At 65.8% G+C, this 57,671-nt stretch carries 47 protein-coding genes (2 of these 47 cut by a window edge); 30 read left to right on the top strand and 17 right to left on the bottom strand.

The genetic code is table 11. The features are described from left to right. Nucleotides 1-2,367: the 5' portion of a circularly permuted type 2 ATP-grasp protein gene (locus tag AC1DGP_RS00760; RefSeq protein ID WP_476831623.1), read on the bottom strand. It extends 153 nt beyond the left edge of the window; 2,367 of the gene's 2,520 nt are visible here — the first part of the coding sequence; its start codon is at nucleotides 2,365-2,367; its stop codon lies beyond the left edge, outside the window. A gap of 8 nt (nucleotides 2,368-2,375) precedes the next feature. Next, the gene (locus tag AC1DGP_RS00765) at nucleotides 2,376-5,753 is read right to left on the bottom strand and encodes a transglutaminase family protein (RefSeq protein WP_476831624.1); all 3,378 of its coding nucleotides are present in this window, start codon (nucleotides 5,751-5,753) and stop codon (nucleotides 2,376-2,378) included. Nucleotides 5,754-6,004: 251 nt separating this feature from the next. Between AC1DGP_RS00765 and AC1DGP_RS00770 the strand changes: the two genes are divergently transcribed. The 8 genes from AC1DGP_RS00770 to eda all read left to right on the top strand — a co-directional run bounded on the left by AC1DGP_RS00770 (nucleotide 6,005) and on the right by eda (nucleotide 14,330). Beyond that, nucleotides 6,005-7,594, top strand: coding sequence for an ABC transporter substrate-binding protein (locus AC1DGP_RS00770; RefSeq protein WP_441506096.1), 1,590 nt, complete (start codon nucleotides 6,005-6,007; stop codon nucleotides 7,592-7,594). A 156-nt stretch (nucleotides 7,595-7,750) separates the two neighbouring features. After that, nucleotides 7,751-8,797: an ABC transporter permease gene (locus AC1DGP_RS00775; protein WP_441493524.1), complete on the top strand. Its 1,047-nt coding sequence runs from the start codon at nucleotides 7,751-7,753 to the stop codon at nucleotides 8,795-8,797. A 10-nt stretch (nucleotides 8,798-8,807) separates the two neighbouring features. Then, on the top strand, nucleotides 8,808-9,713 hold the full coding sequence (gene nikC / locus AC1DGP_RS00780) for a nickel transporter permease (RefSeq protein ID WP_441493525.1): 906 nt from the start codon (nucleotides 8,808-8,810) through the stop codon (nucleotides 9,711-9,713). 1 nt (nucleotide 9,714) lies between these two features. Continuing rightward, entirely contained in the window at nucleotides 9,715-10,590 is an 876-nt protein-coding gene (locus AC1DGP_RS00785) for an ABC transporter ATP-binding protein (protein ID WP_441493526.1), read from the top strand. A gap of 2 nt (nucleotides 10,591-10,592) precedes the next feature. After that, on the top strand, nucleotides 10,593-11,345 hold the full coding sequence (locus AC1DGP_RS00790; RefSeq protein ID WP_441493555.1) for an ABC transporter ATP-binding protein: 753 nt from the start codon (nucleotides 10,593-10,595) through the stop codon (nucleotides 11,343-11,345). 115 nt (nucleotides 11,346-11,460) lie between these two features. Further along, nucleotides 11,461-12,969: a glucose-6-phosphate dehydrogenase gene (gene zwf / locus AC1DGP_RS00795; RefSeq protein ID WP_476831625.1), complete on the top strand. Its 1,509-nt coding sequence runs from the start codon at nucleotides 11,461-11,463 to the stop codon at nucleotides 12,967-12,969. Then, nucleotides 12,966-13,655 carry a 6-phosphogluconolactonase gene (gene pgl / locus AC1DGP_RS00800; protein ID WP_441493528.1) on the top strand — a complete coding sequence of 230 codons (690 nt, stop codon included), beginning with the start codon at nucleotides 12,966-12,968 and terminating at the stop codon, nucleotides 13,653-13,655. Before zwf ends, pgl begins: the two co-directional genes overlap by 4 nt. Before the next feature lie 30 nt (nucleotides 13,656-13,685). Continuing rightward, on the top strand, nucleotides 13,686-14,330 hold the full coding sequence (eda, locus tag AC1DGP_RS00805; RefSeq protein WP_441493529.1) for a bifunctional 4-hydroxy-2-oxoglutarate aldolase/2-dehydro-3-deoxy-phosphogluconate aldolase: 645 nt from the start codon (nucleotides 13,686-13,688) through the stop codon (nucleotides 14,328-14,330). Here the strand turns inward: eda and AC1DGP_RS00810 are convergent. The 3 genes from AC1DGP_RS00810 to AC1DGP_RS00820 are packed head-to-tail and all read right to left on the bottom strand — an operon-like array spanning nucleotide 14,327 to nucleotide 17,284. Next, entirely contained in the window at nucleotides 14,327-14,992 is a 666-nt protein-coding gene (locus tag AC1DGP_RS00810; RefSeq protein ID WP_441506097.1) for an IMP cyclohydrolase, read from the bottom strand. The two genes, eda and AC1DGP_RS00810, sit on opposite strands and share 4 nt — an antisense overlap. Then, nucleotides 14,989-16,095 carry an NAD(P)/FAD-dependent oxidoreductase gene (locus tag AC1DGP_RS00815; protein ID WP_441493531.1) on the bottom strand — a complete coding sequence of 369 codons (1,107 nt, stop codon included), beginning with the start codon at nucleotides 16,093-16,095 and terminating at the stop codon, nucleotides 14,989-14,991. Before AC1DGP_RS00815 ends, AC1DGP_RS00810 begins: the two co-directional genes overlap by 4 nt. A 13-nt stretch (nucleotides 16,096-16,108) precedes the next feature. Continuing rightward, nucleotides 16,109-17,284, bottom strand: coding sequence for a M20 aminoacylase family protein (locus AC1DGP_RS00820; protein WP_441493532.1), 1,176 nt, complete (start codon nucleotides 17,282-17,284; stop codon nucleotides 16,109-16,111). A gap of 255 nt (nucleotides 17,285-17,539) precedes the next feature. Here AC1DGP_RS00820 and AC1DGP_RS00825 point away from each other — a divergent pair, with 255 nt between their 5' ends. The 3 genes from AC1DGP_RS00825 to AC1DGP_RS00835 all read left to right on the top strand — a co-directional run bounded on the left by AC1DGP_RS00825 (nucleotide 17,540) and on the right by AC1DGP_RS00835 (nucleotide 20,400). Further along, nucleotides 17,540-18,334, top strand: coding sequence for a bestrophin-like domain (locus AC1DGP_RS00825; RefSeq protein ID WP_441493533.1), 795 nt, complete (start codon nucleotides 17,540-17,542; stop codon nucleotides 18,332-18,334). A 295-nt stretch (nucleotides 18,335-18,629) separates the two neighbouring features. Further along, entirely contained in the window at nucleotides 18,630-19,400 is a 771-nt protein-coding gene (locus AC1DGP_RS00830) for an acid phosphatase (RefSeq protein ID WP_476823552.1), read from the top strand. A gap of 262 nt (nucleotides 19,401-19,662) precedes the next feature. Then, nucleotides 19,663-20,400, top strand: a complete 738-nt coding sequence (locus AC1DGP_RS00835; RefSeq protein WP_476823553.1) for a DUF2161 domain-containing phosphodiesterase — start codon at nucleotides 19,663-19,665, stop codon at nucleotides 20,398-20,400. Nucleotides 20,401-20,443: 43 nt separating this feature from the next. Here the strand turns inward: AC1DGP_RS00835 and AC1DGP_RS00840 are convergent, their stop codons facing one another. Continuing rightward, the gene (locus AC1DGP_RS00840; RefSeq protein ID WP_476823554.1) at nucleotides 20,444-20,932 is read right to left on the bottom strand and encodes a GAF domain-containing protein; all 489 of its coding nucleotides are present in this window, start codon (nucleotides 20,930-20,932) and stop codon (nucleotides 20,444-20,446) included. A 166-nt stretch (nucleotides 20,933-21,098) separates the two neighbouring features. On the opposite strand from AC1DGP_RS00840, the gene AC1DGP_RS00845 reads away from it, so the two are divergent. Continuing rightward, a complete protein-coding gene (locus AC1DGP_RS00845; RefSeq protein WP_476823555.1) occupies nucleotides 21,099-22,049 on the top strand; it encodes a phosphoribosylaminoimidazolesuccinocarboxamide synthase in 951 nt (316 codons plus the stop codon). 2 nt (nucleotides 22,050-22,051) lie between these two features. Here the strand turns inward: AC1DGP_RS00845 and AC1DGP_RS00850 are convergent, their stop codons facing one another. The 3 genes from AC1DGP_RS00850 to AC1DGP_RS00860 form a co-directional block, all read right to left on the bottom strand. Further along, complete coding sequence (locus AC1DGP_RS00850) at nucleotides 22,052-23,431, bottom strand: FAD-containing oxidoreductase (RefSeq protein ID WP_476831626.1); 1,380 nt, start codon at nucleotides 23,429-23,431, stop codon at nucleotides 22,052-22,054. Further along, on the bottom strand, nucleotides 23,428-23,889 hold the full coding sequence (locus tag AC1DGP_RS00855; protein WP_476831627.1) for a DUF4126 domain-containing protein: 462 nt from the start codon (nucleotides 23,887-23,889) through the stop codon (nucleotides 23,428-23,430). Before AC1DGP_RS00855 ends, AC1DGP_RS00850 begins: the two co-directional genes overlap by 4 nt. 130 nt (nucleotides 23,890-24,019) lie before the next feature. Next, nucleotides 24,020-24,988 (bottom strand): threonine ammonia-lyase, encoded by a 969-nt coding sequence (locus AC1DGP_RS00860; protein WP_441493540.1) that lies wholly within the window; start codon nucleotides 24,986-24,988, stop codon nucleotides 24,020-24,022. A gap of 167 nt (nucleotides 24,989-25,155) precedes the next feature. On the opposite strand from AC1DGP_RS00860, the gene argE reads away from it, so the two are divergent. From argE to AC1DGP_RS00890, 6 genes are all read left to right on the top strand, one after another. Beyond that, on the top strand, nucleotides 25,156-26,307 hold the full coding sequence (gene argE / locus AC1DGP_RS00865; RefSeq protein WP_476831628.1) for an acetylornithine deacetylase: 1,152 nt from the start codon (nucleotides 25,156-25,158) through the stop codon (nucleotides 26,305-26,307). 237 nt (nucleotides 26,308-26,544) lie between these two features. Further along, nucleotides 26,545-28,134: an ABC transporter substrate-binding protein gene (locus AC1DGP_RS00870; protein WP_441506105.1), complete on the top strand. Its 1,590-nt coding sequence runs from the start codon at nucleotides 26,545-26,547 to the stop codon at nucleotides 28,132-28,134. A gap of 194 nt (nucleotides 28,135-28,328) precedes the next feature. Next, complete coding sequence (locus AC1DGP_RS00875; RefSeq protein WP_476831629.1) at nucleotides 28,329-29,309, top strand: ABC transporter permease; 981 nt, start codon at nucleotides 28,329-28,331, stop codon at nucleotides 29,307-29,309. A gap of 20 nt (nucleotides 29,310-29,329) precedes the next feature. Beyond that, nucleotides 29,330-30,283: an ABC transporter permease gene (locus tag AC1DGP_RS00880; protein WP_069877557.1), complete on the top strand. Its 954-nt coding sequence runs from the start codon at nucleotides 29,330-29,332 to the stop codon at nucleotides 30,281-30,283. A 4-nt stretch (nucleotides 30,284-30,287) separates the two neighbouring features. Next, the gene (locus tag AC1DGP_RS00885) at nucleotides 30,288-31,274 is read left to right on the top strand and encodes an ABC transporter ATP-binding protein (RefSeq protein ID WP_441493544.1); all 987 of its coding nucleotides are present in this window, start codon (nucleotides 30,288-30,290) and stop codon (nucleotides 31,272-31,274) included. A gap of 86 nt (nucleotides 31,275-31,360) precedes the next feature. After that, on the top strand, nucleotides 31,361-32,281 hold the full coding sequence (locus AC1DGP_RS00890) for an ABC transporter ATP-binding protein (RefSeq protein ID WP_441506139.1): 921 nt from the start codon (nucleotides 31,361-31,363) through the stop codon (nucleotides 32,279-32,281). Between the two features lie 21 nt (nucleotides 32,282-32,302). Here the strand turns inward: AC1DGP_RS00890 and AC1DGP_RS00895 are convergent, their stop codons facing one another. Next, entirely contained in the window at nucleotides 32,303-33,547 is a 1,245-nt protein-coding gene (locus AC1DGP_RS00895) for a peptide ABC transporter permease (protein ID WP_476831630.1), read from the bottom strand. A gap of 198 nt (nucleotides 33,548-33,745) precedes the next feature. Between AC1DGP_RS00895 and AC1DGP_RS00900 the strand changes: the two genes are divergently transcribed. After that, nucleotides 33,746-34,261, top strand: coding sequence for a DUF2478 domain-containing protein (locus AC1DGP_RS00900; protein ID WP_441506108.1), 516 nt, complete (start codon nucleotides 33,746-33,748; stop codon nucleotides 34,259-34,261). A gap of 52 nt (nucleotides 34,262-34,313) precedes the next feature. Then, on the top strand, nucleotides 34,314-34,940 hold the full coding sequence (mobA, locus tag AC1DGP_RS00905) for a molybdenum cofactor guanylyltransferase MobA (protein WP_441493547.1): 627 nt from the start codon (nucleotides 34,314-34,316) through the stop codon (nucleotides 34,938-34,940). A gap of 183 nt (nucleotides 34,941-35,123) precedes the next feature. Here the strand turns inward: mobA and AC1DGP_RS00910 are convergent, their stop codons facing one another. From AC1DGP_RS00910 to AC1DGP_RS00925, 4 genes are all read right to left on the bottom strand, one after another. Then, nucleotides 35,124-35,525 carry an SRPBCC family protein gene (locus AC1DGP_RS00910; protein WP_441506109.1) on the bottom strand — a complete coding sequence of 134 codons (402 nt, stop codon included), beginning with the start codon at nucleotides 35,523-35,525 and terminating at the stop codon, nucleotides 35,124-35,126. Nucleotides 35,526-35,637: 112 nt separating this feature from the next. Continuing rightward, nucleotides 35,638-36,660, bottom strand: a complete 1,023-nt coding sequence (locus AC1DGP_RS00915) for a MerR family transcriptional regulator (RefSeq protein WP_441506110.1) — start codon at nucleotides 36,658-36,660, stop codon at nucleotides 35,638-35,640. A 165-nt stretch (nucleotides 36,661-36,825) separates the two neighbouring features. Further along, nucleotides 36,826-37,959 carry an Mrp/NBP35 family ATP-binding protein gene (locus tag AC1DGP_RS00920; RefSeq protein ID WP_441493550.1) on the bottom strand — a complete coding sequence of 378 codons (1,134 nt, stop codon included), beginning with the start codon at nucleotides 37,957-37,959 and terminating at the stop codon, nucleotides 36,826-36,828. A gap of 26 nt (nucleotides 37,960-37,985) precedes the next feature. Beyond that, entirely contained in the window at nucleotides 37,986-38,216 is a 231-nt protein-coding gene (locus tag AC1DGP_RS00925) for a sulfurtransferase TusA family protein (protein ID WP_441493551.1), read from the bottom strand. A gap of 241 nt (nucleotides 38,217-38,457) precedes the next feature. Between AC1DGP_RS00925 and mobB the strand changes: the two genes are divergently transcribed. Beyond that, on the top strand, nucleotides 38,458-38,988 hold the full coding sequence (gene mobB, locus AC1DGP_RS00930) for a molybdopterin-guanine dinucleotide biosynthesis protein B (RefSeq protein WP_441493552.1): 531 nt from the start codon (nucleotides 38,458-38,460) through the stop codon (nucleotides 38,986-38,988). A 7-nt stretch (nucleotides 38,989-38,995) separates the two neighbouring features. Continuing rightward, complete coding sequence (locus AC1DGP_RS00935) at nucleotides 38,996-40,252, top strand: molybdopterin molybdotransferase MoeA (RefSeq protein ID WP_441506111.1); 1,257 nt, start codon at nucleotides 38,996-38,998, stop codon at nucleotides 40,250-40,252. A 67-nt stretch (nucleotides 40,253-40,319) separates the two neighbouring features. Here the strand turns inward: AC1DGP_RS00935 and AC1DGP_RS00940 are convergent, their stop codons facing one another. The 3 genes from AC1DGP_RS00940 to AC1DGP_RS00950 form a co-directional block, all read right to left on the bottom strand. After that, nucleotides 40,320-41,093, bottom strand: a complete 774-nt coding sequence (locus AC1DGP_RS00940; RefSeq protein WP_441488850.1) for a TIGR02186 family protein — start codon at nucleotides 41,091-41,093, stop codon at nucleotides 40,320-40,322. Further along, the gene (locus tag AC1DGP_RS00945; RefSeq protein ID WP_441506112.1) at nucleotides 41,090-42,019 is read right to left on the bottom strand and encodes a sulfite exporter TauE/SafE family protein; all 930 of its coding nucleotides are present in this window, start codon (nucleotides 42,017-42,019) and stop codon (nucleotides 41,090-41,092) included. Before AC1DGP_RS00945 ends, AC1DGP_RS00940 begins: the two co-directional genes overlap by 4 nt. Before the next feature lie 195 nt (nucleotides 42,020-42,214). Beyond that, nucleotides 42,215-45,754, bottom strand: coding sequence for a hypothetical protein (locus tag AC1DGP_RS00950; protein ID WP_476831631.1), 3,540 nt, complete (start codon nucleotides 45,752-45,754; stop codon nucleotides 42,215-42,217). 362 nt (nucleotides 45,755-46,116) lie between these two features. Here AC1DGP_RS00950 and AC1DGP_RS00955 point away from each other — a divergent pair, with 362 nt between their 5' ends. The 8 genes from AC1DGP_RS00955 to AC1DGP_RS00990 all read left to right on the top strand — a co-directional run. Next, on the top strand, nucleotides 46,117-46,584 hold the full coding sequence (locus AC1DGP_RS00955) for a MerR family transcriptional regulator (protein WP_441488853.1): 468 nt from the start codon (nucleotides 46,117-46,119) through the stop codon (nucleotides 46,582-46,584). A 232-nt stretch (nucleotides 46,585-46,816) separates the two neighbouring features. Further along, on the top strand, nucleotides 46,817-48,613 hold the full coding sequence (locus AC1DGP_RS00960; RefSeq protein WP_476831705.1) for an acyl-CoA dehydrogenase C-terminal domain-containing protein: 1,797 nt from the start codon (nucleotides 46,817-46,819) through the stop codon (nucleotides 48,611-48,613). Between the two features lie 140 nt (nucleotides 48,614-48,753). Beyond that, complete coding sequence (locus tag AC1DGP_RS00965) at nucleotides 48,754-49,962, top strand: acetyl-CoA C-acetyltransferase (protein WP_476831632.1); 1,209 nt, start codon at nucleotides 48,754-48,756, stop codon at nucleotides 49,960-49,962. A 23-nt stretch (nucleotides 49,963-49,985) separates the two neighbouring features. Then, the gene (locus AC1DGP_RS00970) at nucleotides 49,986-52,190 is read left to right on the top strand and encodes a 3-hydroxyacyl-CoA dehydrogenase NAD-binding domain-containing protein (protein ID WP_476831633.1); all 2,205 of its coding nucleotides are present in this window, start codon (nucleotides 49,986-49,988) and stop codon (nucleotides 52,188-52,190) included. Between the two features lie 17 nt (nucleotides 52,191-52,207). After that, nucleotides 52,208-52,702, top strand: a complete 495-nt coding sequence (locus AC1DGP_RS00975; RefSeq protein ID WP_476831634.1) for a peptide deformylase — start codon at nucleotides 52,208-52,210, stop codon at nucleotides 52,700-52,702. A 936-nt stretch (nucleotides 52,703-53,638) separates the two neighbouring features. After that, nucleotides 53,639-55,429: a hypothetical protein gene (locus tag AC1DGP_RS00980; protein WP_476768392.1), complete on the top strand. Its 1,791-nt coding sequence runs from the start codon at nucleotides 53,639-53,641 to the stop codon at nucleotides 55,427-55,429. A gap of 128 nt (nucleotides 55,430-55,557) precedes the next feature. Beyond that, a complete protein-coding gene (locus tag AC1DGP_RS00985; RefSeq protein WP_476831635.1) occupies nucleotides 55,558-57,051 on the top strand; it encodes an EAL domain-containing protein in 1,494 nt (497 codons plus the stop codon). A 99-nt stretch (nucleotides 57,052-57,150) separates the two neighbouring features. Further along, nucleotides 57,151-57,671 carry the 5' portion of a TIGR01459 family HAD-type hydrolase gene (locus AC1DGP_RS00990; protein ID WP_476831636.1) on the top strand. Its footprint extends 349 nt past the window's final position, so the window shows 521 of its 870 coding nt (coding positions 1-521); its start codon is at nucleotides 57,151-57,153; its stop codon lies off the right edge, out of view.

A 57,671-nucleotide genomic window follows, 5' to 3' on the forward strand; every position in this document is an offset into this window, starting at 1 on the left:
AGCGAGCTTGAGCGCGAGCCGGCGCGGCGCTTCCAGCATACCGTCTTCGCTCAGCGTCGGCAGCGCGGCGATCTCGACATCGAGGCGATCGATCTGGAAGGCGACCGAGCGCGGATTATAAGGGTCGAGCATCACGAGATCGAGCACGGGCGCGAGCGCGGGGCCGAGCAGATAGCGGGAGCGGTACGTGATCTGCGAATCGGTCAGGTCGAGGAGAGCGTCGAGGCAGTCGCCCGGTGCAGACGAGTCGGCAAAATGGCGGGCGAAACGGCAGGTCGCGATGCCACGTTCCAGCCGCCGCCCGATATCGAGGAAGCGCCAGCCCGCACCCCGCACCATATTCTCCTGGCTCAGGCCCGAGAAGGCGGCGAGCGTCTTTAGGGCGGTGTCCGCCGTTTCATAGGCATCGCCCTCGCTCGGCTTGTCGCCGTTGAGCGTCAGCTGCCGCTGCAGGTCGCCGAAGAGGCGCCAGGCGTCGATCGACAGGCGTTCGCGAATGACCGACGCCGTGCGCCGCGCTTCGCGGACGGAGGAAAGGGCGGAGCCATATTGGTCAAGGCTGTGCAGCGCGTCGGAGGCCTGGGAGGCGGTGGAATGCTCCTTGCCCGTCGGGGCGGCGCCCCAGGCGATCAGCAGGTTGGCGAGGCGGCGCAGCGTCTCCGCCCGCTCGGGCGTCGCATCGTCGGCATCGATCAGTCGGCCGAGCAATGCGCGCACCAGGCGCAAGGTCGCCTCGGTCCGCTCGAGATAGCGTCCGAGCCAGAATAGGTTGTCGGCCGCGCGGCTCGGCATGGTGCCGATGATGCGGCGGATGCTGATGCGGTCGGCGCTTGGCAGCAGCGTCACCTGCTCGACGGGCGTGTCGGACGTGATCCAGACATCGCTGGAGCGCACGCCATTGCCAAGCGTGACGGCGCGTGCGTCGACATCCTCGGAGATGCGGCAGAAGCCACCCGGCATCACCTTCCAGCCGTCGGGCGTCGCAGCCGCGAAGACGCGCAGCGTCATCGGGTGCGGCTGCAGCCGGCCGCCCTGGAAGACCGGCATGGTCGAGAGGCGCACGATCTCCTGCCCGACATAGTCGAGCCCGCGTGCCTCGATCCGCGCCTGCAACGCCGAGCGCGCTTCAGGCGAAAACTCGCCGGGCAGGATCGTGTTGCCATTGAGGCCATCGATCGAGGCGCGGAAGGCCGACGAGATGCTCATCTCATCGAGCCGGTCGATCACCTCGGATCGCGCGCGCTGCTGCCCGCACCACCAGGTCGCGATATGCGGCAGGATCAGTTCGTCGCCGAGGATATGTTCGGCGAGGGCCGGGAGGAAGCCCATGAGGGCTCGCGCTTCGACGACGCCCGAGCCGAGCCCATTGGCGATCTGGACATTGCCTTGCCGCACCGCCTGGACGAGACCGGCGACGCCGAGCGCGGAGGCTGAGTTGAGCTCGAGCGGGTCGGAGAAATCGCCGTCGATCCGCCGCCAGATCACGTCGGCACGCTTCAAGCCCGCGATGGTGCGGACATGGACGCGTCCGTCGCGCATCAGGAGGTCGCCGCCTTCGACCAGCAGGAAGCCGAGATAGCGTGCGAGATAGGCGTGCTCGAAATAGCTTTCGTTGAGCGCGCCCGGTGTCAGCAGGCAGATCCGCGGCTCGACCCGGCGCGAGCTTGCCGCGAGACCGGCCCGGAAACCCTGGAAGAACGAGGCCAATCGCTCGACATTCATGGTCCGGAACAGGTCCGGAAAGGCGCGGCCCAGGGCCAGCCGGTTCTCCAGCGCATAGCCCGCTCCGGACGGGGCCTGCGTACGGTCGCCGAGCACCCACCAGCGGCCATCCGGCCCGCGTCCGAGATCGGCGGCATAGAGCTGGAGCGTGCCGCCATTGGCCGTGCCCTGCAGCGGGCGCAGATAGTCCGGGCTGCCGGTTACGACCGCCGCGGGCAGCAGGCCCTTGGCGATCATCTCGCCGGGTCCATAGATGTCGCCAAGCAGGGAGGAGAGCAGCGTCGCACGCTGCGCCACGCCGGCAGCGATGGTCTGCCATTCCGCGCCGGGGATGATGAGCGGGACATGGTTCAGCGGCCAGGAGCGCTCCCCGGCCAGCGGGTCGCTCGCATCGAGATCGCCATGCACGCGATAGGACACGCCGGTGTCGCGGACATGGCGATCCGCGAGCCCGAAGCGATGGCCGAGTTCATCCTGGGAGAGCCCGCTCCACTCGGCGAGAAACGGTTCCCAATGCGGACGTACACTGCCATCGGGCGCCATGAACTCGTCATAGGCTCCGGGCAAGGGGCGATAATCGGCCAGCAGCGCATTGCGCCGCTCCGCTCGGAGACGTGTCGACGGCGATCGGCCCTGCAAAGCCATGGCCTTGGTTAGAGTCCTGCTGGACGGCGCAGATCGAGGGTCATCGGAAATTCCGGGCTGCGCTCTTCCACCGGAATCACCAGCGCGCCGGGACTATGACCGATGGATTCGAAACGGGCGAGGCGGCGTGCCTCGGCCTCGTAGGAATTCACCGGCGGTGTCTCATAATTGCGCCCACCGGGATGGGCGACATGGTAGACGCAGCCGCCGAGCGACCGGCCGACCCAGCTATCGACGATGTCGAAGGTCAGCGGCGCATGCACGGGAATTGTCGGGTGCAGCCCTGAGGCCGGCTGCCAGGCCTTGAAGCGCAGGCCTGCGATCGCCTCGCTGGAGCCCGCGACCGGGGTCATCGGCAGGCGCCGTCCGTTGCAGGTGATGACGTGGCGACCGGGAACGAGCCCGCTTGCCTTGACCTGCAGCCGCTCCACCGAGGAATCGACATAGCGCACGGTGCCGCCGATCGCTCCCTGCTCGCCCATGACGTGCCAGGGTTCGAGGGCCTGGCGCAGCTCGAGCTCGACACCGCCATGGTTGACCTTGCCGTAGAACGGGAAGCGGAACTCCTGCTGTGCTTCGAACCAGACCGGGTCGAACGGATAGCCGGCATGTGCGAGATCGGCGAGCACCTCGCGGAAATCCTGCCAGATCATCTCCGGCAGCATGAAGCGGTCATGCAGGCTCGTGCCCCAGCGCACCAGCTTGCCCTGCTGCGGCTCGCGCCAGAACCAGGCGATCAGCGCGCGCACCAGAAGCTGTTGCGCCAGTGACATGCGCGCATCCGGCGGCATCTCGAAGGAGCGGAACTCGATCAGGCCCAGCCGGCCTGTCGGCCCGTCCGGCGAATAGAGCTTGTCGATGCAGATCTCGGTGCGGTGGGTGTTTCCGGAAACATCGACCAGCAGGTTGCGGAACAGCCGGTCGACGAGCCAGAGCGGAATCGGCTTCTCACCCGGCTTCGGCACCGCCGCAAGGGCGATTTCGAGCTCGTAGAGCTGGTCGTGCCGGGCTTCGTCGATGCGTGGCGCCTGGCTGGTCGGCCCGATGAACAGGCCGGAGAACAGGAAGGAGAGGGAGGGGTGTCGCTGCCAGTAGAGGATGATGCTCTTCAGCAGATGGGGGCGGCGCAGGAAGGGGCTGTCGGACGGCGTGACACCGCCGAGCACGACATGGTTGCCACCGCCCGTTCCGGTATGGCGGCCGTCCACCATGAATTTCTCGGCGCAGAGCCTGGCCTGACGCGCCTCCTCATAGACGCCACGCGTGATCTCGACCGCATCGCGCCAGCTCTTTGCAGGATGAATATTGACCTCGATCACGCCGGGGTCGGGCGTCACCTTGATGACATTGAGGCGCGGGTCGGAGGGCGGAGCATAACCCTCGATATGGACGGCGATCCCGGTCTGCTCGGCCACGGCCTCGACGCTGGCGATCAGGTCGAGATAGTCCTCCAGGCGCTCGACGGGGGGCAGGAACACGCAGAGCACATTGTCCCTGACTTCGAGACTCAGCGCGGTGCGCACATGCTCGCGCCCGATCTCCTGCTCGACGCGATCCTGGGCCGCGGCGCCTGCGGGGGCCTCGCCCGGGATCGAGAATTGGGCATGCCGGTGCACCGTGGGCGCGGGCTCCGCCGCGCGCGCCGCAGGCGCGCTGCCGGGCGAGGGCAGGGGGCCGCGCGCCTCCATCGGATCCTGCGGGTGGATATGCGGGTATTCCTCCTCCGGCACGGCTGGCAGCGAGCCGAGCGGCAGACGATAGCCGACCGGTGAATCGCCCGGGACCAGGAAGAGCTTGCCGCGTCTCAGCGTCCATTTCTCGGAGCGCCAGCGCCGGTCGCCTGCCTGGCTCTGCCAGCGCTGCACCGGGATGACATAGCCGCGCGGATTGCCGAGGCCGAGCTGGAAGACACGGGCCATGCGGGCGCGTTCCTCCGGATCGGCGAGGCGCGGGTCGAGCGGGTCGACATTGTCTGGAAGCTGCGCCTCCTTGAGCAGCCAGTGGCCGGTATCCTCATAGGCGGGCAGGACATGGTCGGCACCGACGCCCAGTTTCTCCGCAAGGCCCGATGCGAGCGCCTCGGCATCGCGGGTCGAGGTTGCCGCTTCCAGTTCACGGTCGCCGCCGGTTACGGCGCCGGGCTCCCGCGCGATCAATGCGGCATTGCGCCAGATCGGCTCGCCGTCCTCGCGCCAATAGAGCGCGAAGGCCCAGCGCGGCAGGCTTTCGCCCGGATACCACTTGCCCTGGCCGTAATGCAGCATGCCGCCCGGCGCGAAGCGGCTGCGCAGGCGGCGGATCAGTTCGTCAGCGCGCCGGCGCTTGGTTGGGCCGACCGCGGCGGTGTTCCACTCTGCGCCCTCCTGATCATCGGTCGCGACGAAGGTCGGCTCGCCGCCCATCGTCAGGCGCACATCCTGCGCTGCGAGATCGCCATCGACCCTCTCTCCCAACGCATCGAGGCGGTGCCACGACTGGTCGGAAAAGGGCAGGGTGATGCGCGGCACTTCATGCACGCGCTCGACGCTCATCGCGAAGTCGAAGGTCGTCTCGGCATAGCTGGCAACGCCGCTCACCGGCGCGGCCGAGCGAAAATGCGGTGTCGCCGCGAGGGGCAGATGGCCTTCGCCAGTCAGCAGCCCCGATGTCGGATCGAGCCCGATCCAGCCCGCGCCGGGAATATAGACCTCGGCCCAGGCGTGGAGATCGGTAAAATCCTTGTCGGTCCCGCGCGGCCCCTCGAGCGGGTCGATATCCGCCTTCATCTGGATCAGGTAACCGGAGACGAAGCGGGCGGCGAGCCCGAGCTGGCGCAGGATCTGGACGAGAAGCCAGCTCGTATCGCGGCACGAGCCCGATTTGATCTGGAGCGTGTGCTCCGGCTCCTGCACGCCGGGCTCCATGCGGATGCCATAGGCGATCATGCCCTGCAGCCGGGCATTGAGATCAACGACGAAGTTCACGGTGTTGACCGGCTCGCGCGGAACCCTGGCGAGGAGGTCGATCAGCAGCGGCCCGGCCGGCTCCGTGACGAGATAGGGAGCGAGTTCCGCCTGGAGTTCCTCGGGATAGACGAAGGGGAAGACCTCCGCGTTGGTCTCGACGAAGAAGTCGAAGGGATTGATGATCGAAAGCTCGGTGACGAGATCGACTTCGATGCGGAATTCGCTCACCGGTTCGGGAAAGACGTAGCGGGCGAGCCAGTTGCCGCTCGGATCCTGCTGCCAGTTCACGAAGTGCTGCGCTGGCGAGACCTTGAGCGCGTAGCTCTTGATCGCTGCGCGGCAATGCGGAGCGGGCCTCAGCCGGATGATCTGCGGGCCGAGCACGACGGGGCGATCGTAGCGGTAATGGGTGACGTGGTTCAGCGCGGCGATGATGGCCAAGGGCAACACCTGCTCGGTCGGGCGTGCCCGCGGCACGGCTCGCCCTGAGGATAGCCCTAGCTTCGATTGCTCGCAAAGCTGTCGCTGCGCAAGAATGCGTCGGTCTATCAATTCGTTGCGCAAGAAGAGTGCAGGCTTGTGAACAGTGCGCTGAGCAATTTCCGAGCCGCTGGACATCGGGCTCGTTCTGGCCACAGATAGCGCCCAAGCGGCGGCGAAACGGCCGCCCTATGAACCAATGGGGATAGTCCATGCGTCACGTTGCGAAATTGATGGTTGCCTCCGCCTTTACGGCGTTGATGGCGACGACAGCCATGGCCCAGACGCCGAAGGATACGGTGGTCATGGCCAAGCAGATCGACGACATCATTACGCTCGATCCGGCCGAAGCCTTCGAATTCTCCGGCGTCGAAGTCGGCGCCAATGTCTATGACAAGCTGATCGGCGTCGATCTCGCCAAGAACAACGACCTCGTCGGCGAGCTTGCCGAGAAATGGACCGTCAGCGAGGACAATCTCACCTACACGTTCAAGCTCCGCCCGGGCGTCAAGTTCCATTCGGGCAACGCGCTGACCGCAGCTGACGTGGTCTATTCCTTCCAGCGCGCTGTCACGCTTAACAAGTCGCCGGGCTTCATCCTCACCCAATTCGGCCTCACCAAGGAGAATGTCCTCGAGAAGGTGAAGGCCACCGATGACAACACCGTCGTCGTCACCGTTTCCAAGCCCTTCGCCCCGACCTTCTTCCTGAACTGCCTGACCTCCGGCGTGGCTTCGATCGTCGATTCCAAGCTGGTCAAGGCGAACGAGAAGGACGGCGATTTCGGCAATGCCTGGCTCAAGCTGAACTCGGCCGGTTCCGGTGCCTACAAGGTCCGCGCCTATCGTCCCAACGAGCAGTATGCGCTCGATGCCAACGAGACCTGGTACAAGGGTGCGCCGAAGAACAAGCGCGTGATCGTACGCCATGTCGCCGAGCCGGCCTCGCAGCGTTTGCTGCTCGAGAAGGGCGACATCGACATGGCCCGCAACCTCTCCAAGGACCAGCTCGCCGCTGTGAAGGAGAAGTCCGACATCCAGATCGTCCAGGGCGACAAGGGCTATATTCTCTATCTCGGCCTGAACCAGAAGAACGCCAACCTGAACAAGCCTGAGGTCCGCGAAGCGCTGAAATGGCTGGTCGACTACCAGTCGATCGAGCGCAACATCGTCGAGGGCACCTACAAGCACCACGAATCCTTCCTGCCGAAGGGCTTCCTGGGAGCCATTGACGAGAAGCCTTACAAGTTCGATCCCGCCAAGGCCAAGGAGTTGCTCGCCAAGGCCGGTCTGCCGAATGGCTTCACCGTCACCATGGACGTTCGCTCGGTCGCTCCGATCACCGATATCGCGCAGGCGATCCAGTCGAGCTGGGGCCAGGCCGGCATCAAGCTCGAGCTGATCCCGGGCGACGGCAAGCAGACGCTGACCAAGTATCGCGCCCGCACCCACGACATCTATATCGGCCAGTGGGGTCCGGATTATCTCGATCCGCATACCAATGCCGAGACCTTCGCCATCAACGAGAACAATGGCGAAGATGCGAAGTCGAAGACGCTGGCCTGGCGCAATGCCTGGGATATCCCGGACATGACGAAGGTCGCCCAGGCCGCCGTGCTCGAGACCGATGCGGCCAAGCGCAAGGCGACCTATGAAGTCCTGCAGCGCGAGCACCAGAAGGTTTCGCCCTTCGTGATCATGTACCAGCAGGTCGAGGTCACGGCCGAGCGCAAGAACGTCAAGGGTTGGGTGATCGGACCGAGCTCCGACACCAACTTCTACTGGCCGATCTCCAAGAACTGAGACACGTCTTCTGACGGAACCCGCCGCGGCTAAATGGCTGCGGCGGGCTTATTTCTATTCTTTTCTGTTGAGCGCCACGGGCGAGGGGATTGCATTCCCGCGCGCCGTGGCTTCCGGAAGCGCCCTTCTTCGGGCTTTTGTACAGTGGTTGGTTGCATGGCGTCATCGCGCGAGACATGGGCGGGCAAATCGGGTCGCTGGGGCAAGATTGCCGGGCGAGAGTTCAGCACGGTCGCCATCACGATGTTCGGGCTTCTGCTCGTCACCTTCCTGATCGCGCGCGTGATGCCGATCGACCCGGTGCTCGCCGTGGTCGGTGATCGCGCTCCCGCCGATGTCTACGACAAGGCGCGGCTGGACCTCGGCCTCGACAAGCCGCTCTGGCAGCAATTCGGTATTTATATCGGCAAGGTCTTCACCGGCGATCTCGGGCGCTCCGTACTGACCTCGAACACCGTGGTCGACGACATCAAGACCGTCTTCCCGGCGACGCTCGAGCTGGCGACGCTGGGCACGCTGATCGGCATCATGCTCGGCGTGCCGCTTGGCATCGTCGCTGCCGTCCACCAGGGCCGCTGGCCCGACCAGATCGCCCGCGTCATCGGCTTGATCGGCTATTCGATCCCGGTCTTCTGGCTTGGCCTCATGGGTCTTCTGCTGTTCTACGCCAAGCTCGGATGGGTCAGCGGACCCGGGCGTATTTCGGTGGCGTATCAGGATTTCGTGACGCCGATCACCGGCGTGATCATGCTCGATGCCGCCATGCAAGGTGAGTGGGATGCGTTCTGGGACGCTTTCTCCCATCTGATCCTGCCGGCCTCCGTCCTGGGCCTGCTGAGCGTCGCCTATATCAGCCGCATGACGCGCAGCTTCATGATCAACGAGCTGCAGCAGCAATATGTCATCGCCGCCCGGGTCAAGGGCGTGTCGGAGTGGCAGGTCATCTGGGGCCATGCCCTGCGCAACGCCGTCGTGCCGCTCGTGACGGTGATCGCACTCTCCTACATGCACCTGCTCGAAGGTTCGGTGCTGACCGAGACCATCTTCGCCTGGCCCGGCCTCGGTCGTTACATCACCAATTCCCTTCTCAATGCCGACATGAACGCCGTGCTCGGCGGCACGCTGGTGGTTGGCGCGGTCTTCATCGGTGTCAATCTGTTCTCCGACATCATTGGCCGCCTGGCCGATCCGCGGGCGCGCTGAGGACATGGCCATGACCGAACAGACTTCGTCCGGCTGGGCCGCCTGGCTCATCACCGATTCCCCCGCGTCGCGCCGTCAGGCACGGCTTGGCCAGTATTACCGGCAATGGCTCGCGTTCCGGCGCAACCCCGCAGCCGTCATCGGGCTGACCATCGTCCTGCTGCTGCTACTTGCTGCAGCCTTCGCGCCGCTGCTCGCGCCCTATGATCCGCTGGCGCAGGCCCTCGACAAGCGCCTGCTGCCGCCGTCGGCAACGAACTGGTTCGGCACGGATTCACTCGGCCGGGATATCTTCAGCCGGGTCGTCTACGGCTCGCGCGTCACGCTTGTCATCGTGCTGCTCGTCGTCATCACCGTGGGGCCGATCGGCCTCCTGATCGGCGCTGCTGCAGGTTATCTCGGCGGCTGGGTCGATCGCGTCCTGATGCGCATCACCGACGTCTTCCTGGCTTTCCCGCGCCTGGTGCTCGCGCTCGCTTTCGTTGCGGCACTCGGCCCCGGACTTGAAAATGCGGTCATCGCGATCGCGTTCACGGCCTGGCCGCCTTATGCGCGCGTCGCCCGCGCCGAGACACTGATCATCCGCAACCAGGACTACATCTCCGCGGTCCGGCTGCAGGGGGCGTCGCAATGGCGGATCGTACTCAGGCATGTCGTGCCGATGTGCCTGCCATCCCTGATCGTGCGGTCCACGCTCGACATGGCCGGCATCATCCTGACCGCTGCCGGGCTCGGCTTCCTCGGCCTTGGCGCGCAGCCGCCGATCCCGGAATGGGGCGCGATGATCTCAGCCGGCCGCGAGCAGATCTTCGACCAGTGGTGGGTCGCGACCTTCCCCGGCCTAGCCATCTGCGTTGTCGCGCTCGGCTTCAATCTGCTGGGCGATGGCCTGCGCGACGTCATGGATGCGAGGTGAGATGATGCGCGCACCAGATAGCCCGATCGAACAGCCGCTGCTCGAACTCGACAATCTGCGGGTCAATTTCCACACCGCGACCGGCATTGTCCGCGCCGTGCGCGGGCTTTCCTTCACGCTCGGCCGCGAACGGCTCGGCATTGTCGGCGAGTCCGGCTCCGGCAAGTCGATGACCGGCCGCGCCATTCTCGACCTCATCCCCCATCCCGGCGAGGTTCAGGCCGACAAGCTCGTCTATCGCGGGCAGAACCTGCTGACGATGGACAAGGGCGCGCGCCGCAAGCTGCGCGGCCGCCATATCTCGATGGTGATGCAGGACCCGAAATTCTCGCTCAATCCGGTGAAGACCGTGGGCGAGCAGATCGCCGAAGCCTATCGCGTCCATCACAAGGCGAGTTCGCGTGAGGCCAGGGAACGCAGCCTCACCATGCTGGAAGCGGTCCAGATCCGCGAGCCGGCACGCGTCTACGATCTCTACCCGCACGAAGTCTCGGGCGGCATGGGGCAGCGCGTGATGATCGCGATGATGCTGATCGCCGAACCCGACATCCTGATCGCCGACGAGCCCACGTCGGCCCTCGACGTCACCGTGCAGTTGCAGGTGCTGAAGATCCTCGACGACCTCGTCACCAGCCGCGGCATGGGGCTGATCTTCATCAGCCACGACCTGCATCTCGTGCAGTCCTTCTGCGACCGCGTCATCGTCATGTACGGCGGCAAGGCGATGGAGACGCTGCCGGCCGCCGAACTTGCCGACGAGAGCGCACGCGCCCATCGCCATCCCTATACGCTCGGCCTGCTCGACTGCCTGCCGGATCTCGATCATCGCAAGGACAAGCTCGCCACCCTGAAACGTGACCCGGCATGGCTGGCATGAACATGAACCCCGCCATCATTGTCGAGAAGCTGAACGTCTCCTTCGGCGATTCCCATGTCGTGAAGGACCTCTCCTTCTCGGTTGCATCCGGCGAGAGCTACGGCATCGTCGGTGAATCCGGCTCGGGCAAGTCGACCGTGCTGCGTGTCCTCGCCGGCCTGAACCGCGAATGGAGTGGTGACGTCACGATCCTGGGCAGCAAGCAGCCCAAGGTTCGCGACAAGGCCTTCTATCGCGCCGTGCAGATGGTCTTCCAGGACCCTTATGGCAGCCTCCACCCGAAGAAGACGGTCGACGATACGCTGGCCGAGCCACTGGCCATTCACGGCATCGACGATGCCGAGGCGCGCATCGAACGCGCCATGAAGGATGTCGGGCTGCCGAATTCGTTCCGTTTCCGCTTCCCGCACCAGCTCTCCGGTGGCCAGCGCCAGCGCGTGGCGATTGCGCGCGCACTGGTGCTCGAACCGAAGATCCTGCTGCTCGACGAGCCGACTTCAGCGCTCGACGTCTCGATCCAGGCAGAGGTGCTGAACCTGCTCCAGGCGCTGCGCAAGGAGCGCAATCTGACCTATATCCTGGTCAGCCACGATCTCGCGGTCGTTGCTCATATGTGCGAGCGGCTGCTGGTCATGCAGTTCGGCCGTGGCGTCGAGGAGATGACGGCCGAGACGCTGGCGGCGCGCTCGCCGCAGACGACCTATGCCCAGCAATTGCTGATCGCGAGCGAAGGCTTCCGCCGCCAGACCGCCTGAGCGGCAGGGCGGTTGCGCGTCCTGCCTGCTTGGGTGGAGCGCCAAAACCGTCTAACTCTCGTCGCAGCGATCGGCTAGCTTGGCCCGTATTCGCTGCTGCGGAGTGTGTATGCCCATGGATGCCGTCGCCGATCATGTCGTAAAGCTCGAAGCTGCGCCGGAGCGCACTCCGGTCCCGCCCTTCGATCTCGTGATCTTCGGTGCCAGCGGCGATCTGGCCCTGCGCAAACTCTTTCCGGCGCTGGCCCAGCGCAATCAGGAAGGCGTTCTGCCGGAGGAAAGCCGCATCCTGGCGATGGTGCGCAAGAGCGAGGATGTCGCCGGACTGCCCGGCGAGATCAGCCGGAAGCTCACCGAGGAGGGGCTTTCCGCCGCCAGGATCGAGACATTCCTGCGCAGGCTCTCCGTGGTCCAGGTCGATGCGCTGAAGCCGGAGACCTATGCCGGCCTGCGGCAGGAGCTCGGCGATTCGGAGCGTGTGCGCTCCTTCTATCTCTCGACGCCGCCCGAACTTTTTATCCCGATCTGCGAGAACCTCGCCAGTGCCGGCATCCTGACGCCGACCTCGCGCGTCATTCTCGAAAAGCCCCTGGGGCGGGATCTCGCCTCCGCCCGCGAGATCAACGACGCCGTGGCAAGGATCCTTCCGGAAAGCCGCACCTACCGGATCGATCATTATCTCGGCAAGGAGACGGTCCAGAACCTTCTGGTACTGCGCTTCGCCAACACCCTGTTCGAACGCTCCTGGTCGAGTCGCGACATCGACAATGTCCAGATCACGGTTGCCGAGACGGTCGGCCTCGAGTCGCGCGCCGGCTATTACGACAAGGCCGGACACCTGCGTGACATGGTGCAGAACCACGTGCTGCAGCTGCTCTGCCTGTTTGCGATCGAGCCGCCGAACCTGCTGGAAGCCGATGCCGTCCGCGACGAGAAGGTCAGGGTTCTGAAGGCTCTCAAGCCGATCGTCGGCCCCGATGTGCTGCGGGCGACCGTGCGCGGGCAATATGGCCAGGGCGTCAGCGGTGGCGCTCGCGTCCATGGTTATGCCGAGGAACTCGGCCATGCCAGCAACACCGAAACCTTCGTCGCGATCCGCTGCGAACTCGAAACCTGGCGCTGGGCCGGCGTCCCGATCTATCTGCGCACCGGAAAGCGCATGGCGCAGCGCTATTCCGAGATCGCCGTCACCTTCAAGCCGGTGCCGCACTCGATCTTCGGAAGCGCTGCCGATTGTGGGCGGCTCGATGCCAATCGCCTGATCATCCGCCTGCAGCCCAATGATGGCGTGCAGATGCAGCTGATGATGAAGGTGCCAGGCTCCGGCAAGCTCAAGATCGTCCCGCGCCAGCTCGATCTGCGCTACGACACCGCCTTCGGCGTGCGCTCACCTGACGCCTATGAGCGGCTGCTCACCGATGTGATCCGCGGCGACCAGACCCTGTTCATGCGCCGTGACGAGGTCGAGCAGGCCTGGGCCTGGATCGATCCGATCATTGCCGGCTGGCAGGAGTACTATCCGCAGCCGCATCGCTATGCCGCCGGCTCCTGGGGGCCGTCTCAGGCGATCGGTCTGATCGAGCGCGAAGGGCGATCCTGGGCCGACCCGGAACTGATGGAATGAGCGCGGTGGGGCCGCTCTCCTGGCATCGTTTCGAGACGTTGGCCGGCGCATCGGAAGCGCTGGCCGAAGCTGTCGCAGTGCGMCTGCGTGCCGCCATAGCCGCCCGCGGGGGCGCGTTGCTCGCGGTCCCCGGCGGTACTACGCCGGCACGTTTTCTTGCGGCACTCGGCGCGCACGACCTCGCCTGGGACAGGGTTACCCTGATGCCGACCGACGAGCGCTTCGTCGCGCCGGACGATGCCGCCTCGAACGAGCGCATGATCCGGGACGCCTTCTCCCCTTTGCGTGACGAACGGGCCAGCTTCGTGTCCTTCCACAATGCCGGCGACGATCTCGCCGCGGCAGCGCGTAGCCTCGATGCCGTGCTCTCGCGCCTGCCTGCGATTGACATCCTGGTCAGTGGCATGGGCGCCGATGGGCACATCGCCTCGCTCTTTCCAGGCGACGCTGCAGCTACGCGCAGCGACGACGCAATCCACGCAGTCGCAGCCCGTCCGCCCGGCCTGCCACCTCGCATCTCACTCTCGGCCGCGCGAATCGCGAAGGCAGGTTGGGCAACCCTGCTCATTGCCGGCAAGGAGAAGGAAACGACGCTGGCGACGGCTCAGGCCCTTCCGGCGGCCTATCCGGTCGGCATCCTGCTGCGACGGCCGCAGGGGCTCGACGTTTACTGGGCCAGGGCTTAAGCGAAGGTGCTCAGCGAGGAGATCGAGCCAATGTCAGGCGAACCCGAAATTGCACGCCTCAAGGCCTGTGGCGTTGTCCCGGTCGTCGTGATCGACGAGGCCGAGGTCGCGGTCCCGCTGGCCCGGGCGCTGCTTGCGGGTGGCATCGACGTGATCGAGGTCACGCTGCGCCGCCCTGCTGCACTGGCCGCGCTCGAGAGGATCGCCCACGAGGTGCCGGAAATCCTTTCGGTTGCCGGTACGGTCGTGACGCCCTTGCAGGTCGCAGAGGTCAAGCGGGTGGGCGCGCAGGCTGTGGTCAGCCCAGGCTTCAGCGAGGCGGTGGACGAGGCGATGCGCGCGGCGGGGCTGCCCTGGTTGCCTGGCGTGGCGACGGCGTCCGACTGCATGCGCGCGGTCTCGGCCGGACGGATCACCTGCAAGTTCTTCCCGGCAGAGCAGGCGGGCGGCACGCCGGCGCTGAAGGCGTTGTCCGGACCCTTCCCGCAGCTGAAGTTCTGCCCGACCGGCGGTGTCAGCCTCGCCAATCTCGCCGATTACCTTGCCCTGCCGCAGGTGATCTGCGTCGGAGGATCCTGGCTCGTGCCGGCGGATGCGGTTGCGAAACGCGACTGGGCGCGTGTGACTGAGCTTGCCAGGGAAGCGCGGGAAGCCGTGAAGGCGATCCGCGGCTAAGCGTCATCCCTGATGTTGAAGACGGCTGCCTCCAGCCCGGACTTTCCGGCATGAAGCGCCGCAGAGCAGACCGGGCTGTCGAGGTGGGCGAAGATTGATCCACCCACGACATGCTGGCAGGCGTCCTCGGCCGTCCTTGCGGTGAAGTGCGGATCCACCCTGTCGGCTGCCGCCAGGGGCGATCCATAGGTCGTGATGTAGGTCGCCTGCCCCGGAGCTATATGCACCGGCGTCACAGACAGCGCTTCCGCCGTGATGCTTCCGAGATAAGCCGTGTCATTGGCGAGATCGAGCACCGAACAGATGCGTGGCGTATCATGCGCATCGAACTCCCGGTCGAGGCCGGAAAGCACCCCGATCAGCGCATCTCTTACCGTGTGACCCGCCCGCAACCGCTCGAAAATGGGTCGGGTTTGGGTGCCATTGCTCGCGACGACGTAGCGCTCGGTCCAGAGTAGACTTTCATAGGCGATGTAGGGGCTCTCCGATGCCGCGTCGGCGCTGTTCGCACGCGGCACGATCCGGATCGCGTTGCCAGAGCGCTCTGCAACTCTGTTCGGAAACGATCTGCTCGAAACGCGGTATGCCGAAACCAAGTCTCCGAGAGGCGTTCTGCCGACTGCAATGATGCGGCCGACATAGCGTGAAACGCCCTCCGTCATGCCGGCAGCCTGTCCACCACCAGCTCTGCGATCGCGAGCGAGGACGTCAGCCCGGGGCTCTCGATCCCGAGCAGGTTGACCAGTCCGGGTACGCCATGGATGGCCGGTCCGTCGATGCGGAAATCAGGCATCGGCTCCGTCGGTCCGTGCAGCTTCGGCCGGATACCGGCATAATCCGCGACCAGCGCCCCGTCCTGCAGACCGGGCCAGTAGGTTCGGATCGCCGCGTAGAATCGCTCGGCCCGGGCCGGGTCGACGACCAGATCCTGGTCGTCATCCACCCATTCGACATCCGGGCCGAACTTGACCCGCCCGGCCATGTCGATCGTGGCATGGATGCCGAGCCCGGCTGCTTCAGGGATCGGGTAGACCAGATGCGAGAAGGGCTGCTTCCCCAGCAGTGCGAAGTAGTTGCCCTTGGCGAAAGACTGCTTTGGCACATAGGCGGCAGGAAAGCCGTCGAGCCTGCCGAGAAGGCGGGGCGCGCCGTGGCCGGCCGAATTGACGATGCTGCGGACCGAATAGGTTGCGGGATCGTCGCCGCCGAAATCGACGCTGAACGCCTCGCCCTCGCGGCGCCAGCCGGTGATGGGCGTATTCAGGGCCAGCGAGCCGCCTGCAGCTTCGCACTCTCCAAGCAGAGAGAGCATGAAGGCGTGGCTGTCGACCACGCCGGTCTCTGGCGAGAACAGCGCGATCTCGCAGGCGACCTCGGGCTCGTGCGCCCGCGCTTCGGCGGTGTCGAGATAGCGCAGCGAGTCCACGCCCGAGGCTTTCGCGCGCGCCGCGATCGTTTCCAGTGCCGGGCGCTGGCCCGAAGCTGTCGCGACGATCAGCTTGCCGCAGGCTTTGTGCGGCAGGCCGCGCTCGCCGAGATAGCGATAAAGCTGCTTACGGCCCTCGACGCAGACCTGCGCCTTGAGCGAGCCGGGCGGGTAGTAGATCCCGGCATGGATGACCTCGCTGTTGCGCGCGGAGGTCTGAGTGCCAATGCCGTCGGCGGCCTCGGCGATCACGACCTCGCGTCCGGCGAGCGCAAGCGCGCGCGCCGTTGCGAGGCCGACGACGCCGGCCCCGATGACGAGGCAATCGATATCGGCCATCGTGATCCTGCGATCAGGCTGCGCGCGGCGGCATGGCGATCTCGACGAGGCTCGCCCAATAGGTCACCCCGACCGGGATCGCCGCATCGTTGAACTCATAGGCCGGGTGGTGCAGGCCAGCCGAGTCACCATTGCCCATGAAGATATAGGCGCCGGGGCGCTCCTCGAGCATGAAGGAGAAATCCTCCGACCCCATGACCGGCGGGATCTCGGTGTCGATCGCGTCCTTGCCGAAAACGTTCCGCGTGGCGCTGGTCACGAAATCCGTCTGCCCGGCGTGATTGAAGGTCACCGGGTAGCCGCGGTCGTAGTCGACGTCGCATTTGAGATCGAACGCCTTCGCCAGCCCGTCGGCGATCTCGAGGATGCGCTTCTGGGCGAGGTCGCGCATGGCAGGCGTTAGCGTCCGGACCGAGCCCTTGATCTCGACGGTCTGCGGAATGACGTTGAACGCTTCGCCGGCATTGATCGCTGTCGCCGAGACCACGACAGAATCGAGCGGGTCGGCATTGCGCGAGGCGACAGTCTGCAGCGCGGTCACGAGCTGGCAGGCGGCAACCACCGGATCCTTGGTGTCGTGCGGCGCGGCGGCATGGCCACCCTTGCCCTCGATCTTGATCAGGAAGCGATCGGCAGCGGCCATCAGCGGGCCCTTGCGGATGCAGAATTGACCGATCGCCATGCCAGGCTTGTTGTGCAGCCCATAGACCTCCTGCACGCCGAAGCGCTCCATCAGGCCCTCATCGCACATCACCTTGGCCCCGCCGCCGCCTTCTTCTGCCGGCTGGAAGATCACGACCGCGGTGCCGTCGAAATCGCGGGTCTCGGCGAGATATTTCGCGGCGCCGAGCAGCATGGTGGTGTGGCCGTCATGACCGCAGGCATGCATCTTGCCGGGCACGGTCGAGCGGTGCTCGAGATTGGTTTCCTCGTGGATCGGCAAAGCATCCATGTCGGCACGCAGGCCGATTACCTTGCCGGAACCCTGGCGCTTGCCCTTGATCACGCCGACGACGCCGGTCTGGCCAATGCCTGTCACCACCTCGTCGACGCCCCAGGCCCTGAGCTTTTCGGCAACGATGCCCGCCGTGCGATGCACGTCGAAGAGCAGTTCGGGATGGCGGTGAAAATCGCGACGGATCGCGGTGAGCTCGGGCGTCAGCGCCGCGATGAGTTCGGACTTCGGCATCATGTCCTCGGGCAGAGAGGGAAGGTTGGCAGAAATCGGGTTGCCAAGTCATGCAAGCTAGCGCGGTCCGACCGGGTCTGTCCAAGCCGATTGCGGCATGAGGGGGCAGAAGCGGAGGAATGGCGTCGCGACCGCGTATGGTTGCAATCCTCGCATCATTCTGGATCGATGGCTGGTGTCGGCGGCAGATCGTTCTCGCGGTCGAGATGACTGCATGTGTCCGTGTCGCGGGCTTCCAGGAGAGCAGGATCTGTCATGGTGGAGTGGCTTTCAGCCTTCACGTTCTGCTCGCTGCTCAGCGCAGCCGCGGTGTTCGGCCTCCTGCTGCGGAGCCGGTTGCCCGAGGAGCACCTGACCGAAAGGAACATGGAAGCGCTGCGGCTGATCACGAGCCTCCTCGTTACCTTTGCGGCGCTTGTCCTCAGCCTGCAGCTGTCGAGCGTGAAGAGCGCGTTCGACATGGCGTACCGGGACAGGAACGCGGATGCCGGGCAACTGGCCCAGCTCGATCAGTGCCTGCGCAATTTCGGCCCGGGGGCTGAGAAGGCCCGCGAGAATCTCCGGAGCTATACCGCCGCGGTGATCGCGAGCACCTGGCCCGACGAGGAAAGGCCGACCGGCATTGCCTATCCTGATCCCAGCACCATGGGACGCCACGGGGAAAGCCCGACGCTCAGCGTGCTGGTCAATCAGATCGGCCTCGAGATCAATGGCCTCGCCCCTGTCGACGGGTTGCATGCGAACCTGGCTACGGAATGCCGTGCGAATTTCATGAGCCTGCAACAACGTCGTTGGGCGGTGATTGAAGATGCGAGGGACCCGGCGTCGCGGCTGTTCACGAACGTCCTGACGTTCTGGCTGATGCTGGTCTTCGTCAGCTTCGGCCTGCAGGTCCCCCGCAAGCTGCTGGCCGCCATCGTCCTGGCGATCGGTGTGGTTTCGATATCGAGCGTGATGTTCGTGATCGTTGACCTGAACTCGCCCTATGGCGGCCTGTTCGGCATCCCAAGCACATCGATGCGCAATGTGTTCGAGGCCATGAGCCGGTAGGCAGCTCACCTTCATTTCGTGCGAGTGTTGTCGTCGATGCCTTCGCTTGGGGGCGAGGCGACGAATGACGTAGGGCCAGATTGCTGTCCTTTTGCCGGGGATGCCGGCGCCTCTTGCTGCCGGCTGCATCAGTGGCCGCGCTGCAAGGAGGTATCTTCGATGACCCATGCTCGCGGCCGATGTTACGGGTTTTACTCATCGTTCCCTGACACTACCCGCGCCGCTCGGCGCCGAAATCGTGACAACCCTCTGATTCTATTGCGGTCATGCGGTGCGGGCACGACTGGCGTGTTTCTTGATCAGCATCGAGCGCTGCGCGGCCTTGCTTCCCGCAGCAGGGAAGAAACGCTTATCGGGAGACAACAAGATGAAAAGACTCGCGGGCCTGACTCTCGGACTTACGCTTCTTGCGATTGGCTATGCCGGCGCGGAGGTCCAGAGCAGCAAATACTATGTGTCGCCGGAGCAACTCGACACGACCCGGTTCATGGCGCCGCCGCCATCAGCGGATACGACCCGGCGGGAGCTCGAGATCATGCTAAGCCTGCAGGAGAAGCGAACAGCCGAACAAGCCGAGCGGTCGGTCGCGGACCTTGAGCAGAGCGTCTTTCGCTTCGCCGACGTGATGGGACCCGAATTCACGGCCGAAAAACTGCCGAAAGCGGCGGCATTCTTCACGAAGGTCTACAAGACGGAGAGCGCCTTCAACAAGCAGGGCAAGGAAAAATGGGATCGCCAGCGGCCACCGGTGGTGGACGCTCGTCTCAAGCCGGTCGCCAAATATGCGAACAGCGGCTCTTATCCGAGCGGTCACGCTGCATTCTCGTACCTCACCGCGATCGTGTTGGCCGATATCGTGCCGGAGAAGGGCGAGGCGATCTTCGGGCGTGCCGTCGAATTCGGCGAGAACCGGGTGATCGGCGGAGTGCACTACCCAAGCGACATCCAGGCGGGCCGGGAGATGGCCGCGATGATCGCGGTTCTCGCCTACCGGAACCCCGATTTCCAAAGGGATCTCGAAGGAGCGAAGTCCGAAATCCGCGGCGCCTTGCGACTGGCGCACTGATCCAGCCGTCATGGCAGGTCGGTCCCGTCTCGGGATCGACGCGGTGACGAATTCCCAAGGGGTGGCCGCCTGGACAGGGGGGCTGCCCCTTGCGTTGCCATCGGCCTTTTGAGGTGCCGCGGTCAGAACGCCTGCCCGTCGATCTCATCCGGCTTGCCTCCCGTTTGCCATTCCGAAACGACCGCCGCTGCACCTTKGTGTAGCGGTCAGCGCTACGGACTTGCTGGAACGGTCCGGCATCGGAATGCACCGGAGATCTCGCGTGGAAACTTCCCTCTATCTGCCGGTCAAACACTTCCTCGAAGGCCTGGGCTATTCCGTGAAGGGTGAGGTCGGGCGCTGCGACCTTGTTGGTCTCAAGGGCGATGATCCGGCTGTCGTCGTGGTGGGAGAATTGAAACTGACCTTCAATCTCGAACTCATCCTGCAGGGCGTGGACCGGATGAAGCTCGGTGACGAGATCTGGCTTGCAGCCCGGTTGTCGGCGCGGGGGAAGGGACGCGAGAGCGATTCCCGCTACCGTAATCTGTGCCGGCATCTCGGTTTCGGCCTTCTCGGGGTCGCTTTGTCCGGTCGCGTCGATATCCTCGTTTCCCCGGCCGCGGCGACGCCGCGCAAGGATGCCAAGCGGCGTTCGAAGCTCGTGGAGGAGCACAAGCGGCGTCGGGGAGACCCTGTCGCAGGCGGCGGTTCGCGCGCACCGATCATGACGGCCTACCGGCAGCAGGCGCTCGCTTGCGCAGCAGCCATGACGGCAGGCCCGCAGCGGCCGCGCGATCTCAAACAGTCATGCCCGGACGCACAGAAGATCCTGCACCGCAACGTCTATGGCTGGTTCGAGCGAGCCGATCGCGGCGTCTACGCCTTGACCGACGCCGGCCGCACGGCTCTGGCGAGATGGGTGGCAGCGCCGGCCCCGGTCCCACCCGCACCTGGGCCGCACGGAGTCGTGCCTCCGGTGGCGGACACCAACGAGAGCCTCTCCGCCGCGGCCTGCTGATTGGCGCATCGCGCTTCCGCCCGCAGCCGGAGGGTGGATCGGTCTAGCGGGCGCTCGCAGCGAGATAGATCCCGGCGATCCGTTCGATTCCGGCTTGGTCGGCGCTGTCGAAGCGGGAGGGGTGGGGGCTGTCGAGATCGATCACGCCGATCACCTCACCGTCGCGGATCAGCGGCACGACCAGCTCCGAGCGCGAGGCTGCATCGCAGGCGATATGGCCAGGAAACGCATGGACGTCTTCCACCAGCATGGATTGCCGGCGGGCGACCGCCGCTCCGCAGACGCCGCGCCCGACGGAAATGCGGACACAGGCCGGCTTGCCCTGAAAGGGCCCGAGCACGAGCTCGCCGTCCCGCATGATGTAGAATCCGGCCCAGTTCAGATCCGGCATCATCTGGAACAGCAGTGCCGAGGTATTGGCCGCGTTGGCGATCGGGTCGCTTTCTCCCGCCAGCAGGCCCTCAAGCTGCGAGGTCAGCTCGCGATAGAAGCCGGCCTTGTCGCTGCTCGCGATTGCTTGTGCCTGAAACATGGCTGCTCACCTCCGGCGCTCGCCCTTCGTCATGGTGCTCCCTAGCATCGCGCAGGGGCGACAGCGAGAGCGCAATGGTGCGTATCGATCCACTTGGCTACAAGGAACGCAGCGCCGGGGTTTCTCTCCCTGCATGATTCCTCGCCTTGATGAAGTGATGTCCACCATGTCCGAGATTCAACCCATTCGCGAAGCGGTCATCCCGGAGCTGCCGAACTACTATCGGGGCAAGGTCCGCGAGAATTACGATCTGCCGGACGGGCGCCGCATTCTGATCGCCACGGACCGCCTCAGCGCCTTCGATCGCGCTATCGCCTGCATTCCTTTCAAGGGGCAGGTGCTGACCCAGACAGCCCGGTTCTGGTTCGAGAAGACCGCGGATATCTGCCCGAACCATGTGCTGGAATATCCGGACCCCAACGTCGTCGTCGGCCAGAAGCTCGATATCCTTCCCGTCGAGATCGTGGTGCGCGGCTATCTCGCCGGCACGACCAGCACGTCGGTGCTGACCATGTACAAGCAGGGCAGGCGGGATCTCTACGGCATCCGTTTCCAGGATGGCCTGCGCGACAACGAGGCGCTTCCTCATGCCGTCATCACGCCGACCAGCAAGGCCTTCGACGGCGGCCATGACGAGCCGCTTTCCCCGGACGAGATCGTCGGCAGCAAGCTCCTGACCCAGGAACAGTGGGATACGGTGTCCGGCTACGCGCTGGCCCTGTTCGCCCGGGGGCAGGACATCGCGCACGGACGCGGGCTGATCCTTGCCGATACCAAATACGAGTTCGGTACCGATCGGCAGGGCCGGATCATGCTGGCCGATGAGATCCATACCCCCGATAGCAGCCGCTACTGGTTCGCCGAGAGCTACCCGGCGCGCTTTGCGGAGGGAGAGCGGCCGGAGAGCTTTGACAAGGATTTCGTGCGCAACTGGGTCGCCGCACGCTGCGATCCCTACAAGGAGCCGATCCCCGAGATCCCGGACGAGCTCGTCGCGCAGACCTCGCAGGTCTATATCCGCGCCTTCGAGACCATTACGGGCCAGGCGTTTGAGGCCCCTGCCGGCCAGGAGCCGCCGGTGGATAGGATCCGCCGGAACCTGGCGCGCTATTTCTGAGGTCAGTTTGGGGCGCGCATGTCTCCTAGCATCGTCGGGATGAGCTCCGATACGGTCGGATGGATCGGAACAGCGCGCAGCAGCCTGTCATAGGGCGCGCCCGCATTCATTATGTCGAGGATCCCATGGATCGCCTCGTCGCCGCTCGTCCCGAGGATCGCAGCGCCGAGGATGCGGCGCGTCTCGGCATCGGCAATGACGCTCATGAAACCAAGCGTCTCGCCCTTCTCGATGGCGCGGCCGACGCGCGTCATCGGCCGGCGGCCAACCAGCAACGGCCGGCCGCTGGCGTGCGCCTGGGCAAGCGTCATGCCGACCCGCCCGAGCGGCGGATCGATGAAGAGCCCATAGGCCGGGATGCGGTCACTGACCTTGCGCGTCTCTCCATCGAGTAGATTGGCGGCGACGATCTCGAAATCATTATAGGCCGTGTGCGTGAAGGCGCCGCGGCCATTGCAGTCGCCGATTGCCCAGATGCCGGGGACATTGGTCGCCAGGCTGTCGTCGACCTCGATATAGCCTCGCGCATCCGTTGCGACCCCGGCCTTGTCGAGACCGAGATCGTCGGTGTTCGGGCGGCGCCCGACGGCAAGCAGGACATGTGACCCGATGATCTCGGGTTCGCCGGAAGTGCAATCCACGCCGACCGCGATGCCCTCCGGGTGGGGAGCGAATCGAATGCACTCCGCGCCTGTCCGGATCTCGATCCCTTCGGCGACAAGGATATCGCGGATCGCCTCCGAAACCTCTTCGTCCTCGCGGGACACGAGATGTGGACCCTTCTCGACAACAGTGACGGCTGCACCGAAGCGGCGGTGCATCTGAGCGAATTCGAGGCCGATATAGCTGCCGCCGATGACGACGAGATGCTTCGGCACCGTGTCGAGACCAAGGATCGAGGTGTTGGTCAGGTAGGAGATGTCGCCGATCCCGGGCATGTCCGGCACGACGGCGCGCCCGCCGACATTCAGGAAAATGCGGGGTGCGCTGATTACATCGTCGCCCACCCGCATCCGGTCGGCGCTCTCGAAGCGCGCATGCCCGGTGAGGACGGTGCAGCCCTTCATCCCGCACAGCCAGGTCTCGATATTGCGGCGCGAATTGGCGGAGACGAGGGCGGCTCGCTCCTTGACCTTCGGCATGTCGATGCGCGGCGGCGTATCCAGGATGACGCCGTACTCGGCGCCACGGCGCGCGAGATGCGCAGCATAGGCACTGGCGACCAGCGTCTTGGTCGGCATGCAGCCGGTGTTGACGCAGGTGCCGCCAAAGAGATGGCGTTCGACGATCGCAACCGACAGGCCGGCACCGGTCATCCGGCCTGCCAGTGAAGGTCCGGCCTGGCCGGCCCCGATGATGATGGCGTCGAAAGTCCGGTTCATCGCGCGGCCACCACGATCAGCCAGGCGGCCAGTAGCGCCACCACGTCCTCGATCAGCGCGGCAGGCCTGTCGCGACCGAAAGCTCCTGCGAGGCCCGCCCGGACTGCGGCCCCGCCAAGCGTACCGGCGACGGCGCCAACCGCGCCCGCGATCGCGCCAAGCGCGAGCGATCCGGCCGCGGCGCCGATGGCCGCGCCGGACAGGGCGCCTGTCACGATGCGGCCGCCGAACTGCGTCGGGACCTTGCGGCTCGCCGTCGACGGCAACTTGTCGGTGATCAGTTCGCCGATGGCCAGCGCGGTCAGGATCCAGGGCGTCCAGGCATAGCCCAGGAAGGCCAGGGGGCTGGCACCGAGGTTGATCCAGCCGAGATGGGCGGCCCAACTGACGGCGGCCGGTGCCATCATGGTGCGCAGCCCGGCCACGACCCCGATGAGCACTGCGAGCAAGACGGCCATGGTCTTCCCTCGAACGGCAGGGTATCGCCGCCCAAGACAACGCTAGCTCATCGCGCAGGTCAACTCATCGTTAACCGGTCGGCTCCCTCGTGTAAGGTCAAGCATCAAACCCGGCGGCAACGAGGTTGCCTTACACCCCGTACTCCTTGCGCCATGCCGCGAAATCGTCGAGCGAGACGTTGGAGCCGCAGAGGATCAGGCCGACGCGCTCCCCGGGCTTGAACATCTCCTTGCGCGCCACGGCTGCGGCAACCACGCAGCCTGCCGCCGGCTCKATCAGCACCCTCCCGTTCTGCAGCACCCAGGCCATTTCGCGCACGGCCTCGGCATCGGGCACGGTGACGATCTCCTCCAGATACTGGCGCGCTGCCGCCATGGTGCGTTCGGTCGCGAAGGGGGCGCCGAGCGCGCGGGCGATCGAGGTCGGCCGGATCGGTACCGGCTTGCCGGCCTCCAGCGCCTGGGTCATCGTCGTTGCCCCCTCCGTCTCGACGCCATGAATGCGCACCGCCGGGTCGAGCCCCTTGAGAGCCGTGCCGACTCCGGCCACGAAGCCGCCGCCGCCGATCGAGATGAAGACATGGTCGAGGCGCCCACTGGCGTCATTCGCCAGTTCGAGGCCGAGCGAGCCATGCCCGGCGATGATCGCCGGATCGTCATAGGAGTGGACATTGGTCATGCCCTTCGCCGCGTACTCGTCGGCCTTGGCAAAGGCCTCGATCGCGTCCTCGCAAAGTTCGACCTCGCCGCCGGCCTGCCGGGTGAGCTCGACATTGAAGGGCGCGACATTCTTCGCCATCAGCACGAGCGCGCGGGCGCCCATCGATTTCGCCACCATCGAAACCGCGATCGCGTGGTTGCCGCCGGAAACGGTGACGATGCCGCGCTTCAGCTCGTCCTCGCTGAGCGCCATCAGCTTGTTGAAGCAGCCGCGCACCTTGAACGAACCGCCGAGCTGCAGGCTCTCCACCTTCACCACGGTCTCGACGCCGAGCCGCGCCGAGAGGCCGGCGCTATGGAAGGTCGGAGTGCGCCGCACCTTGCCGGAGATGCGGGTGGCGGCAGCCTGGATATCGGCGAGCGTGACGTCGAAATTCATGGGACTGGACTTCTCTCATGGCCCGGCGGCGCCGGCGTCTCGGCGCGCACATCAACGCGTCCGGCGCAGGCCGGTCAAGCCACAGCTGACGATTGACCTGGCTGTCAGGCTGCCTAGCGTGTCGGCTTGAAACCTGCCTTCCCGTCTGCCTTTGGAGATCCTACCCCGTGAAATACACCCCCAAGGAAATGCTGGCGAAGCTGGTTTCGTTCAATACGGAATCGCAGCGCAGCAATCTCGAGCTCATCCATTTCTGCCGTGATTACCTGGCCAGCCTCGGTGTCGAGAGCACGATCGTTCCGAGCCCCGACGGCCAGAAGGCCAATCTCTATGCGACGGTCGGACCGGCGGTCGCCGGCGGCGTCGTACTCTCCGGGCACACCGACGTCGTTCCCGTCGCGGGGCAGGACTGGACCTCCGATCCCTGGACGCTGACCGAGCGCGACGGCAAGCTCTACGGCCGCGGAGCCTGCGATATGAAGGGCTTCGACGCGACCGCGCTGGCGCTGGTGCCGGAGATGATCGAGGCCGGGTTGAAGCGCCCGATCCATATCGCGCTCTCCTATGACGAGGAGGTCGGCTGTCTCGGCGCGCGGATCATGATTGACGCCATGGTCACTGCTGGCCTCACACCGTCGGCGGTGATCGTCGGCGAGCCCTCGATGATGCAGGTCGTCACCGGCCACAAGGGCGGTACGCGGATGAAGACGACGGTGCGCGGCCATGCGGTGCATTCGAGCCGCGTCGACATCGGCGTGCCGGCCGTCATGATCGCCGGCAAGCTGATCGCCTGGCACGACGAGGTCATGGCTGAGAACAAGACCCGGACCCCGAATGATAACGGCTTCGAACCGCCCTACACGACTTTGCATGTCGGCGTGGTCCAGGGCGGCACGGCCGTCAACATCACGGCCGAACATTGCAGTTTCACTCATGAGGTACGCGTCATTCCCGGCGAGCGCGACCAGAATTACGTCGAGCGCTACCGCGCCCGCATCGCTGAACTCGAGGCCGGGATGAAGGCGATCGCGCCCGAGACGGGCATCGAGATGGAGGTCACCTCCTTCACGCCCGCGCTCGGACCGGAGCAGCGTGGCGAGGCGGAGGCCCTGTCACGCCGGCTGACCGGCGACAATGGCAGCCATGTCGTCGCCTATGGCACCGAGGGCGGGCTGTTCCAGGCGGCAGGCTGGTCGACGGTGGTCTGCGGCCCGGGCGATATCGCCCAGGCTCACCAGCCCGACGAGTTCATTACGGTAGCCCAGCTCGATGCCGGGGCGCGGTTCATCCGTGGCGTAATCGCCGAATTGGCACGCTGAGAGATATCCGACGCCATGAACGTCCGTTCCTGGCGTCGATTTTTGCAGGTTGCGTGTGAGCCTTGGGTTCGGTGCGCAAGAAAATGCAATCTGGAGTGTTTCTCATTAGCCGTACTGGACGCCGCTCACGAAGCGTCATTAATCTGCCATCTTCTTTCGCCGGGCGCTTGGGAGGCGCCGGGCGGGAGCCGCTCCCGGGAGGAGTGGGTAGCAAAAAAGATTGGGAGCGATCGAATTATGTCATTCAAGACGAACTGCCTCGCCGCGGTTGCGGCTCTGGCGCTGATGTGCGGCGCCGCGCAGGCACAGACACTGCGCTATGCCAACCAAGGCGAGCTCAAGTCGCTCGATCCCTATACCGTCAACGAGACCACCACCAACGCCCATCTCGGCCACCCCTATGAGGGCCTGACGGCGCGCGGCAAGGACCTCAAGATCGAGCCGGCCCTCGCCGAGAAGTGGGAAGTCTCAGATGATGGCCTGAAATGGCGCTTTTTCCTGCGCAAGGGCGTGAAGTTCCACAATGGCGAGGACTTCACCGCCGATGACGTGATCTTCTCGGCCGAGCGCGTTCGCGCCCCCGGCTCGAACTTCACCACGCGCATTCCGACCGACGCCAAGTTCACCAAGGTCGATGATTACACGATCGACGTGACGCTGAGTTCGCCGAACCCGATTCTGAATGCCCAGTGGGACACCTGGTACATCATGTCGAAGAAGTGGGCGGAGGCGAATAACGCCGTCGCTCCGACACCGGCAGCGGCGACGACGCCGAGCCACGCCTCGCTCAATGCCAATGGCACCGGACCGTTCAAGATCGAGAGCCATCAGCCCGGCGTGAAGACCGTCTTCAAGGTCAACGAGAACTGGTGGAACAAGAAGGTCGAGCACAATCTCAAGGAGATCGTGTTCACGCCGATCGCTTCTGATGCGACCCGGGTCGCGGCCCTGCTCTCGGGCGAGGTCGACGTGATCGAGCCGGTTCCGATCCAGGACATCCAGCGCGTCAACAGCGCCGGCAATGTCCAGGTCATGACCGGGCCGGAACTGCGCACGATCTTCCTCGGCATGGACCAGACCCGCGACGAACTGCTCGAATCCAACGTCAAGGGCAAGAACCCCTTCAAGGACCCGAAGGTTCGGCAGGCTTTCTACCAGGCGATCGACATCGAGACGATCAAGAGCCGCGTCATGCGCGGCCTGTCGACCCCGTCGCCGCTGATGATCGCGCCGGAACTCTTCCCGCACGCCGGCTTCACGCGGGCCAAGTTCGACACCGAGGCCTCCAAGAAGCTCCTGGCCGAGGCCGGCTATCCCAACGGCTTCGAAGTCGGCATGGATTGCCCGAACGACCGCTATGTCAATGACGGCCAGATCTGCCAGGCCGTGGTCGGCATGTTGGCTCGCGCCGGCATCAAGGTGAACCTGAACGCCCAGCCGAAGGGCCAGTACTTCGCCAAGGTGCTGAAGTCGGGCGGCTACAAGACCTCGTTCTACCTGCTCGGCTGGACCCCCGGGACCTTCGACAGCCACAACGTGCTCAACGACATCCTGGGTTGCCGCGATGTCGCCGGCTCGTCGCGCGGGGAGTCGAATCTCGGCGGCTACTGCAACAAGAAGGTCGACGCGCTGACCGACAAGATCCTGGTCGAGCCCGATACGGCCAAGCGCGACGCCATGATCAAGGAAGCCTTCAAGATCACGGTGGACGAGTTCGCCTATATCCCTCTGCATCAGCAGGCTCTCGCCTGGGGTGTCTCGAAGAAGGTCAAGCTGACCCAGCGCGCCGACAACTCGGTCCTGCTCTACTACGCCACCAAGGAGTGACGTGAGAGGCGCGCGGAGCAATCCGCGCGCCTTCTTTCATCCTCATCGTCATCCCGGACAGTTGGTGCAGCCGCGCCGGACCCAGGATCGTTGCAGCGCATGGCGCTCCTGCTGGATTCCGGATCTCCGCGTCCCCTGGCCTGGGATGGCCGCGCGTTTTTCCGACCTCGGCAAACCGGGGATTCAAGGCGGCCATGTTAGCTTTCATTCTGCGTCGGCTGTTTCAGTCGCTTCTCGTCATGCTGAGCGTGGCGCTGATCGCCTTCGCGATGTTCCGTTTCGTCGGTGATCCGGTGAACCAGCTCGTCAGCCTCGACACGCCACAGGCGCAGGTCGAGCAGATCCGGCGCTCGCTCGGCCTCGACGACCCCGTCATCGTCCAGTTCTTCCGCTATATCTACAACGCCGCCCGGCTCGAATTCGGCGTGTCCTACCAGTTCCGGCTTCCGGTGATTTCGCTGCTGGGTGACCGCGCGCCGGCGACGCTCGAACTCGCCTTCATGTCGGCCCTGTTCTCGCTCCTCGTCGGCATCCCGATGGGTGTCTACACCGCGCTGAAGCGTGACAGCTGGCTCGCCAAGATCTTCCAGGCCGTGTCGCTGATCGGTATCAGTCTGCCGACCTTCCTGATCGGCATCCTCCTGATCTACCTGTTCTCGGTCACGCTCGGCCTGCTGCCCTCCTTCGGGCGCGGCGAGGTCGTGAAGATCGGCAGCTGGTGGACGACAGGCCTGCTGACCGTGTCCGGCCTCAAGGCACTGATCCTGCCCTCGATCACGCTCGGCCTGTTCCAGATGACGCTGATCATGCGCCTCGTCCGCGCCGAGATGCTCGAAGTGCTGCGGGCCGATTACATCAAGTTCGCCCGGGCGCGTGGGCTGCGCACCCGGACGGTCAATTTCGGCCATGCGCTCAAGAACACGCTGGTTCCGGTCATCACCATCGCCGGACTGCAGCTCGGCTCGATCATCGCCTTCGCCATCATTACCGAGACGGTGTTCCAGTGGCCGGGTATGGGCCTGCTCTTCCTGCGGGCCGTCCAGAACGTCGATATCCCGATCATGGCTGCCTATCTGATGCTGATCTCCTTCCTGTTCGTCAGCATCAACCTGATCGTCGACCTGCTTTATGCCGCCGTCGATCCGCGCCTGCGCGCGACGATCGGCGCACACTGAGCTGGCGGAGAGTTGAAACCATGAGCATGACCACTCAGCCGCCCGCTTCGCCCGAGAAGATCCCGACCCGCTGGGAACGCTTCCTCGACAGCGACATTCTGGCCAGCTTCCTGCGCTCCAAGGTGACGATGGTCGCTGCCTTCGTCGTGCTGCTGCTGTTCATCGGCGCGGCCTTCTCGCCCTGGATCGCGCCGACCAATCCCTTCGACCCTGCCTCCGTCTTCCTCGCCGACGCCAACATCCCGCCGGCCTGGCAGCAGGGCGGGGAGGCCCGCTTCATCTTCGGCACCGACGACCAGGGTCGCGATCTCTATTCGGCCATTCTCTACGGCCTGCGCGTCTCGCTGGTGGTTGGCGGCCTCGGTGTGATCCTCGCCGCCTCGATCGGCATCACGCTCGGCCTGCTCGCGGGCTATCTCGGCGGACGTGTCGATTCGCTGATCATGCGCATCGCCGATGTCCAGCTCACCTTCCCGGCGATCCTGATCGCGCTCCTGATCGATGGCGTCGTCCGTGGCATMTTCAAGAGCGCCTCGCGCGAGGACACGGCGATCTATGTTCTGGTGATCTCGATCGGCCTGTCCTTCTGGGTGCAATATGCCCGCACCGTGCGGGGCTCGACGCTGGTCGAGCGCAACAAGGACTATGTCCAGGCAGCGCGTCTGGTCGGGCTGCCGGCGCCGCTGATCATGCTGCGCCATGTCCTGCCCAATGTGATCGGCCCGGTACTCGTCATCCTGACGATCAATCTGGCGCTCGCCGTCATCACCGAGGCGACGCTTTCCTTCCTGGGTGTCGGCCTGCCGCCGACGCAGCCCTCGCTCGGCACTCTGATCAGCATCGGCAACCGCTACCTGTTCTCCGGCGACTGGTGGATCGTCGCCTTTCCCGGCGTGACCCTGGCGATCCTGGTGCTGGCGGTGAACCTGCTCGGCGATTGGCTGCGCGATGCGCTCAATCCGCGGCTGAGGTGACCCGATGACCGTCCCCGTTCTTTCCGTCCGTGACCTGACCGTCGAGTTCGTGACGCGGCGCGGAACCTTGCGCGCGCTCGACAAGATCTCCTTCGATATCGCACGCGGCGAAGTGCTCGGTGTCGTCGGCGAATCCGGCGCGGGCAAGTCCGTCACCGGTTCCGCGATCATCGGCCTGATCGATCCGCCGGGGCGCATCGCCGGTGGCGAGGTCGTGCTGTCGGGCGAACGCGTCGACAATCTGCCGCCCGAGGCGATGCGCAGGATCCGCGGCAAGCGGATCGGCATGATCTTCCAGGATCCGCTGACCAGCCTGAACCCGCTCTACCGGGTCGGCGAGCAGTTGATCGAGACGATCCGGACTCATACGAGCCTGAGCGCAGCGGATGCCCGCGCGCGCGCCATCGCCCTGCTCGACGAGGTCGGCATCCCGGCGCCGGAGCGGCGGATCGACGGCTATCCGCACGAATTCTCCGGCGGCATGCGCCAGCGTGTCGTGATCGCGCTCGCGCTCTGCGCCGAGCCCGAGTTCATTATCGCCGACGAGCCGACGACTGCGCTCGACGTCTCGGTCCAGGCCCAGATCATCGCGCTGATCAAACGCCTCTGCAGTGAGCGCGGCACTTCGGTGATGCTGGTGACCCATGATATGGGCGTCATCGCCGAAACGGCCGACCGGGTCGCGGTGATGTATGCCGGCCGGATCGCCGAGATCGGCCCGGTCCGCGATGTAGTCAAGGACCCGCTCCACCCCTATGCGAAGGGGCTGATGGGCGCGATCCCGTCGATCGAGGGTGATGCCGACCGCCTCGTGCAGATTCCCGGCGCGATGCCCCGGCTTTCGGCCATTCCGCGGGGATGTGCCTTCAATCCGCGCTGCGCTCATGCCTTCGCCCGCTGCCATGTCGAGCGGCCCGAGCTGACCAGGGTCGGCGACCGGCAGGTCGCCTGCCATCTCTACGACCAGCCCAATGCGGAGATCGCAGCGTGAGCCAGCTCCCTCCGCCTAACGCCGCCTTCGTCCAGGTCCGCGACCTGAAGCGCGTCTTCGACGTGTCGAAGCCCTGGCTCAACCGCATGCTCGAACGCGCGCCGAAGCAGTATCTGAAGGCCGTCGACGGGGTTTCCTTCGATATCCGCAAGGGCGAGACCTTCGCGCTCGTCGGTGAATCCGGCTCGGGCAAGTCCACCGTCGCGCGCATGGTGGTCGGCCTGCTGCCACCCTCGGGCGGTACTGTCAGCATCGCCGGCATCTCGATGAACGACGTTGCGGTCGCGCAGGAGCGTCAGCGGATGCGTCGGCGCATCCAGATGATCTTCCAGGATCCCTATGCCAGCCTGAATCCGCGCTGGCGTGTCGGCCGGATCATCGCCGAGCCGATCCGCGCCTTCGACATCATCGAGGGCGAAGGCGACATCAATGCCCGCATCGGCGAATTGCTGACGCTGGTCGGCCTGCATCCCGATGACGCCAAGAAGTTCCCGCACGAGTTCTCCGGGGGGCAGCGCCAGCGCATCGCGATCGCACGCGCGCTCGCCTCGAATGCCGAGTTCATCGTCTGCGACGAGCCGACATCGGCGCTTGATGTCTCCGTGCAGGCGCAAATCCTCAACCTGATGCGCGATCTGCAGCAGAAATTCGGGCTGACCTATCTCTTCATCTCGCACAACCTCGCCGTGGTCCGGCATATGGCGACGCGCATCGGCGTGATGTATCTCGGCCGGCTTGTGGAAGTTTCGGAGGGCAAGCAGCTCTTCTCGGCCCCGCGCCATCCCTATACCCGCATGCTGCTCGATGCGGTTCCGGATCTCGCCATGGTCGGCAAGGCGCGCGAGGGCGTGAAGGGGGAAATCCCGAACCCGATCAACCCGCCCTCCGGCTGCACCTTCCATCCGCGCTGTCCGCTGGCGTTCGACCGCTGCAAGATCGAGAATCCGCCGGTGATCGACGGTGTCGCCTGCCATGCCGTGAACGGCGACCGGGCGGCAGCGGCCTGAGCCGCGCCGCTCAGGGGGCGATCAGGAGGAAGCAGGCCCGCCGGCCTTTGGCCTGCTGTTCGCTGCAGGCTGCGGCATCAATGGCGCGAGCGGTCGCTCGGTCCGGTATTGCCCGCGGGCAATCGCCGTGAACATCAGGGCGACGGAGGCGAGCGTCATCAGCCACCAGGTCTGGAAGGTGGCAAAGCCCAGAACGGCAAGCGCGAAGGCCGTGACATAGGCAGCAGTGACGCCGGCGGCGAGCGCTCCCGCCATCTGGCCCGCGGCCTTGATCGCAAAGTACAGGCAGATCGCGGCCGAAGCGGCTCCGACAAGGCCGAGCTCGAACCAGAACTCGAACAGAATGGTCGTCGGCGTGTCTTGAGGCAGGCCACCCGTCAGGCGGCCGCGCAGCACGGTGTCGAGGCCGTGCCCGGTGATCAGCTGAACCGGTTCGCGGCTGACGATGTCGGCCCAGATGCCGAGGGTGAGGGCGAGATCGTCGGGCAAGCGCGATGCGATCGGCATCAGCAGGAAGGGCAGGAGCGGCGCCAGCAACATCAGCCCGGCAACGATAATGGCGATGGCGCGAGCGGCGACGACCCGATTGGCGCTGATCGCTCCGAAGGCCACCGTGCCGCAGATCATCGCCACCGCCTCGCCATCCTCGAAGCGGGTCATGGCAAGCAGGCCGACGGCGAGAGCGAGGCCCAGTGCGCTCAAGCCGCGCGCACGCGAGAGGAGCCAGGCGAAGGCGGGCCACGACATGATCAGCACGACGCTGACGCCGCGTTCGACGCCCGGAGAGACGCCAGCGGCGCTCATGTTCCCGGCGACCAGCAGCGCGAGAGCAAACAGCGCGGCGATGCCGGTGCCGAGCGGCACGAGATTGAGGTTCGAGGCGCGCATGCGTTCCGGGAGCGCCGCGGCACCGCAAAAGCCGAGCGCGACGGCAAGAACCAGATTGGTGGCCTTCTCGGTCGCCGAAAGCGTGTAGGGGCTCCAGACCAGCGAGAGCAGGGCCCAGGCCACGAGCCCCATCAGGATCATGCCTGGCCGGCTCAGCAGGGAATCCCTCAGATTCCTGCCGAACTGGCCACGCTCCTCGATCAGCGAGGAAATGATGAGCAACGCAACCCCGATCGGCGCGAGCACGACGGCCGCGCGACGCGACACCAGCGACGCTATCGGTAGCGCCAGCGCAAGCGTGGCGAAGCCGATGCGACGCAGCAGCAAGGCTGCGTCCGCGGCGGGGTCAATCGGGGCATTGGCGGTGTGGCGGATCATGGACGGCAACCGAACAAACGGCTTTGACCGGAGAACACGCCGGACGTCAGCCCCGCAGCACCCTAGCTTGTGGCGGCCCGCGCGACTGTAGGTGCGCTGCAACAGTGAGCCGGCATCTGACGCAGGGCCATGACGCCATCATAGCACCTTGCGGTCACGGTTCTGGCTGCGGATGATATTTCGTGGGATGGAGGGACGATGAACACGCTTGCCGCAATCGTCTATTCCTCCGGTTTCCAGATCGATGCATTCATGGTTGGCCTTGCCAGCCAGATGAAGCGGCAGGGGTTGAAGCTCGGCGGTGTCGTCCAGCACAACGGCGATGATTGCGGGGATGGCTGTCACGCCATGGCGCTGGAGGACCTCGCGAATGGCCGGCGCTTTCCGATCAGCGAGGATCGTGGTGCGGGCGCGTCGGGTTGCCGGCTCGACGTCGCCGGCCTTGCGGCAGCGGGAGGAGCGGTCGCGGCCGCTCTGACGGGAAACATCGATCTCGTGATCGTCAACAAGTTCGGGCGGCAGGAGCAGCTTGGTCAGGGCCTGCGCCAGGAGATCGCGGCCGCGGCGCTATCGGGCCTGCCCGTGCTGATCGCCGTTCGCGAGGATTTCGTTTCGGCCTGGCGTGAGTTTGCCGGCGATGACTGGACCCCATTGCCGCCTGAGGGCCGAGCGGTGGAGACCTGGGCTGCGGATCGGCTCGGTGTGCCGGCGTGAGGCCCGGCGCCGCCGATCGCGAACGCGAGATGCGACGCTTGCGGGCCATGGCATGACCATCCCTCCAACGCTTGGTCTCCTCCTCGCCGGCGGGCTCGCGCGCCGCATGGGCGGTGGCGACAAGCCGCTTCGGCTGATCGCCGGGCGCAGCATTCTCGCCCATGTCGTCGATCGCCTGGGGCCGCAATGCGACGGACTTCTGATCAATGCCAATGGCGACCTGTCGCGCTTCGCTGAATTCGGCCTGCCGGTGGTCGCCGACAGCGTGCCCGGTTTCGCCGGGCCGCTGGCCGGCATCCTGGCCGGGCTCGACTGGATGGCCGCGAACCGCCCCGGACATGCCTGGATGGTCAGCGTTGCGGCAGACACCCCCTTCATCCCGCGTGATCTTGTGCAACGGCTCCATGTGGCGCGCGCAGCGGGCAATGTTCCGCTGGCCTGCGCTGCATCGGGCGGCTGGGACCATCCGGTGATCGGGCTGTGGCCGGTCGCGCTGCGTGACGACTTGCGGCATGCACTCACGGTCGAGGATGAGCGAAAGATCGGCCGCTGGACGGCGCGCCATGGTGTTGCGGCGGCGGAGTGGCCGGTCGATCCGGTCGACCCGTTCTTCAATGCCAATCGCCCTGATGACCTGGTCGAGGCCGAGCAGCTTCACGCGCGGCTGAGCGATGCGTGATGGTGGGTTGGGGCGCCCGCTGTACCAGCTTGCCGCAGAGCCCGGCTCTGAGGGCGCGTGCCGGCTTCGCTACGGAAGCGCGAAGGTGCATTGGAAACCATCGAACAGCGTCAAACAGGCGCGCCGAGGCATGGATCTCAGGTTTCTGCGCCCGATGGCGTCAGCACGGGCCAATCGCTCTCGTCAGCCTTCCAGCAGCGCTTTGAGACGCCTCAGATCGCTCGTGACCCAGTCGGCATCGCGGGCGAAATCGTCGTCGCTCATCTCGGCCCGCTTGTAGAGAGTGAAGATCACCTCGCTGCCATCGCCATTGGCGAGGGCGCGCATCGGGTTGTGCATCGGCTCCCCGTGATCGGGGATCACGGCATGGTCGAGCACACCGTAAGGATTGGGTTCGCTGAACAGGATGCGCATCAGGCCCAATGGGGTCTCGGCAGCCCAGGTCATGCCTTCGATATGCCTGAAACTATGGCCCAGCCCTTCGGCCCATTTCGGGAAGTTACGGGGCTCTGCCAGAAAGCCGTAGACCTGCTCGATCGGCCTGCCGATCGAGATGCTGATATGGCGCGCGGGCTGAACGGGCATGGAACGACCTCCTTTCGGTCAACCTAGAACAAAAGAAGAACATTGGCAAATGCCTGGAGCCGCCCCGGTATCCGGCCGGGGCGGCTGGGCGCCGGTGCGGAGGGCCGATTGATTACGCCAGCCGGGGTGGGCATGCGATCCGCGCCCGCACCTGGGGTGAGGCGAGGCAGGTGGCGACGGCCTCGTAGCCGGGAGTGCCGGGGTAGGGGGAGACACGGACCGGTGGGCTGTGATTGGCAGGGCAGAGGATGATCGCCTCGTCGGACCCAACGGCTGCCAGATCCAGAATCGCGCAGGAGCGCGTGAGCATGAAGAGCGGCCGTCCATGCGGCCCGCGGCCGCGCAGATGGGCGATCAAGGCTTGCTGGGTGGCCTGATCCAACCCGTCCTCGATCATGTCGACGACCAGGACCGCGGGACCCTCCGCTTCCAGTTCGGCGACCAGGGCGGCCAGCGCACCAGACATCCGGGCGCCGTCGTCGACGAGCCGGGCCAGGGTCCTGGCGACCCGAGACTTCAATGCCGGATCGGAATCCATGTCTGCCCGGCCGATTGCGCCGTCAGCCGCGATCCGATCGAGCCCGAGGAAGGCCGCATCGGGCAAGACCTCGGCCAGGCGCCGGGCCAGCCGCGTCTTGCCGCTGCCGAGCGGGCCGACAATGTAGGTCAGCGGCAGGATTTCGCGCAGCTCAAACCGTTCGCCGCCCCAGGGCCAGGGCAGATCGAAGGCGACGCCGCGTTCGATTGCGGGCTCCAGCAGGCGCACCAGTTCTCCGGCCGCGGGTGCCTGACCTCTGGCAAGGTCAGTCCGCAGGCTGCGGACCTTCTCCAGCGTTCCTGCGAGCTGACGGGCACGCTCCTCGAGCGAAGCCTGGTGAGCCGCCAGGGCCGGTTCCAGCTCCTGGGCATCGCCTCCAAGCACGCGCGCCACCTGGACGAGGCTCAGCCCAAGCGCGCGCAATGCGGCAATCTCGGCGGCACGAGCCATCTCGGCGGGGCCATAGGCGCGCCACCCGGCCATGGTGCGGACCGGGGCGACCAGTCCGCGCTGCTCGTAGATGCGCAACGCCTTGGCGGAAACACCAAGCCGCCTGGCCGCCTCGGCCGGGTTCAGGAAAGGAGTGCAAGAGCTCACGAATCACCTCGTTACCGGCTGACCGCTGCCCTTATCGGGGCGGTCCCAGGGGCCGGGTCAACAACGCGCTCGCGATGTCTGGCCGCCTCCACGCTCGCGGCATGAGGCCGGAGGCGAGTGTCCGCTCGCCGCCGAGTTCTGATTTCGGGCCGGGGGGCGGTGCCTCTATTCGATGACGATGCGGGGCGCGGCCCGGGTCTTGCCACTCAGGCCCGCCTGAACCTGCCTCGCAATGGCCAGATAGGCCTTGGCATGGGCGCTTTCTGGGTCGCTTGCCACGATCGGCCGGCCGGCGTCCGAGGTCTCGCGGATCGGCATGGCAAGCGGGATCTCGCCAAGGAAGGGCACGCCCAGCCGCTCTGCCTCGTGCCGCGCCCCGCCATGGGCGAAGATGTCGGAGCGGTGGCCGCATTCCGGGCAGACGAAATAGCTCATGTTCTCAACGATACCGAGGATCGGCACCTCGACGCGCTTGAACATGGCGACGCCGCGACGGGCATCGAGCAGAGCCAGATCCTGAGGCGTCGAGACGATCACTGCGCCCGCGAGCGGTGTCTGCTGCGCCATGGTGAGCTGCGCGTCACCCGTGCCGGGCGGCATGTCGACGACCAGCACGTCGAGTTCGCCCCAGGCGACCTCGCGCAACATCTGGGTGATGGCCGAGATCACCATCGGCCCACGCCAGATCATCGGCGTCTCCTCGTCGATCAGGAAGCCGATCGACATGATCTTCAGCCCATAGGCCTCCATCGGTGCCAGCGTCCGGCCGGAGACCAGGCGCGGCTTACCGGTGATGCCGAAGATCTTGGGCACGGAGGGACCGTAGATATCGGCGTCGAGTACGCCGACCTTGAGGCCGAGCATCGCGAGCGCGACCGCGAGATTGGCCGTGGTCGTCGACTTGCCGACGCCGCCCTTGCCGCTGGCCACCGCGATGATCTGCTTCACGCCGGGCACGCCGGCGGCCTTTGGCATCGGCCCGCCGGGACCTGGCTGGCCGTGCGCCTGCTGGCGTGCCTGCGCGGCGGCAGAGGGCGCCGGTCGCGACGGCGCCTTGTCTGCCGTGAGCCCGACCAGAACCTGGGTGACGCCCGGAATACCGCCGACCGCGCTTTCCGCGGCCCTTCGCACGGGTTCCATCGCTTCAGCCTCGGTCGGATCGATGCCGATCGCAAAGATCACCTTGCCGCCGTCGATCAGGATTTCCGCGATACGGCCGGAAGCGCGCAGCGATTGGCCGCTCGCGGGCAGTTTCACCAGCTCGAGCGCGCGCAGAATGTCGGATTCGGTCAGGGCCACGAAGGCGTACTCCGGCTGGCGCGGCGTCAGGCCGCAGCTTTGCGAATGTGGAAGACGAGAAGTTCGCCCTCGGAACGGCTGAGCTCGATTGCGTCGCCCGTCTCGCGCATCAGGTTGGGAATGTCGATCGCCGCCATGGGATCGGTGCACTCGACGACGAACAAGGCTCCGGCGTCGGCGCTCCTCAGCGCCTTGCGCACGCGCAGTGTCGGCAAGGGGCATTTCAAGCCGCGCAGATTGAGGGGGATCGAGATCATGGGCCGAGCCTGTCGAATACGCAGTGCTTCATATGATGGCTTCTTGCGCGGGAGCAACCACCGGCCCTTCGCCGCAGCGGAGCGCGAGAGGCCTTGCTGCCCTGTCGGCATCGCACGGGGCGCGATGATCGCGGGCATGAGCCGTGGCGGTCCCATCCACTTGGCTTGACCGGGGAGGGGGCGTGCCAGATGACAACAGGGTGCCTTTGTGCCCGATCGTGTTTTGGGGGATTCAGCTTTGATGCGTGTGATCGGCCTGGCAGGGTGGAGCGGTGCCGGCAAGACGACCTTGCTGACGCGCCTGATCCCGGAACTTGCACGCCGCGGTGTCTCGGTCTCCACGGTCAAGCACGCGCACCATGGCTTTGACCTCGATAAGCCCGGCAAGGATTCCTACGAACACCGTCAGGCGGGCGCGCATGAGGTGCTGATCTCGTCCGAGCGCCGCTGGGCGCTGATGCATGAACTGCGCGGCGAGCCGGAAGCGCATCTGCCGGATCTGCTCCGGCGACTATCCCCGGTCGATCTGGTGATCATCGAGGGGTTCAAGCGCGAGCCGCATCTCAAGATCGAGGTGCATCGCGCAGCCAACGGCAAGCCGCCGCTGCACCCGGGCGACCCCATGATCGTCGCGATCGCCTGCGACAGCGCATTTCCCGAGGCGGGCTGCCCTGTCGTGGATCTCGACGACATCGGCGCAATCGCAGAGATTGTGCTTTCTTGCGCCGAGCCGCTCACCGCCATTCTGGCTCGCGTGCAGCAACAGGGTTGAGGGCAGAATGGCGCAACTCAGCGAGGATACTTTCGCCTTCGGTGGCCCCTTGATGAGCATCGAGCAAGCGGCTGACCTTGCGGGCCAGCGGATTCGGCCGGTGGAGGGCACGGAGCAGGTCGCCTTGGCCGACGCCGATGGTCGGGTTCTCGCCAGCGATGTCGTGGCCGGCCTCGATCTCCCGCCCTTCGCCAATTCTGCCGTGGATGGCTATGCGGTCCGCTTCGTCGATCTGGCGTCGGCAGGAGAGACCCGCCTCGCGCTCTCAGGCCGGCTTGCCGCCGGCACTGACGCGGCGGGCATTGCAACTGCAGGCGTGGCCGTCCGGGTCTTTACGGGCGCGCCGATACCGGAAGGAGCCGATACCGTCTTCATGCAGGAGGATGTGACAGCGGAAGAAGGCTTCGTCCGTCTGCCCGGAGGCCTCAAACGCGGTGCCAATGCCCGACCGGCCGGCGAGGATATCGCGCGTGGAGAGACCGCCCTGTCGGCAGGCCGGCGCCTGCGGCCGCAGGATCTCGCGCTGCTGGCTGCGCTCGGTCATGCCTCTGTCGACGTTCGCCGCCGGCCGCGTGTCGCGATCTTTTCGACGGGCGATGAGCTGGCGGAGCCGGGCCTGCCCCTGCCGCCGGCCGCGATCTACGACGCCAACCGCGCTGCGCTGCGTGCCATGGTGGCGCGGGCGGGGGCGGATGTGGTCGATCTCGGCATCCTGCGTGACGAGCCGGGCAGCCTGGCTGCGCGCCTGAGCGGCGCGGCCCGGAGTTGCGACCTGATCCTGACTTCCGGCGGCGTCTCGATCGGAGAGGAGGATCACGTCAAGGCGGCGGTCGAACAGGTCGGCGCGCTGGTCTTCTGGCGTATCGGCATCAAGCCGGGCCGGCCGGTGGCCATGGGCGTCATCGAAGGCGTGCCGTTTATTGGCCTGCCGGGAAATCCGGTTGCCGTGTTCGTCACCTTCGCCTTTGTCGCACGCCCGGTCCTGGCACGGCTTGCCGGCTCGGCCCATGTTGCCCCGGTGCCGCTGCCTGTAAGGCTCGGCTTCCCCTATCGGAAGAAGCCCGGGCGGCGTGAGTATGTCGGTGTTTCGCTCGCTCCTGGAGCGGACGGTGTCATGATCGCGTCCAAGCATCCTCTGGACGGGGCCGGGGTCATGACCTCGCTGACGCGCACGCACGGGCTGGTAGAGCTCGCGGAGGACCTGACATACCTCGAGTCCGGAACCCTCGTGCCGTTCCTCGCCTATGATCTCCTGGTCGCGTAGCGCCGGGTTTAGATCATCGGACCGGAAATCGTATCCGGTCCGATGGCCTAGCTTTTCGGGCCAATGCTCAGTCGCGCCGGAAAATGACGCTGGAGAGCCAGCCCAGAAGCAGCGCCATGGCCGCCGTGGCCAGTCCGTAGAGGAGCGGATGGTCATGTGCGCCGGTCGCCAGCCGCTGCTCGATGCCGGTCTTGATCACCTCGAAATTGGTGGTCTGGCGCGCCAGCATGGCGCCGCCTGAATAGAGCGCGATCTCGATCTCGTAGGAGCCGGTCGGTGCGGTGGCGGGCACATCGATCGGCGCGCTGAACAATGTTTCCGACAGGAAGGTGACGCCGCGCTCGTCCTGCGCATAGAGACCCTTGTCTTCGAGGATTCGGATCAGCGCCTGGCGAAAGCGCACAGTGCTCTCCTCATAATAGAGCTCCGGCGGCAAGTTGCGCTGGGTGTTGGCCAGCCCGATCCTGTCGCGCCGCGCCGCATCCTCGTTGACGATCTCGTTCAGGGGCCGGTTGCTCGACACCATCAGGAATATCGGGCGATCGACGAAGCGCCGCTGCGTCCGGTTGATCCAGATCGGCCCGAGCCGTTCCTTCTCGCGGACGATCAGCATGCGCTGTGGCCCACGCACCGTCACCACGATGTCGTAAGGGTCGCCGCGCGCCACCGTCCGCCCGCCGCGTTCGACCAGGCCGAAGACCGTCAGTTGATCGCCGGTATAGTTCGAGGAGATCTGGATCTGATGGCTAGACACGGATGCGATCAGCGTTTCGGCACGCGGGGCAGTGGCCGCGATGGAGGTCAGCAGCAACGCAGCGGCCAGGGACCTGAAGCCCTTCATCGCGCGCTCTCCGGCAGGACTACCGAGAAGGGGTCGCTGGGCGGGATGAACAGCTCGATCGCGAAGCGCAGGCCCACCGACAGGATCAGCAGCGCAAGCAGCAGACGGAAGGAGTCGACATTCAGGTTGCGCGCCGCGCGGCCGCCGAACTGGGCCCCGATCACGCCGCCGACCAGGAGCAGTGCCGCCAGGATCAGGTCGACCGACTGGTTTGTGAGGGCGTGCAGCATGGTTGCGCCCGTCATCGTCACCAGGATCTGGAACAAGGAGGTGCCGACGACGACCGCCGGCGGGATGCGGAAGAAGTAAATCAGCGCCGGCACCAGGATGAAACCACCGCCCACGCCGAGCACGGCGCCGATGAAGCCGATGACGATGGCGAGCGCGGCGATCGGGATGACGCTGGCGTAGAGCTGCGAACTGTGAAAACGCATGCGCCAGGGCAGCTTCATCCATTGCGGATGTGTGCCGGCCTGACGGCGCCGGCGTGCCGGCTTGCCCGCCTTGGCGCGCAGCGCCGAGCGCAGCGCGTCATAGAGCATCAATCCGCCAATGATGGTGAACAGCGTCACATAGGACAGGGTGATGACCAGATCGAGCTGACCGAGCCGGCGCATCGAGTTGAAGAACAGAACGCCGAAAATGGTGCCGATGATGCCCCCGCCGACCAGGACGCTGCCGAGCTTGAGGTCGAGCGCCTTGCGGCGCCAGTAGGTCAGGACGCCGGTCATCGACGAGCCGGCGACCTGGGCGGCCACGGTCGCCACGGCAACTGCCGGAGGGATATCGAGGAAGATCAGAAGAGGGGTCAGCAGGAAGCCACCGCCGACCCCGAACAGGCCGGAGATGAAGCCGACGGCACCGCTCAGACCCAGCACCATCAGGATGCTGATCGGCAGTTCCGCGATCGGGAGATAAATCTGCACCTTTGCCCTCGTGTGCCGGCGCGGCATGAGATTCGGCGCCGGCTCGTCCCAGATTGCACCAATCCGGTTAGGCAAATCCTTATCGTGGACGAAGAAGGTGTTGCGGCCGGATCGGCTGAAGTCGCGATCAACCTCTGATGGCTGCGTAACGCGTCGAAACCATGACAGGCAGGCCAGGGGCCTGCCTGTCATGCATTAGCTGCGAGCTGGCTTTGCGGGCTTCCTGACGGCCGCGCTTGTATTGTCTTCCCAACCCTGTGCCGGTGCCGCAACCTCGTTGGCGCCAGGCTCGAGCACCTTTGCCTTCCAGGAATCGACAGCGAGCTTCGCCGCTGCCAGGTCGTTGGGGTTGAGGCGTCCGGCGACTTCGTCACGCTTGCGGGCCGCATCGTCGTCGCCCTGCTTGGCGGCGATGGCGAACCAGAGATAGGACTGGCTGAGATCGGCTGGCACGCCGAGGCCGCGGCCCAGCAGAACGGCGAGATTGTATTGGCTGTCGCGCACGCCTGCGTCCGCGGCGCGGCGGAACCATTCCGTCGCCGTCGCATAGTCCGCCTTGCCGTCGACGCCCTCGGCATAAAGCACGGCGAGATTGTGCATGGCCTTGGCATTCCCGCGCTCTGCGGCACGGGAGTACCAGACCCGCGCCAGTGCGATGTCGCGCTGGGTGCCCACGCCCTTCTCGAACATGTTGGCCAGTCGGAACTGCGCTGGCGCCAGCCCGGCGACCGCGGCGCGTTCGAACAGGCGCAAGGCCAGTTTCGGATCGCGTGTCGCGTTGCTGCCATCGGCCGCGCGGCTGGCGAGCTCGTAGACGGCACGGGCATCACCTGCCTGGGCGGCCTTGCGCAGGCCTGGCGTTCCAAATCCGGCAGGCAGGTCGCCGAGCCCGGTGACGGCCTGAACCGGGTCGGGCGCGGTCGCTGGCGGCAGCGCGGCGGTTGCCGTCGGTTGGGTGGTCGAGCTGGTGGTTTCGGGAGAGCCGAGAATCGGGGCTGCCGGTCCCGCGAAGGCGGCGGCCGGGCCGAGTTCGACCGGCGAAAGCACCGAGCTCTGATCCTTCGTGGGCTTGGCTGGAGCTTCCGGGGCGGCGGGTTCCGGGGCAGCGACGGCGGGAGCGGAGGCAGGAGTCTGAACGGTTTCGTTGCCGGCGGCCTTCGTCTTCGGGCTTTGCAGTGCGCCGGTGACGACATGGGCGGTGCCCATGGCAAGAACGACAGCGGCCAGCCCGAGCAGGAGCGGGCGGCGACGCTTCTCCATGATCTCCTTGAGCTTGCCGCCCTTGGAGGTGCTGGTGCCGCTGCGCTCGGCTTCCGCCGCGGGCACAGAGGCTGCGGCTTCGGAGGCCGCCTTTGCCGAACGCCGTGCCGCAGCGATCAGGTTCTGGCGGACCGATTGAGGATCCTGGGCTGCCGCGGCCGGAGCGGCCGGTGTGTCCTGGCGCGGCCGGCCCGAGCCCGGTTCGAGCGGCAGGTCATGGGACCTGGCGGCAGGCGCTTCTGCTGCGCGTTCCGCCGGCCGGGTCGTCTCCAGCCGGGCGCCAAAGCGATCCTCGATCGCGGCGCTCATGCTGGCAGGAAGTGCAAGGCCACGCGTCGACGGCATGGTGGAGGGGCGCGCCGCGGCCGCCGGGGCCGGTGCGAGCGCGACCTCCTTCCGCTCGAGGCCGAGCTCGGCTTCGAGGCTGGCGAGGCGCGAGATGATCGTCTCGAGGGTCTGATGGACGGCGCCGATCGCGTCCTGCGTCTCCCGGCCGGAGGCGGCGTTGCTCTCGCGCAGTCCGGAAACCAGGGTGCTCAGCTCAGCAAAGCCTCCCGCCTGAGCGGGGGTCTTGCTCGCCATATCGGCCATGGCGGTGCGTGCGGCACGTTCGGCCGCGGCTGCGGTGTCCTCGCGCACGGTCTGGAGGTGTCGCACGAGGTCCTGCAGCGTGCGCTCGATCCCGGTCTCGGCCGAACGCGTCGCGACGGCCTCGTCGAGCCGGCTGGCGAGGCCGGCGATCTGCTGTTCGAGTGCATCGAAGGAATCGGATTCGGCGCCAGGGCGTCCCGCCTCGTCGATCTTCTCGGCGAGGCTGCGCAACATGTCCTCAACCGGGCGCATGTCGACGCGCGCGACCTGTACGTTGCCGCCGTCATGGACCATCTGGGTCAGGTTGCTGGAGGCTGCGAGACTCTCGATCCGGGCAGCCAACCCTTCGATCTGCTTCATGACTGCTGCCGGGCCGTGATCCGCCAGCGTCTCGATCTGGTGCTGCAGGCTGTCGATCCGGTCCGCGAGCTGGTTCGGCTGCCGATCGGAGACATCCTCGAGCTTGATGATGAGGGCCTCAATCCGGCGCGACAGCTCGTTCGATGCCGGAGAGCCGGAGGCGCCGATCTCGTTGAGCCGCGCGAAGAGTTGCTCGGTCTGAGACGTGATCACCTCGGGGCGCATCACGGGCAGCGAATCGACCTTGTCAGCTAGCGCCTCGACCTGCCGCGACAGCGAAAGCAGCGGGGCGGGATCGCCGAAACGGTCGGTGAGCAGGGCGTCGCGCACGTCCTCGATCGCCTGGGACAGGCCACGCATCGAGAGTGCATCAGGCTGCCCGTCGCGCAGCCGGGCGACTTCGCCCGCCAGAGCCGAAACCTGATGCGAAAGATCGCCGAGGCGGTTATCGCCGGTGCTCGTGGCGAGCAGTTCACGCAATTCTGCGATGTCGCGAAGCACAGGGGTCAGTGCAGCGCGGTCGCTGCCGCGCGCCGCGAGTGCGTCGACCTTGGCGGCGAGATGCGCGATCTCCAGCTCGAAACGGGCATAGCTCTCGCCGGAATTCTCGCGGGCGAGGCGGGCGACTTCGGTTTCGATCCGCGCCAGAGGCTTCAGGATAGGCTCGATACGGTCGTTCCGGTCCAGCCGCTCCAGCTTCGAACCCAGATCGGCAATCAGCCTTTCCAGTGCGGGCGTTTCGACCTGGCGTGACGCCGCAGCCGGGGAGAGGCGCTCGGACATGAGAGAGGGATGGTCGCCCCTGGCGCCGACCCTCTCGCCCAACGATCGGAGATCCTGCCGCAAGGCCGCGACCCGGCTCTCGCTCAGGCCTGTCCGGCCCGAGGCGGCGGCTTCGGGATCGGTATCCAGCATGCGCTGGCGCGTGCGGATATCCGTCACCGCTGCGGCCAGGCCATCGCGATTCAGGGCCGGGCGGGCGGCGGCAGCCTTGCTCTGGGCATCAACCGCCTTGCGCTCGATCTCGGCAATGCGCTCGCCCATGGTCTTGATCGCGTCGGCGATGACGTTGGTGGCGCGTTCCTGACGCTCGGCGTTACTGCGCTCGCCGCTGACGAGACGGTTCTCGGTCTTCTCGATCCAGCGCGCGATCGAATCCAGGGCGCCGGCCGTCTTGGCGCTCGATTCCCGGGTCATGCGCTCGGCGAGGGCGGCCTGCGACAACGCGGCCTCGATCTGGCCCCGCGACATCTCGGGAGCAAACTGCGGCGCCGCAGCGCTTGCTGCGGCCTGCGAGGAGGTTTCCATCTGCCCTTGGGAGAGCTTGGCGAGGCGCTCGGACAGCGCTGCGATGTCGAGCTGCTCCAGAGGGGCGGCTGTCGGCTCGCTCTCTTCCGCCTCGACGCGAATCTTGTGGTCCAGCCATTCACCCAGGGTCATTCCGGCGCGCCGCGCCGCGGCCTTTGCGGCATCGCGGGTGCGCGGATCAACGCCCTTGACGCTCCAGGGCAAGCTATTGGCCATGATCTCGCTCGCCTAAGGGGACCGGTCTTCAGTCGGGATGCGCAGCCCCCTGGCGCCGCAGCTTCCCCGCGCGAAACAGGCGATCGTGAAGATTCAGTTGCCGCTGACGACGGCCTGGCTCGCAGACCCGACTTTTGGCCGTCACGGTAAACGGACGGTTAATATCCGGGGGCCGGCCGTTAATTTTTTGCAAACGCCCGGACAGGGGCAGCACGAATGCCGGGCTCGTAACCGTAATTTACCCCCAATTGGCCGATATTACCTGACGCTAGGAGATGGGGCGAGCTATTCCCCCTACCCAACGGAACTTCGTCGCCACCGATGCCGGCGGTTCCCTGCGTCCAAACTTTTTAAGGAACTCCATGTCGCGCCACAGCAATGCTATGGCGGCCGGCTCTTCAGATACCGGCCGCACATCGTCGACGCCTACTTCCAGTGAAGCCGACTCGGCTGGTGGTTTCACCATCAGCGACCTTGCCCGCGATTTCGCGGTGACCCTGCGCACGCTTCGCTTCTATGAATCGCGCGGTCTCCTTGCTCCGGCCCGCTCGGGCATGACGCGCATCTATTCCGGCCGCGATCGCTCGCGGCTTGCGCTGATCCTCAAGGGCAAGCAGCTCGGTTTCACGCTGGTTGAAATCCGCGCCATGCTCGCCAATGAGGAAAAGAAGGGCGAGGCCGGCGCAGAGAAGTCGGCTTCGGTCGGCGGGCTGCAGCTCACCCGCGGGCAGATTGCCGAGCAGCTCGAATTGCTGCGCTCGCAGCAGGTCGAGATCGAAGGCGCGATCGCCGAGCTCGAAGCGACGCTTGCGGGCCTCGACAAGGCCTGAGCGCCTCACGGCACGGATTATCGATCATTTGATCGGGATTGACGGCTCCGGACTTGTGTCCGGGGCCGTTTTGTCATGCGCTGCGGATGGGAAACGCGACAGGGTGCGGCAACAAAATGGCCCAGCCCTCTTCACAAGTCACCCATAGATTGTTTATATATAAACTATCTGATGAATGGCTGCCCCGGATCGCATTCTGCAGGCGGCCGCGCTGCGCGAGAGGGAGGACACCATGCCGGTCTACAAGGCGCCCGTCGAAGACACCCTGTTCCTGCTCAACGACGTCTTCAACATCGAACGCTACAACAACCTGCCGGGTTTCGCGGATGCGACGCCCGATGTGGTCGCGGCGGTGCTGGGCGAGGGTGCCAAGCTCTGCGAGGAAGTGCTCCAGCCGTTGAACCATTCCGGCGACCAGGAGGGCTGCAAGCGCAACCCTGACGGATCCGTGACGACGCCAAAGGGCTTCAAGGAAGCGCACAAGGCCTATGCCGAGGGCGGCTGGATCGGACTTGCCATGGATCCCGAATATGGCGGCCAGGGCCTGCCCTATACGCTCGGCGCCGTGATGAACGAATATGCCTCGGCGGCGAACATGGCGTTCTCGATGTATCCCGGCCTGACCATGGGCGCGATCGCCGCACTCTATGTGCACGGCACTGAGGAGCAGAAGCGCACCTATATCCCGAAGATGGTCGAGGGTGTCTGGTCGGGCACGATGAACCTGACGGAGCCGCATTGCGGCACCGATCTCGGCCTGATCAAGACCAAGGCCGTGCCGAATGGCGATGGTTCCTATGCGATCTCCGGCACCAAGATCTTCATCTCGGCCGGCGAGCAGGACATCACCGAGAACATCATCCATCTCGTGCTCGCCCGCATCGAGGGGGCTCCCGCCGGCGTCAAGGGCATCTCGCTCTTCGTGGTGCCGCGCAACGTGGTCGGCGCCGACGGCGCGGTCGGCGAGCGCAACGGCGTCTCCTGCGGCTCGATCGAGCACAAGATGGGCATCCACGGCAATTCGACCTGCGTCATGAACTATGACGGCGCCAGGGGCTGGCTCATCGGCACCGAGAACAAGGGCCTCAACGCCATGTTCGTGATGATGAACGAGGCCCGCCTCGGCGTCGCGATCCAGGGGCTCGCCCAGTCCGAGGTCGCCTATCAGAACGCTGTTGCCTATGCCAAGGACCGCCTCCAGGGGCGGGCGCTGACCGGCGCCAAGGAGCCGGACAAGGCTGCCGATCCGATCATCGTCCATCCCGATGTCCGCCGCACGCTGATGTCGATCAAGGCCTTCAACGAGGCTGCGCGCGCCTTTGTGCTGTGGAACGCGCTGAAATCCGATGTCGCCCACCGTTCGGCTGATGCCGCCGAACGCCAGGCCGCCGACGATCAGCTCGGACTGATGACCCCCGTGCTCAAGGGTGTCCTGACCGATGTCGGTTTCGACAACGCGGTGAAGGCCCAGCAGATGTATGGCGGCCATGGCTACATCGCCGAATGGGGCATGGAGCAGTTCGTGCGAGACGCGCGCATCGCCATGATCTACGAGGGCGCCAATGGCGTGCAGGCCATGGACCTGATCGGCCGCAAGCTCGGCCGAGACGGCGGCCGCGCCATCATGGCCTTCTTCAACGAGGTCGGCGGCTTCATCAAGGAGCATGGCGAGGACGAGGGGCTGAAGCCGCTGCTCGCTCCCCTGCTGGCCTCGCTCGGTCATCTCCAGCAGGCGACGATGTGGTTCATGAACAACGCCCTCGCCAAGCCTGACAATGCCGGCGCCGGGGCGACCGACTACATGCACCTGCTCGGCCTCGTCTCCCTCGGCTATATGTGGATGAAGATCGCCAAGGCTGCGCAGGACAAGCTCGAGGCCGGCGCCAATGGCGCGACCGAGCGGATGAACACCAAGCTCGTCACCGCGCGCTTCTTCATGGAGCGCACCCTGCCGGAGACGGCCGCGCATCTGGCACGGATCACGGCCGGCGCCGATTCCACCATGGCGCTCTCGGCAGAGCAGTTCTGAGCAGACCAAAGGTCATGCCCGGGCTTGACCCGGGCATCGCTTGCAGATTGCCTTCGCTTCCAGACGGCCGGGACATGCCCGGCCATGTTGGCGAAGTCCCAACAACGAGCCGCCATTGCGGCGAGCCCCGGGAGGCCTTGATGGCTGACGCATTCATCTACGATCACGTTCGGACGCCGCGCGGCAAGGGCAAGGCCGACGGCTCCCTGCACGAGGTCACGGCGATCGAACTCGGCACGCAGGTGCTGCGTGCGATCAAGGACCGCAACAAGCTCGAGCCCAAGCTGGTCGAGGATGTCGTCTTTGGCTGCGTCGATCCGGTCGGCGAGGCCGGCGCCGATATCGCGCGGACCGTCGCGCTCAAGGCGGGGTACGGCAAGGAAGTGCCGGGCGTGCAGATCAACCGCTTCTGCGCCTCGGGCCTCGACGCGGTGAACCTTGCCGCGGCGCAGGTCATGGCCGGCCAGAAGGAGATGGCGATCGGTGGCGGCGTCGAGAGCATGAGCCGCGTCGGCATGGGCGCCTCGGGCTTCGGCATTGCGGTCGATCCGTCCGTCGCGATCGACACCTATTTCATGCCGCAAGGCGTCTCGGCCGATCTGATCGCCACGAAATACGGCTTCTCGCGTGACGATGTCGACGCCTTTGCCGTGCGCTCGCACAAGAAGGCCGCCGCCGCCTGGGCCGAAGGCCGCTTCAGGAATTCGGTCATCCCGGTCACCGACGTCAACGGCCTGATCCTCCTCGACCGCGACGAGACCATTCGTCCGAATACGGACATGCAGGCCCTGGCAGCGCTCAAGGCATCCTTCGTCCAGATGGGCGAGATGGGTGGTTTCGATGCCGTCGCGACGGCGGCTCACCCCGATGTGGAGTTCGTCAATCACGTGCATCACGCCGGCAATTCCTCCGGCATCGTCGATGGCGCGGCTGCCGTGCTCGTCGGCTCGAAGAAGGGCGGCAAGGCGGCTGGCCTGAAGCCGCGCGCCCGCATCCGGGCCTTCGCCACTGTCGGATCCGACCTGGCGCTGATGCTGACCGGGCCGGTCGACGTCACGGAGCTGGTTCTGAAAAAGGCCGGCATGACCACCCGGGATATCGACCTGTTCGAGCTGAACGAGGCTTTTTCCTCGGTGGTGCTGCGTTATCAGCAGGCCTTCGAGATCGACGACGCCATCCTCAACGTCAATGGCGGCGCCATTGCGATGGGCCATCCGCTCGGCGCCACGGGCGCGATGATCCTCGGCACAGTGCTCGACGAACTCGAGCGCACGAACAAGCAGACCGCACTCGTCACGCTTTGCGTCGCCGCCGGCATGGGCGTCGCGACCATCATCGAACGCGTCTGATCGGCACGAAGGGGAGAGAACCGATGAACCTCACCAATTTCCGCTTCGAGACCGACGCCGACGGCATCGCGACCTTGATCTGGGACATGCCCGGCCGTTCGATGAACGTCATCACCCCCGAGGTCATGGCCGAGTTGAACCAGGTCATCGACCATGTCGTCTCGAGCGAGGCGATCAAGGGCTGCGTCATTACCTCCGGCAAGGAAGCCTTCTCGGGCGGTGCCGACCTGACCATGCTCCAGGGGCTGCGCGACCTCTATGTCGGGCTTGCCAGGGAGAAGGGCGAGGCGGCAGCGATGCAGACCTTCTTCGACGAGAGCCGCAAGCTCTCGCTGCTCTATCGCAAGCTCGAAACCTGCGGAAAGCCGTTCGCAGCCGCCATCCATGGCGTCTGCCTCGGTGGCGCCTTCGAACTTGCGCTCGCCTGCCAGTACCGCGTCGCCTCGGACGATGCCTCGACCCGCGTCGGCCTGCCCGAGATCAAGGTCGGGCTCTTCCCAGGCGCCGGTGGCACGCAGCGTGTCTCGCGCCTGATGCAGACCGGCGACGCGCTGCAGATGATGTTCAAGGGCGAGCAGATCAAGGCGCTGCCGGCCCGCAACAGCGGCCTCGTCCATGCCGCCGTGCCGCGGGATCAGATGCTTCAGAACGCCCGGGAGTGGCTGAAGGCCAATCCGCAGGCCAAGGCGCCCTGGGACGATCCCAAGTTCAAGCTGCCTTCCAACAAGGTCTATTCGCCCGCCGGCATGCAGATCTGGCCACCGGCCAACGCGATCTATCGCCGCGAGACCAATGACAACTACCCGGCCGCACGCGCCATCCTGAGCGCGGTCTATGAGGGCCTGCAGTTGCCGATCGATCTCGGCCTCAGGGTCGAGAGCCGCTATTTCGCAAAAATTCTCCGGACGAAGGAGGCGGCCTCGATGATCCGCACGCTCTTCGTCTCGATGCAGGAGCTGAACAAGGGGGCTCGCCGCCCGGCCGATGTCCCGGCGAGCAGGCTGAAGAAGGTCGGCGTTGTCGGCGCAGGCTTCATGGGCGCGGGCATCGCCTATGTCACCGCCCAGGCAGGCCTGGACGTCATCCTGATCGACCGCGACATCGAGGCGGCCGAGAAGGGCAAGGCCTATTCGCATAAGCTGGTATCCGACCAGATCATGAAGGGGCGCGCCAAGACGGCCGACCGCGACGCGCTGCTCGGCCGGATCACCGCCTCGGCGGACTATGCCGATCTCAAGGGCTGCGATCTCGTCATCGAGGCCGTGTTCGAGGATCCGAAGGTCAAGGCCGAGGTCATCGCCAAGGTCGAGGCGGTGGTCGGACCAAGGACGATCTTCGGCTCCAATACATCGACGCTTCCGATCACCGGGCTCGCCGAGCACTCGCAGCGCCCGAAGAATTTCATCGGCGTGCATTTCTTCTCGCCGGTCGAGAAGATGCTCCTGGTCGAGATCATCATGGCCAAGAAGACCGGCAAGAAGGCGCTCGCCATGGCGCTCGATTTCGTCCGCGCCATCAGGAAGACGCCGATCGTCGTCAACGACACGCGCGGCTTCTATGCCAACCGCTGTGTCGGCAACTACATCCGCGAAGGCCATCTGATGCTGATGGAGGGCGTGCCCCCGGCGATGATCGAGGCCGCCGGCAAGCAGGCCGGCATGCCGGTCGGTCCGCTGTCCCTCAATGACGAGGTCGCGGTCGATCTCGCCTACAAGGTGCTGAAGGCGACCAAGGCCCAACTCGGCGAACATGCGGTCGATCCGGCGCAGGAAAGACTGCTCACCGAGATGGTCGAGACGCATGGCCGCCTCGGCCGCAAGAACAGGAAAGGCTTCTACGACTATCCGGAAGCCGGCCCGAAGCGGCTTTGGCCGGGGCTTGCCGAGCTGACGAAGAACCGGCTCGACCCCGAGCTCATCGACATGCAGGAGCTCAAGGAACGCCTGCTCGTCACCCAGGCCCTGGAAGCTGCCCGCACCTATGAGGAAGGTGTCGTGACCGATCCTCGCGAGGCGGATGTCGGCTCGATCATCGGCTTCGGTTTCGCGCCCTATTCGGGCGGCACGCTCTCCTACATCGACAACATGGGCGCGGCCGTCTTCGTGAAGCTCTGCGAGAAGCTCGCCAGGACCCATGGCGAGCGCTTCAGGCCGAACCGGCAGCTCAAGCGCATGGCGAAGACGGGCGAGAGCTACTATGGCAATGCGGAGAAGAAGGCTGCCGCATAATCCCCTGAGGCCACCGCGTGACGATTCGGCCGATCATTGGCTTTCCCGATTCTCGGCTGCGCATGGCAGCCGAGCCGGTGACGCGTTTCGATGCGGTGCTTCGCTCGCTCGCGGCCGATTTGCTGGAAACGATGCGGGCGGCTCCCGGCATCGGCATAACGGCGCCGCATATCGGTCTTCTCCAGCGGCTGGTCGTGCTGGAGCTGTTGCCGGGTGAGGTTCGGACCTATGTGAATCCGGCGATCGCCTGGGCTTCACCTGACATGATCCGCCACCACGAGGGCAGCGTTTCGATGGCGGGGGTTGCAGACGAGATCGAGCGTCATGCCCGCGTCCATGTCACCTATAAGGACCTGGACGGTGCGGAACAGTTCGAAGAGGCCGATGGCCTGCTCGCCGTTTGCCACCAGCACGAGATCGACCAACTCGACGGCATTTTCTGGGTCGATCGCCTGTCACGCCTGAAGCGCGACAGGCTGATCGCCCGCTACAACAAGCTGCGGCGTGCGTGACCTTGCCGCTCGCCGGCCCTTGGCAGAACCGGAGCCTGGCGCAGCCTCTCGCACGCGCCTGCGGCAGCCTTGGGGCGGTGATGGGTCGGCCGAACCCCTGACTGGCCCGGAACCGGACACGACGACCCAAACGTGACGATTCGCTCAAGCGCGCGAAACGCGCGCGACATTCCGATTCGCCCTTCGCAAGTGCCTGCTTTTCGCGAGTGCGGCTGCGACGGGGATGGCCGGAATCTGAGAGCAATCCACCGAAAAATGGGTGCTTGCGGACGATGCCGCTGACCGAAATCCCGCCAGATCCGACGCCGCGATAGCCGAGCTTGCAGCCGCTCAGGTGCGTCCCAGCTTCCTCCCGGGAGGCGTTCCGGCGGGGCCGCGCGCTCTTCATCAGGGTGTCTACCCCTTCGGTAGGCTGGCCTGCGAAGAAGACGTAGTCGAGACCTCCTGGGGGCAGCGCAGCGAGCCGGACTCCGCGGCAAAGACCTTGAGGCGATCGAACGGAACGGAAGGGGTGTAGTCCGGCCGGTCGGCAGGGGCTTGAACGCCGGGATGATCGGCGTGCCTGCAGGCTTCGCATTGAGCGCCGCCATCTGGCCGGGCCACCCATTACCGGCTTACCTACGCGGCCCTAGTAAAACACGCTTCGGCACGCGACCATGCGCCGGGCCTGCTTCACGAGCCGGCACACGCCGAATGGCATGCAGAATGCTTCGAAATCACGGGGGTTTTCGCCCGGCTGCGAGACGAAGGCTGTCGGCCGCATCCTGTACAATTAAGCTTCTCTCAACCTAACAGCGCAAAGCGGGCTGTAAATTGCGGGCGAGGCGGGGCACCACTGCGCGCCGCGGTCGCCCGGTCGCTTCGACGTTGCGAATGACGTAACGTCGGTTTTGGCGTAGTTTGGATGAAGGGGGGAACAAACTGGACCAAACCCCAATGGTCGAGAGCAGTCAGGATACCGACCGGCTCGCAGACCCGGAGGCTCTCGCTGTCCGTGAGGCCCTTGAACGCATCCTGACATCGGATGCGTTTCGCAGTGCACCGCAGCTCTCCGCATTTCTGAACTTCATCGTGGAGCGCCGCATCGAAGGGCGCAGCTCGGAACTCAAGGGTTACACCATTGCGGTTGAGGCCTTCGGCCGACCGGCAGATTTCGACCCGCAGTCCGACCCCATCGTCAGGGTCGAGGCCGGTCGTCTGCGCAGGGCGCTAGGCCAGTATTATCAGGGCGATGGCGCCGACGACACGATCCGCATTTCCATGCCGGTCGGCGCTTACGTCCCTGTCTTTGAACATCTTGGGGCTGCCGGGATGCCGGCCGAGCCGGCGCAGGAGCGCATGGCGCCCGGCGACGCCAGGGCGGCCCAGCTGCCGGTCCCTGAGCGGCCGAGCAGGCACGGTTTCAGGCTCGGGCACTGGCTCGCCGTGTTAGCGCTGGTCCTCGTGATCGTGCCTCTCGCCACTTGGCACTACCTCCCGCCGCTCGAGACGACACCGCAACCCGACCCGCTGGTGCGCCAGGCTCAACTGATCGAGGAGGCAGCGCGTCGCGCGGGATCGAGCGCGTCGGCTCATTTGCCGATGGTCGTCGTATCGCTGAGCGGCGCGGCCGACGATCCGGAGCTGGCCGGGCTGGTGCAGGCCTTCACGCGGCTCCTGGTCGATGCCCTGGCTCGATTCGACGATCTCGTTACCGTTCGTACGCCGGCCGCCGGCGCGGACCTCTATAGCGGCGCCGACTATGTCTTCGAGATGAATGCGACGCGGCAAGGCGGGGCGACGGAAGGCTTCGGCCGGTTGCGCTCCGTCAAGGACGGTCGTGTGGTCTGGACGACGTCTGCCATCCGGACATTGCCGAAGGGCGAGGACGCTCCGGAATTGCGCGAGATCGCCCGACGGCTCGCAGTCAGGCTTGCCGAGCCCTTCGGCATCATTCACGCCGACTATCGCCAGACGATGACGGCGTCGCCGATGCGCTGTGTCTTCCAGGCGCTGAATATCCGCCGCACCATGCGCGCCGAAGATCACCTGGCCGCCCGCAACTGCCTGGAGGCGGTTCTGGAGCGCGACCCTGCCTTCCATCCCGCCTGGTCGCAGCTCGCCCTGCTGACGGTCGACGAATACACCGCCGGACTCAATCCACTGCCTGGTTCGCCGCTCGATCGCGCCTTGAGCGCCGCGTTGACGGCGGTCAGGCTGGCGCCGTCCAGCGCACGCGCGCAGCAGGCCATGATGGACGTTTACTTCGCACGTGGCGCCTATGAAGATGCCTTCAGGGCGGGCCGGGCCGCGCTCGTCCGCAATCCCTACGATCCCGACATCATGGCCGATCTCGGCGCGCGCTATGTTCAGATCGGTCAGCCTGCGGAAGGCCTGCCGCTGCTGCAGCGGGCTGTGGCATCCAGCAGCGGCCGTCCTGCCTGGTACGATTTCTACGCCTTCCTGGCCGAGCATCTGATGGGCAATGACAAGCTCGCGGATGCGCATGCCGCCATTTTCGTCGCCGATGACAGTCCGCTCAGCTTGCTTGGCCGAGCCCTCCACTTTGCGGGAAAGCATGATGAGCCGGGCGTTTCAGCGGCCCTGCGACGGCTGGCGCAGGCGGCTCCGCTCTTCGCGATCGACGCCAGGCTTTACCTGTCGCGGATGGGGTTCAGCGAAGCCGTCATCGACCGGATCATGTCGGATCTCGGGCCGCGTCGGCTTGAAGCCAGCGGCGTTCACTAAGCGAATTCCCGACCGTCGCCGCTTTTCGTCCATGGCCCTCGCATGCGCGTGAACAGACGGTTAATGTCGGGTAGCAGAGTGATTCGTCGCTTTCATTCCCCAGCAACCTCTTTCGCGCGGTCGTCGCCTTGGCCCCTGTCCGCCTTACCGCCTTGCATCCTCTCGCCAGTGCCGTGACCGGCGTGGCGGCTGGCGCAATCGCGGTTCTCGCCTTGCCGGGAGCGCTGGCCAACGCCACCGGCCTCCTGCTGGCGGGGGCAGGGTTGGCGGCATCCGCGATCTTCTACGAGCGACGTGTCCTTGCGCAGCGCGAGCAGATCTTCGCGGCGATCGGCGAGGTCAAGGTTCGCCTGGCTACCAACGCCATCAGGCTTGACAGTTTGGCGCAGCGTGTCGAGCAACTGCCGATGAGCGAGGCCGATGCCGCGCCCGCACGTGCTGCGATCAATGAACTGACGGCCGAGGTCGGATTGCTCGGCGACCTGTTGCAGCAAGTCGCAACGACGCTGGCAGATCACGACACGCAACTCTCGGCTGCGCAGGCCCGGCGCAATGCCGAAGCCGCTCCCCCGCCGCCGCCGGCGCCTGCTCCCGAGCTTGCCCGCATTGCGCATCGCGAGGCGCTTGCTGCAGCGCGTGCGGAGGCCATTCAGGCCGAGCAGCTGCGCGCTGCCGATGAACGAGCCGCGATCATCAGCACCGCGCTGGCCGAGGGCAAGGTCGAGGTCCATCTCCAGCCGATCGTGCAGTTGCCGCAACGCCGGACACGTGGCTACGAGGCGCTGGTCCGTCTGCGTCTCGATGAGAGCACCTTGCTGCTCCCCGCCGAATTCCTGGCGATCGTCGAGGAGCGGGGTTTCGGTCCGACGCTCGATGCACTGGTGCTGACACGTACGCTGGCGATCGCGCGCCATCTGGGATCCAAGGACGGCGGCCTGTTCGTGGCCTGTAATTTCAGCGCCGCAACCTGGGCCTCGTCGCAGGCTCTGGTGACCCTCTCCCGTATCCTCGAGAAATATCGCGAGCACGCCGGCCATCTGGTGATCGAGATGCCGCAGCGCGTCTTCCGCGCTCTGGAGCCGACCAGCCTTGGCCTGCTGGGGGCGATGTCCGCCAATGGCGTGCGCTTCGCGCTCGACCATGTCGGCGATCTTCGGTTCGACCCGGCATCGCTACATGATCGTGGCATTCGCTTCGTGAAAGTGCCGGCCGCCCTGCTGCAGGCTGAAGCCGAGCGTTCCTCGATCGATATCGCCGCCGCCGATCTCGCGGCTCAGCTCGCGCGGGCCTCGATCATCCTCGTCGCCGAGAAGATCGAGGATGATCCGACTGTCGCGGACATGATCGAGCTTGGCGTGACCTATGCCCAGGGGCTGGTGATTTCACCGCCGCGGCCGGTCAAGCCGGAGGTCTTTGCCGATCCCGAGCCGGCGAAACCCGCCGCTCCGGTGCCCGAGCCCGAGCGGCCCGCCGCGCGGATCTCGGCCGAGATTCTGGGCTATCCCACCGCCGGCACATCGCCTGCGGCAGCGCTGCCAGCCCCGCCGAGCGGGCCTGCGCAGAAAGGCCCGGCGCCGGAGCGCCTGCCGTTCCGCGCCGTGCTACGCCGCGCCAGCGCCTGACAAAACCCTATCGCTGCCCGTTGCGACGGCCTAAACCGGCACCGTGCCGCGCTGCCGTCGCGCCGCATAGCCCAATTGGTTTCAGGGGAGTTGACCGCTTTGCAGCCTGCCAAGACCGCGCCCACCGTCGCATTGAGCGGTTTCTCGGAAATCACCGACCGGTTCGATCTCTGCCTGTGCGATATCTGGGGTGTCGTTCACAACGGCGTGGCAGCTCATCAGGACGCCTGCGATGCGCTGGTTGCGATGCGGGAACGCGGTGTTTCCGTCGTGCTGGTGACCAACGCTCCCCGTCCCCGCCGTGAAATCGAGGTCCAGCTCGCGCGTTTTGCCGTGCCGGAGGCTGCCTATGATGCGATCGTGACCTCCGGCGATGTCTGCCGGGCGCTGATCGAGGAACGGTCCGGCGAGCCGGTCTTCATGCTCGGCCCTGACCGCGACCTGCCCCTGATCGCCGGGCTGGATGCGCCGCGCGTCTCACCCGCGGACGCGCGCTACGTGCTCTGCACGGGATTGTTCGACGACGAGACCGAGACGGCCGAGACCTATGCCGGCCTCTTTGCCGATCTCGTCGCACGCGATCTCGTGATGATCTGCGCCAATCCCGATCTGGTGGTCGA

The sequence above is a fragment of the Allobosea sp. 05T433 genome (assembly GCF_056396065.1).

Bases quoted from the DNA above. Each gene is read 5' to 3' on its own strand.
- zwf (WP_476831625.1), top strand. From the start codon at position 11,461: ATGGATGCCGTCGCCGATCATGTCGTAAAGCTCGAAGCTGCGCCGGAG.
- AC1DGP_RS00895 (WP_476831630.1), bottom strand. From the start codon at position 33,547: ATGATCCGCCACACCGCCAATGCCCCGATTGACCCCGCCGCGGACGCA.
- AC1DGP_RS00960 (WP_476831705.1), top strand. From the start codon at position 46,817: ATGCCGGTCTACAAGGCGCCCGTCGAAGACACCCTGTTCCTGCTCAAC.
- AC1DGP_RS00875 (WP_476831629.1), top strand. From the start codon at position 28,329: ATGTTAGCTTTCATTCTGCGTCGGCTGTTTCAGTCGCTTCTCGTCATG.
- mobA (WP_441493547.1), top strand. From the start codon at position 34,314: ATGACCATCCCTCCAACGCTTGGTCTCCTCCTCGCCGGCGGGCTCGCG.
- AC1DGP_RS00910 (WP_441506109.1), bottom strand. From the start codon at position 35,525: ATGCCCGTTCAGCCCGCGCGCCATATCAGCATCTCGATCGGCAGGCCG.
- AC1DGP_RS00775 (WP_441493524.1), top strand. From the start codon at position 7,751: ATGGCGTCATCGCGCGAGACATGGGCGGGCAAATCGGGTCGCTGGGGC.
- AC1DGP_RS00820 (WP_441493532.1), bottom strand. From the start codon at position 17,284: ATGCCGAAGTCCGAACTCATCGCGGCGCTGACGCCCGAGCTCACCGCG.
- AC1DGP_RS00845 (WP_476823555.1), top strand. From the start codon at position 21,099: ATGTCCGAGATTCAACCCATTCGCGAAGCGGTCATCCCGGAGCTGCCG.
- AC1DGP_RS00950 (WP_476831631.1), bottom strand. From the start codon at position 45,754: ATGGCCAATAGCTTGCCCTGGAGCGTCAAGGGCGTTGATCCGCGCACC.
- AC1DGP_RS00770 (WP_441506096.1), top strand. From the start codon at position 6,005: ATGCGTCACGTTGCGAAATTGATGGTTGCCTCCGCCTTTACGGCGTTG.
- AC1DGP_RS00955 (WP_441488853.1), top strand. From the start codon at position 46,117: ATGTCGCGCCACAGCAATGCTATGGCGGCCGGCTCTTCAGATACCGGC.
- AC1DGP_RS00850 (WP_476831626.1), bottom strand. From the start codon at position 23,431: ATGAACCGGACTTTCGACGCCATCATCATCGGGGCCGGCCAGGCCGGA.
- AC1DGP_RS00900 (WP_441506108.1), top strand. From the start codon at position 33,746: ATGAACACGCTTGCCGCAATCGTCTATTCCTCCGGTTTCCAGATCGAT.
- AC1DGP_RS00980 (WP_476768392.1), top strand. From the start codon at position 53,639: ATGGTCGAGAGCAGTCAGGATACCGACCGGCTCGCAGACCCGGAGGCT.
- AC1DGP_RS00790 (WP_441493555.1), top strand. From the start codon at position 10,593: ATGAACCCCGCCATCATTGTCGAGAAGCTGAACGTCTCCTTCGGCGAT.
- AC1DGP_RS00925 (WP_441493551.1), bottom strand. From the start codon at position 38,216: ATGATCTCGATCCCCCTCAATCTGCGCGGCTTGAAATGCCCCTTGCCG.
- AC1DGP_RS00810 (WP_441506097.1), bottom strand. From the start codon at position 14,992: ATGACGGAGGGCGTTTCACGCTATGTCGGCCGCATCATTGCAGTCGGC.
- AC1DGP_RS00935 (WP_441506111.1), top strand. From the start codon at position 38,996: ATGGCGCAACTCAGCGAGGATACTTTCGCCTTCGGTGGCCCCTTGATG.
- nikC (WP_441493525.1), top strand. From the start codon at position 8,808: ATGACCGAACAGACTTCGTCCGGCTGGGCCGCCTGGCTCATCACCGAT.
- mobB (WP_441493552.1), top strand. From the start codon at position 38,458: ATGCGTGTGATCGGCCTGGCAGGGTGGAGCGGTGCCGGCAAGACGACC.
- AC1DGP_RS00970 (WP_476831633.1), top strand. From the start codon at position 49,986: ATGAACCTCACCAATTTCCGCTTCGAGACCGACGCCGACGGCATCGCG.
- AC1DGP_RS00840 (WP_476823554.1), bottom strand. From the start codon at position 20,932: ATGTTTCAGGCACAAGCAATCGCGAGCAGCGACAAGGCCGGCTTCTAT.
- eda (WP_441493529.1), top strand. From the start codon at position 13,686: ATGTCAGGCGAACCCGAAATTGCACGCCTCAAGGCCTGTGGCGTTGTC.
- AC1DGP_RS00965 (WP_476831632.1), top strand. From the start codon at position 48,754: ATGGCTGACGCATTCATCTACGATCACGTTCGGACGCCGCGCGGCAAG.
- AC1DGP_RS00825 (WP_441493533.1), top strand. From the start codon at position 17,540: ATGGTGGAGTGGCTTTCAGCCTTCACGTTCTGCTCGCTGCTCAGCGCA.
- AC1DGP_RS00815 (WP_441493531.1), bottom strand. From the start codon at position 16,095: ATGGCCGATATCGATTGCCTCGTCATCGGGGCCGGCGTCGTCGGCCTC.
- AC1DGP_RS00870 (WP_441506105.1), top strand. From the start codon at position 26,545: ATGTCATTCAAGACGAACTGCCTCGCCGCGGTTGCGGCTCTGGCGCTG.
- AC1DGP_RS00940 (WP_441488850.1), bottom strand. From the start codon at position 41,093: ATGAAGGGCTTCAGGTCCCTGGCCGCTGCGTTGCTGCTGACCTCCATC.
- AC1DGP_RS00785 (WP_441493526.1), top strand. From the start codon at position 9,715: ATGATGCGCGCACCAGATAGCCCGATCGAACAGCCGCTGCTCGAACTC.
- AC1DGP_RS00885 (WP_441493544.1), top strand. From the start codon at position 30,288: ATGACCGTCCCCGTTCTTTCCGTCCGTGACCTGACCGTCGAGTTCGTG.
- AC1DGP_RS00890 (WP_441506139.1), top strand. From the start codon at position 31,361: ATGCTCGAACGCGCGCCGAAGCAGTATCTGAAGGCCGTCGACGGGGTT.
- AC1DGP_RS00855 (WP_476831627.1), bottom strand. From the start codon at position 23,889: ATGGCCGTCTTGCTCGCAGTGCTCATCGGGGTCGTGGCCGGGCTGCGC.